Annotated in this window: 55 protein-coding genes (1 of these 55 cut by a window edge); 36 read left to right on the forward strand and 19 right to left on the reverse strand. The window is 66.2% G+C overall.

Going from position 1 to position 56836, the window contains the following annotated elements; all coding sequences use genetic code 11:
- The 7 genes from VNN77_05600 to VNN77_05630 form a co-directional block, all read left to right on the forward strand.
- The coding region (locus VNN77_05600; GenBank protein ID HXG50869.1) for an extracellular solute-binding protein at positions 1-1082 on the forward strand (1082 nt) is incomplete at its 5' end.
- Positions 1083-1163: 81 nt separating this feature from the next.
- Complete coding sequence (locus VNN77_05605) at positions 1164-2180, forward strand: extracellular solute-binding protein (protein HXG50870.1); 1017 nt, start codon at positions 1164-1166, stop codon at positions 2178-2180.
- A gap of 172 nt (positions 2181-2352) precedes the next feature.
- On the forward strand, positions 2353-4083 hold the full coding sequence (locus VNN77_05610) for an iron ABC transporter permease (protein ID HXG50871.1): 1731 nt from the start codon (positions 2353-2355) through the stop codon (positions 4081-4083).
- Between the two features lie 24 nt (positions 4084-4107).
- Positions 4108-5211: an ABC transporter ATP-binding protein gene (locus VNN77_05615; GenBank protein ID HXG50872.1), complete on the forward strand. Its 1104-nt coding sequence runs from the start codon at positions 4108-4110 to the stop codon at positions 5209-5211.
- Between the two features lie 88 nt (positions 5212-5299).
- The gene (locus VNN77_05620; GenBank protein ID HXG50873.1) at positions 5300-6295 is read left to right on the forward strand and encodes an ABC transporter substrate-binding protein; all 996 of its coding nucleotides are present in this window, start codon (positions 5300-5302) and stop codon (positions 6293-6295) included.
- Between the two features lie 43 nt (positions 6296-6338).
- Positions 6339-6950, forward strand: coding sequence for a nucleotidyltransferase family protein (locus VNN77_05625; GenBank protein HXG50874.1), 612 nt, complete (start codon positions 6339-6341; stop codon positions 6948-6950).
- On the forward strand, positions 6938-7909 hold the full coding sequence (locus VNN77_05630; GenBank protein HXG50875.1) for a hypothetical protein: 972 nt from the start codon (positions 6938-6940) through the stop codon (positions 7907-7909). Before VNN77_05625 ends, VNN77_05630 begins: the two co-directional genes overlap by 13 nt.
- Before the next feature lie 18 nt (positions 7910-7927).
- On the opposite strand, the gene thiI is transcribed toward VNN77_05630, so the two are convergent.
- A complete protein-coding gene (gene thiI, locus VNN77_05635; GenBank protein ID HXG50876.1) occupies positions 7928-9217 on the reverse strand; it encodes a tRNA uracil 4-sulfurtransferase ThiI in 1290 nt (429 codons plus the stop codon).
- On the opposite strand from thiI, the gene VNN77_05640 reads away from it, so the two are divergent.
- From VNN77_05640 to VNN77_05650, 3 genes are read left to right on the forward strand one after another with little or no spacing between them, the layout of a single operon-like run.
- Positions 9218-9544, forward strand: coding sequence for a cupin domain-containing protein (locus VNN77_05640; GenBank protein HXG50877.1), 327 nt, complete (start codon positions 9218-9220; stop codon positions 9542-9544). It begins immediately after the preceding gene.
- Positions 9545-9557: 13 nt separating this feature from the next.
- The gene (locus VNN77_05645) at positions 9558-9980 is read left to right on the forward strand and encodes a nuclear transport factor 2 family protein (protein HXG50878.1); all 423 of its coding nucleotides are present in this window, start codon (positions 9558-9560) and stop codon (positions 9978-9980) included.
- 20 nt (positions 9981-10000) lie between these two features.
- Positions 10001-10717 carry an SDR family oxidoreductase gene (locus VNN77_05650; protein ID HXG50879.1) on the forward strand — a complete coding sequence of 239 codons (717 nt, stop codon included), beginning with the start codon at positions 10001-10003 and terminating at the stop codon, positions 10715-10717.
- Here VNN77_05650 and VNN77_05655 read toward each other — a convergent pair.
- Positions 10714-11400, reverse strand: a complete 687-nt coding sequence (locus VNN77_05655) for an HAD family phosphatase (GenBank protein HXG50880.1) — start codon at positions 11398-11400, stop codon at positions 10714-10716. The genes VNN77_05650 and VNN77_05655 overlap by 4 nt on opposite strands.
- A gap of 61 nt (positions 11401-11461) precedes the next feature.
- Here VNN77_05655 and VNN77_05660 point away from each other — a divergent pair, with 61 nt between their 5' ends.
- Genes VNN77_05660 through VNN77_05670 form a run of 3 tightly spaced genes read left to right on the forward strand, consistent with a single transcriptional unit; the run spans position 11462 to position 14141 of the window.
- Entirely contained in the window at positions 11462-12007 is a 546-nt protein-coding gene (locus tag VNN77_05660; protein HXG50881.1) for an NUDIX hydrolase, read from the forward strand.
- Positions 12008-12048: 41 nt separating this feature from the next.
- Positions 12049-12510 (forward strand): peroxiredoxin, encoded by a 462-nt coding sequence (locus VNN77_05665; protein ID HXG50882.1) that lies wholly within the window; start codon positions 12049-12051, stop codon positions 12508-12510.
- A 50-nt stretch (positions 12511-12560) separates the two neighbouring features.
- The gene (locus VNN77_05670) at positions 12561-14141 is read left to right on the forward strand and encodes a UbiD family decarboxylase (protein ID HXG50883.1); all 1581 of its coding nucleotides are present in this window, start codon (positions 12561-12563) and stop codon (positions 14139-14141) included.
- A gap of 482 nt (positions 14142-14623) precedes the next feature.
- Here VNN77_05670 and VNN77_05675 read toward each other — a convergent pair whose 3' ends face one another.
- From VNN77_05675 to VNN77_05695, 5 genes are all read right to left on the reverse strand, one after another.
- Positions 14624-15439: an ABC transporter permease gene (locus tag VNN77_05675; GenBank protein ID HXG50884.1), complete on the reverse strand. Its 816-nt coding sequence runs from the start codon at positions 15437-15439 to the stop codon at positions 14624-14626.
- A 127-nt stretch (positions 15440-15566) separates the two neighbouring features.
- Positions 15567-16484, reverse strand: a complete 918-nt coding sequence (locus VNN77_05680; protein ID HXG50885.1) for an ABC transporter permease — start codon at positions 16482-16484, stop codon at positions 15567-15569.
- Between the two features lie 52 nt (positions 16485-16536).
- Positions 16537-17904 carry an acetyl-CoA carboxylase biotin carboxylase subunit gene (gene accC, locus VNN77_05685; GenBank protein HXG50886.1) on the reverse strand — a complete coding sequence of 456 codons (1368 nt, stop codon included), beginning with the start codon at positions 17902-17904 and terminating at the stop codon, positions 16537-16539.
- A complete protein-coding gene (gene accB / locus VNN77_05690; protein ID HXG50887.1) occupies positions 17901-18401 on the reverse strand; it encodes an acetyl-CoA carboxylase biotin carboxyl carrier protein in 501 nt (166 codons plus the stop codon). The genes accC and accB overlap by 4 nt, the downstream gene beginning before the upstream one ends.
- Before the next feature lie 118 nt (positions 18402-18519).
- Positions 18520-20139 carry a peptide ABC transporter substrate-binding protein gene (locus tag VNN77_05695; protein ID HXG50888.1) on the reverse strand — a complete coding sequence of 540 codons (1620 nt, stop codon included), beginning with the start codon at positions 20137-20139 and terminating at the stop codon, positions 18520-18522.
- A gap of 79 nt (positions 20140-20218) precedes the next feature.
- On the opposite strand from VNN77_05695, the gene VNN77_05700 reads away from it, so the two are divergent.
- From VNN77_05700 to VNN77_05725, 6 genes are all read left to right on the forward strand, one after another.
- Positions 20219-21250 (forward strand): dipeptidase, encoded by a 1032-nt coding sequence (locus VNN77_05700; protein ID HXG50889.1) that lies wholly within the window; start codon positions 20219-20221, stop codon positions 21248-21250.
- A 100-nt stretch (positions 21251-21350) separates the two neighbouring features.
- Positions 21351-22307: an ABC transporter substrate-binding protein gene (locus VNN77_05705; GenBank protein ID HXG50890.1), complete on the forward strand. Its 957-nt coding sequence runs from the start codon at positions 21351-21353 to the stop codon at positions 22305-22307.
- A 114-nt stretch (positions 22308-22421) separates the two neighbouring features.
- Entirely contained in the window at positions 22422-23429 is a 1008-nt protein-coding gene (locus VNN77_05710; protein ID HXG50891.1) for an ABC transporter substrate-binding protein, read from the forward strand.
- Between the two features lie 139 nt (positions 23430-23568).
- Positions 23569-25014, forward strand: coding sequence for a UbiD family decarboxylase (locus VNN77_05715; protein HXG50892.1), 1446 nt, complete (start codon positions 23569-23571; stop codon positions 25012-25014).
- Positions 25015-25054: 40 nt separating this feature from the next.
- Entirely contained in the window at positions 25055-25201 is a 147-nt protein-coding gene (locus tag VNN77_05720; GenBank protein HXG50893.1) for a hypothetical protein, read from the forward strand.
- A gap of 30 nt (positions 25202-25231) precedes the next feature.
- Positions 25232-27529: a xanthine dehydrogenase family protein molybdopterin-binding subunit gene (locus VNN77_05725; protein HXG50894.1), complete on the forward strand. Its 2298-nt coding sequence runs from the start codon at positions 25232-25234 to the stop codon at positions 27527-27529.
- A 21-nt stretch (positions 27530-27550) separates the two neighbouring features.
- Here VNN77_05725 and nbaC read toward each other — a convergent pair whose 3' ends face one another.
- Positions 27551-28057: a 3-hydroxyanthranilate 3,4-dioxygenase gene (nbaC, locus tag VNN77_05730; protein HXG50895.1), complete on the reverse strand. Its 507-nt coding sequence runs from the start codon at positions 28055-28057 to the stop codon at positions 27551-27553.
- A gap of 48 nt (positions 28058-28105) precedes the next feature.
- Between nbaC and VNN77_05735 the strand changes: the two genes are divergently transcribed.
- The 11 genes from VNN77_05735 to VNN77_05785 all read left to right on the forward strand — a co-directional run bounded on the left by VNN77_05735 (position 28106) and on the right by VNN77_05785 (position 43162).
- Positions 28106-28615, forward strand: coding sequence for a metallophosphoesterase family protein (locus VNN77_05735; protein ID HXG50896.1), 510 nt, complete (start codon positions 28106-28108; stop codon positions 28613-28615).
- 171 nt (positions 28616-28786) lie between these two features.
- Positions 28787-29344, forward strand: coding sequence for a bifunctional pyr operon transcriptional regulator/uracil phosphoribosyltransferase PyrR (gene pyrR / locus VNN77_05740; GenBank protein ID HXG50897.1), 558 nt, complete (start codon positions 28787-28789; stop codon positions 29342-29344).
- 12 nt (positions 29345-29356) lie between these two features.
- The gene (gene pyrR, locus VNN77_05745; GenBank protein HXG50898.1) at positions 29357-31276 is read left to right on the forward strand and encodes a bifunctional pyr operon transcriptional regulator/uracil phosphoribosyltransferase PyrR; all 1920 of its coding nucleotides are present in this window, start codon (positions 29357-29359) and stop codon (positions 31274-31276) included.
- Positions 31273-32442: a glutamine-hydrolyzing carbamoyl-phosphate synthase small subunit gene (gene carA / locus VNN77_05750; protein HXG50899.1), complete on the forward strand. Its 1170-nt coding sequence runs from the start codon at positions 31273-31275 to the stop codon at positions 32440-32442. Before pyrR (VNN77_05745) ends, carA begins: the two co-directional genes overlap by 4 nt.
- Positions 32443-32449: 7 nt before the next feature.
- Positions 32450-35683 (forward strand): carbamoyl-phosphate synthase large subunit, encoded by a 3234-nt coding sequence (gene carB / locus VNN77_05755; protein ID HXG50900.1) that lies wholly within the window; start codon positions 32450-32452, stop codon positions 35681-35683.
- A complete protein-coding gene (recG, locus tag VNN77_05760) occupies positions 35667-37883 on the forward strand; it encodes an ATP-dependent DNA helicase RecG (protein HXG50901.1) in 2217 nt (738 codons plus the stop codon). The genes carB and recG overlap by 17 nt, the downstream gene beginning before the upstream one ends.
- 150 nt (positions 37884-38033) lie before the next feature.
- A complete protein-coding gene (alaC, locus tag VNN77_05765; GenBank protein HXG50902.1) occupies positions 38034-39212 on the forward strand; it encodes an alanine transaminase in 1179 nt (392 codons plus the stop codon).
- 67 nt (positions 39213-39279) lie between these two features.
- On the forward strand, positions 39280-40671 hold the full coding sequence (locus VNN77_05770; GenBank protein ID HXG50903.1) for a homoserine dehydrogenase: 1392 nt from the start codon (positions 39280-39282) through the stop codon (positions 40669-40671).
- Between the two features lie 49 nt (positions 40672-40720).
- Positions 40721-41941 (forward strand): cofactor-independent phosphoglycerate mutase, encoded by a 1221-nt coding sequence (locus VNN77_05775; GenBank protein HXG50904.1) that lies wholly within the window; start codon positions 40721-40723, stop codon positions 41939-41941.
- A complete protein-coding gene (gene glpX / locus VNN77_05780) occupies positions 41926-42876 on the forward strand; it encodes a class II fructose-bisphosphatase (GenBank protein ID HXG50905.1) in 951 nt (316 codons plus the stop codon). Before VNN77_05775 ends, glpX begins: the two co-directional genes overlap by 16 nt.
- Before the next feature lie 22 nt (positions 42877-42898).
- Positions 42899-43162 carry a hypothetical protein gene (locus VNN77_05785; GenBank protein ID HXG50906.1) on the forward strand — a complete coding sequence of 88 codons (264 nt, stop codon included), beginning with the start codon at positions 42899-42901 and terminating at the stop codon, positions 43160-43162.
- Between the two features lie 24 nt (positions 43163-43186).
- Here VNN77_05785 and VNN77_05790 read toward each other — a convergent pair whose 3' ends face one another.
- Positions 43187-43531 carry a hypothetical protein gene (locus tag VNN77_05790; GenBank protein ID HXG50907.1) on the reverse strand — a complete coding sequence of 115 codons (345 nt, stop codon included), beginning with the start codon at positions 43529-43531 and terminating at the stop codon, positions 43187-43189.
- Between the two features lie 186 nt (positions 43532-43717).
- Here VNN77_05790 and VNN77_05795 point away from each other — a divergent pair, with 186 nt between their 5' ends.
- A complete protein-coding gene (locus VNN77_05795) occupies positions 43718-44644 on the forward strand; it encodes an ABC transporter substrate-binding protein (GenBank protein ID HXG50908.1) in 927 nt (308 codons plus the stop codon).
- 9 nt (positions 44645-44653) lie between these two features.
- On the opposite strand, the gene VNN77_05800 is transcribed toward VNN77_05795, so the two are convergent.
- Complete coding sequence (locus VNN77_05800) at positions 44654-45382, reverse strand: hypothetical protein (protein HXG50909.1); 729 nt, start codon at positions 45380-45382, stop codon at positions 44654-44656.
- Positions 45379-46146, reverse strand: coding sequence for an NRDE family protein (locus VNN77_05805; GenBank protein ID HXG50910.1), 768 nt, complete (start codon positions 46144-46146; stop codon positions 45379-45381). Before VNN77_05805 ends, VNN77_05800 begins: the two co-directional genes overlap by 4 nt.
- Positions 46147-46262: 116 nt before the next feature.
- Here VNN77_05805 and VNN77_05810 point away from each other — a divergent pair, with 116 nt between their 5' ends.
- The 5 genes from VNN77_05810 (at position 46263) to VNN77_05830 (ending at position 51301) form a co-directional block, all read left to right on the forward strand.
- On the forward strand, positions 46263-47222 hold the full coding sequence (locus tag VNN77_05810; protein HXG50911.1) for a MoxR family ATPase: 960 nt from the start codon (positions 46263-46265) through the stop codon (positions 47220-47222).
- A gap of 22 nt (positions 47223-47244) precedes the next feature.
- On the forward strand, positions 47245-48645 hold the full coding sequence (locus VNN77_05815) for a VWA domain-containing protein (GenBank protein ID HXG50912.1): 1401 nt from the start codon (positions 47245-47247) through the stop codon (positions 48643-48645).
- Positions 48642-50009: a tRNA (N6-isopentenyl adenosine(37)-C2)-methylthiotransferase MiaB gene (gene miaB, locus VNN77_05820; GenBank protein HXG50913.1), complete on the forward strand. Its 1368-nt coding sequence runs from the start codon at positions 48642-48644 to the stop codon at positions 50007-50009. The genes VNN77_05815 and miaB overlap by 4 nt, the downstream gene beginning before the upstream one ends.
- Positions 50006-50530, forward strand: a complete 525-nt coding sequence (locus VNN77_05825) for a bifunctional nuclease family protein (protein HXG50914.1) — start codon at positions 50006-50008, stop codon at positions 50528-50530. Before miaB ends, VNN77_05825 begins: the two co-directional genes overlap by 4 nt.
- Positions 50531-50605: 75 nt before the next feature.
- Positions 50606-51301 carry a tetratricopeptide repeat protein gene (locus VNN77_05830; GenBank protein ID HXG50915.1) on the forward strand — a complete coding sequence of 232 codons (696 nt, stop codon included), beginning with the start codon at positions 50606-50608 and terminating at the stop codon, positions 51299-51301.
- A 362-nt stretch (positions 51302-51663) separates the two neighbouring features.
- Here VNN77_05830 and VNN77_05835 read toward each other — a convergent pair whose 3' ends face one another.
- From VNN77_05835 to VNN77_05870, 8 genes are all read right to left on the reverse strand, one after another.
- Entirely contained in the window at positions 51664-52650 is a 987-nt protein-coding gene (locus VNN77_05835) for an FAD/NAD(P)-binding oxidoreductase (protein ID HXG50916.1), read from the reverse strand.
- Between the two features lie 20 nt (positions 52651-52670).
- Positions 52671-52868, reverse strand: coding sequence for a hypothetical protein (locus VNN77_05840; protein ID HXG50917.1), 198 nt, complete (start codon positions 52866-52868; stop codon positions 52671-52673).
- Between the two features lie 54 nt (positions 52869-52922).
- Positions 52923-53891: a dihydrodipicolinate synthase family protein gene (locus VNN77_05845; GenBank protein HXG50918.1), complete on the reverse strand. Its 969-nt coding sequence runs from the start codon at positions 53889-53891 to the stop codon at positions 52923-52925.
- A gap of 11 nt (positions 53892-53902) precedes the next feature.
- Positions 53903-54559: a cyclase family protein gene (locus VNN77_05850; protein HXG50919.1), complete on the reverse strand. Its 657-nt coding sequence runs from the start codon at positions 54557-54559 to the stop codon at positions 53903-53905.
- Positions 54560-54572: 13 nt separating this feature from the next.
- Entirely contained in the window at positions 54573-55313 is a 741-nt protein-coding gene (locus VNN77_05855) for an iron-containing redox enzyme family protein (protein HXG50920.1), read from the reverse strand.
- 325 nt (positions 55314-55638) lie between these two features.
- The gene (locus tag VNN77_05860) at positions 55639-55908 is read right to left on the reverse strand and encodes a hypothetical protein (GenBank protein ID HXG50921.1); all 270 of its coding nucleotides are present in this window, start codon (positions 55906-55908) and stop codon (positions 55639-55641) included.
- A 183-nt stretch (positions 55909-56091) separates the two neighbouring features.
- Positions 56092-56235 carry a hypothetical protein gene (locus tag VNN77_05865; protein ID HXG50922.1) on the reverse strand — a complete coding sequence of 48 codons (144 nt, stop codon included), beginning with the start codon at positions 56233-56235 and terminating at the stop codon, positions 56092-56094.
- Positions 56236-56729: 494 nt separating this feature from the next.
- On the reverse strand, positions 56730-56836 hold the final stretch of the coding sequence (locus VNN77_05870) for a hypothetical protein (GenBank protein HXG50923.1). It continues 163 nt past the right edge of the window; the window shows 107 of its 270 coding nt (coding positions 164-270); its start codon lies off the right edge, out of view; it ends in the stop codon at positions 56730-56732.

Genomic DNA, 56836 nt, shown 5'->3' on the forward strand with positions numbered 1-56836 from the left:
GGGGCCTCGCCCGGCCCCCGCCGGTCAGCCTGCGGAGGAGAAAGGAGGTCGTCATGTCGAGCGACAAAGGATTGACAGGATGCCTGTTTCGAATCGCGCTGCTGTCGGTCGCCCTCGCAACCACCTTCTGCCGGAGCGCGCCCGCCCAGAGCCTCGACGAGGTCTACAAGCAGGCCCTCAAAGAGGGCGGGACGCTGAACTTCTACGGCACGCTCGCCCAGATCAACGCGGCGAAGATTCTCCCGGTTTTCGAGAAGCGCTTCCCCGGGATCAAGATCAACCATGTGGACGCGACCGCCGACAAGCTCGCCGCCCGCGCGATCACCGAGGCGCGCGGGGGGAGGGTGCTCGCCGACGTCTTTCAGATGTCCCTGGAGAACATCCTCCAGCTGGCCGAGCAGAAGCTCGTCGTCGAAAAGGTGCCGCCCGAAGCGGCCGAAATTCCGGCCGACCTGAGGGGTCCGTTCTGGGTCACCGCGGATTTGCTGTTCATCACCGCGGCGTGGAACAAGAACCTCGTGAAGCCCGCCGAGGAGCCCAAGGCGTTCGACGACTTCGCCGATCCCAGATGGAAGGGCCGGCTGATCGCCGAGCCGCGCGACGTCGAGTTGTTGATGGGGCTGGCGCGCCACAAGTACCGCAGCGACGAGAAGGCGATTGAGCTGCTGCGCCGGATCGCGGCCAACAACGTCGAGTTCCACAAGGGCCACTCCGAGCTGGCGGAATTCCTGGTCGCGGGGCAGGCCGCCGCCTGCATCACCTGCTACGCGCACCACTATCCGCCGAGAATCCGCAAAGGAGCGCCGCTCGGCTACATGCTGACCGAGGGCGTGGCCACCATCAACGCCACCGCCATCGCCAAGGACAGCCCGCACCCGAACACGGCATGGCTGTTCGCCCGCTGGTCGGCCAGCGAGGAAGGGATGAGGGTTTATGCGATGGGCGGCCGGACCCCACCGCACCCGAAGGTCGAGCCGGTGGAAAAAATCCGTCCCCAGAAGATCTACCCGGTCGGGCCGGAAGAAATTAAGAGCTGGCGCAAGTACGAAAAGACCTGGAAGGAGGTTTTCAAGCTGCGCTAGCCGGGCCGCCGTTGACTGGCGGTTGAAAGCTGGTATTACGAGGGGTGACAAGTACGCTTGAACAAGGAGGTTTTTGCCATAATGGATTTCCGACGCACCGCAGTCCGGGTGCTCCTGGTGGCGATTGCGCTGCAGCTGGTTTCGCCCGCCGGCGCGCTCCCTCAGAGCCTCGACGAGCTGCACAAGGCGGCCCTCAAGGAGGGCGGCACGCTGAACTTTTACGGCACCCTCGCGCAGATCAACGCCGAAAGAATCCTGCCGGTGTTCGAAAAACGCTTCCCGGGGATCAAGATCAACCACGTCGACGCCACCTCCGACAAGCTGGTGGCTCGCGTGGTGAGCGAGGCGCGCGGCGGTCGAACGCTCGCCGACGTGTTTCAGACTCCGCTGGAAAATGTCATCCAGCTCCATGACCAGAAGCTCCTGCTCGAGATCAAGCTCCCGGAATCGGCGGAATACCCCGAGGGAATGAAAGGCAGCTTTTGGACCGCTTCGGACCTGCAGTTCTTCGTCGCGGCCTGGAACACGAACCTGGTAAAAAAGGAAGAGGAGCCGAAGTCGTACGACGACTTCACCCACCCTCGCTGGAAGAACCGCCTGATCGCCGAGCCGAGGGATCTCGAGATGCTGCTCGCCTTCGCGAAGTACAAGTTCAAGAGCGACGAGAAAGCGATCGAATTCTGGAAAAAGGTCGCCGCCAACAACGTCGAGTTCCACAAGGGCCATTCGCAGCTCGCCGAGCTGCTGGTCGCCGGGCAGGCCGCCGCATGCCTGACCTGCTACTCCCATCACTATCCGAGGCGGATCCAGAAGGGGGCGCCGGTGAACTACATGCTGAGCGAAGGCGTGGCTTCCATCAACGCCACGGCAATCCTCAAGGATGCGCCCCATCCCAAGACCGCGCTGCTCTTCGCCCGCTGGATGGCCAGCCAGGAGGGCCAGAAAGCGATGGCTCAGGGGGGACGGACCCCGGCTCATCCCAAGGTCGAGCCCGTCGACAAGACCCGAACGCAGAAGATCTACGCGATCAGCGCGGCAGACATCAAGGAATTTCCCAAGTATGAAAAGATCTGGAAAAGCATATTCAACTTGCGCTAAACATCACAGCAGACGGTCAGAGTAAAATCCATCTCGCGGCCGGCCCGGTGGCAGCGTCCCCGGGCCGGCCCTCCAAACCCGGGGGAGGCAGTCAAGGCTCAATGGATGGAGCACGCCGTTCGAGCACGCCGACCGTGGCCTCTACCGGCCTCTGCAGGATAGGTCCAAAGCCATGTCGACGATCGCCCTCCCGAGATCGGCGCGCGCCGCTTTACCGCGGTTGAGCGACCCGGCCCTTCTGGTCCCGCTGGTCGGGGCCGGAGTCCTCGTCTATCTCGCGGTGCTTCCGCTTCTCATGCTGCTCGTGGGAAGCTTTCAGGCCGAGGTTGCGCCCCGGGAATTCGTTTACACGCTCAAGAACTACGAAGCCGCTTACGCCAGCCCTTACACCTATTCGACGTTCCGAAACTCGGTCATCTTCGCTTCCGGCTCCGCCGGCCTCACGTTCATCCTTGGAACGCTGCTCGCATGGCTCACCGAACGGACCAACACTCCTCTCAGGGGGATCTTCGTGCCTCTGGCGGTGGTGCCGCTGATCCTGCCGGGAGTATTGGAATCGATCGCCTGGATCTTCCTTCTCAGCCCGAAATTCGGCTACTTGAACGTCTGGCTCATGCAGCTCTTCGGGCTCCAGTCGCCGCCGTTCAACGTCTTTTCCCTGCCCGGCATGATCTGGGTCCATTCCGTGGGTCAGGTCCCGCTGGCCTTCCTCATGATGGTCGCCGCGTTCAAGTCCATGGATCCTTCGCTCGAAGAATCCGCGATGATGTCCGGGGGAAACACCTGGCAGACGATCCGGCGGATAACCCTGCCGCTGCTCCGGCCGACCGCCGCATCGGTGCTGCTCATCCTGTTCGTCCGCACCCTGGAGTCGTTCGAGACGCCGGCGTTGATCGGCATCCCCGCCCGCATCTACGTTTACACGAGCGAGATCTTCCTCGCTTTCAACGAGTATCCACCGGACTACGGCCGGGGCGCGGCGCTCGCCGTGGGGCTCCTCTTGCTGAGCGCGCTCGGGGTGTGGCTCTACACGCGGTCCACCAAAGAGGGGAAAAAGTTCCAGACCGTCACGGGCAAAGCGTTCCGCCCGCGGCAGTTCGACCTCGGGCGGTGGAAATGGGCCGGGTTCGCCTTCCTGACGACTTACTTCGTCTTCGTGGTCTTGCTGCCGTTCCTGGTGTTGTTCTGGGCGTCGTTCCTGCCGTTCTTCGCCACACCCAGCTGGGATGCGGTGAAGAAGCTGTCGCTCGAGAATTACGCCTACCTTTACGGTTTCCGGCCGTTTTGGGAAGCGATGAAAAACAGCGTGGTGCTCGCCGTGATGACCGCGACGGTTGCGATGCTGCTCACGTCGCTGGTGGCCTGGATCGTCTACAAGAGCCGCCTGCCGGGCCGGTGGCTGCTGGACTTTCTCGCCTTCGTACCGATCACGGTCCCGGGGATCGTTCTCGGCATGGCGCTCATCCTGCTCTACGTCGCCTTTCCCGTGCCGATCTACGGGACCATCTGGGTGCTGCTGATCGCGTACGTGACGCGCTACATTCCCTACGGCATGAGAACCGCCTCGGGCTCCATTCTCCAGATCCACAGTGAGCTGGAGGAGGCGGCGGCCGCTTCCGGAGCCTCCTGGTGGGAAACTTTCAAGCGGGTGACCCTGCCATTGCTCCGGCCGGGTTTCGTCGCCGGCTGGATCTACATCTGCATCGTCTCTTTCCGCGAGTTCTCGACGTCGGTGCTCCTGGCCACCGGAGAGAGCCGGGTGCTATCGATCCTCTTGTTCACGATGTTCGAGCAGGGGCAGGTCACGATCGTCGCCGCGATCGGAATCCTGATGATCCTCACGCTGCTGATAATCGTCGCGATTTTCTATAAAGTATCGGGCCGGGTCGGCATCCAGACATGAGATCCGGTCCAGGGAGAATTTTTCGTGATCGAGGTTAAGTCGCTGGTCAAGACGTTCGCCGACGGGACCCACGCGGGCGTCAGGGCCGTCAATTCCATAAGCTTCACCGTCGAGGACGGCCGCTTCTACACGCTTCTCGGGCCTTCCGGTTGCGGCAAGACAACCACCCTGCGCTGCATCGCCGGGCTGGAAAGGGCGGATGCCGGAGAGATCGTCGTTGCGGGAAAAAAGGTCTTTTCCGCCGAAGATTCAACGTTCGTGCCGGCTTATCGACGTCCCATCGGCATGGTTTTCCAGAGCTACGCCATCTGGCCCCACATGACGGTCTTCGAGAACGTCGCCTTCCCGCTGCGCGTCGGCAAAACCAAGCTCGGCAACGACGAGATCCAGAAGCGGGTGCGAAACGCGGTCGAGCAGGTCGAGCTCGGGGGGCTGGAAGAACGCATGGCGACGCAGCTTTCGGGCGGCCAGCAGCAGCGCCTCGCGCTCGCCCGCGCGCTGGTGCGCGAGCCGCAGGTGCTGCTCCTGGACGAGCCGCTGAGCAATCTGGACGCCAAGCTGCGCGAGCGCATGCGCGTGGAGCTGAGGGAGCTCCAGCGGCGCCTGAGGATCACGACTCTGTACGTCACGCACGACCAGATCGAGGCGCTCTCGATGTCCAACGTGATCGCCGTGATGAACGCCGGGGTCATCGTCCAGGAAGGCACGCCGCGGGAGATCTATCTGCACCCCAAAAGCCAGTTCGTGGCCCAGTTCATCGGCTCGACCAACCAGATCAGCGGGAAACTGGCGCGGGTCGACGGCGAGGGCCGTGGGCTGGTGGCGACGGAGGAAGGAGAGATCGCCGCGGGCTTGCCCGGCCCGCTGGAAGCGGGGACGAAAGTGGTCGTGGTGGTACGGCCGGAGAGCATCATTCTGCACCGGCAGAAGCCCGCGGCCGTTCCCAATCTCCTCGAGGGCAAGATCGGGACCGCGATGTTCCTGGGGGAATACCTGGACTGCACGGTCGAGCTGTGCAAAACCGTGCTGCAGACGCACCAGCGCCATTCACTGCAGGTGCGGCGCGGCGATCCGGTCTGGGTCGAGCTGCCGCCCGCCGACTGCATGGCGCTGCCCGCGGAGCAGTAGCGCTCGGCTCGTGCCCGCCCTTTTCCCCTCGACGAATTCCCGTACCCCGCGCCGGCGCCGCCGGCCGGGCCGGCGCACAGGAGGTGACATGCGAACAGCGGGACAATGCTTGATGACGGCATGGATTCTTCTCTGGGCGGCCGTGCCCGCGCCGCCGTTGTTGGGGCAGGAGCGGATCAAGTTATCGTACAGCTCGGTCGATGCCAGCAACGGCGTCTGGCACACGGCGAAGGAAGCGGGGTTCTTCAAGAAGCACGGCCTGGACGTCGATCTCGTCTACATTCCGACCACCACGACCACCGTCTCCGCCATCCTGGCCGGGGACGTCCCCATCGGCAACGCCTCGGGGGGAGCGGTCGCCAGCGCGGTGATGGGCGGGGCCGATCTGCTGATGGTAGCCTGCTTTCTCAACAGCCTCCCCTACGAGCTGGTGGTCCAGGAGTCGATCAAGAACGCCGAGGATCTCAAGGGCAGGAGCATCGGCATCAGCCGGGTGGGCAGCGCCTCGGACGTCGCGGCCCGCGTCCTCGTCAAGGGGCTTGGACTGGAGCCCGTGAAGGACGTGCCGATCCTGCAGGTGGGGGGTGCCACCGAGCGGGCCTCCGCGTTCCGCAGCGGGCGGATCGCGGGCTTCCCCTCGCCGCCGGGCATCATTCACCTGGCCAAGGGGATGCCGTACCGTGTCCTGATCAGCACGGCCGATTTTCAGAAACGCTTCGAGTTTCCCTACATCTGCGCGGTGACGACCCGTAATTATTACCGGGCACGCGGCGAGACCGTGCGGCGCGTCCTGATGGCGCTGGTCGAGTCCACCCATTTCTTCAAGACGCACAAGGACGAAAGCAAGAAGATCATCGCCAAGTACAGCCGGCAGGACAACCCCGCCTATCTCGAGGGATCCTACAACGTCGTTTCCAAGCTCTACGACCGGGTGCCCCTGGTCACGCGCGAGGGGATGGAGGTCCAGATCAGGGACGCGCTTGCGCGCAGGCCCGGGGCGACGCTCAAGATCGAGGATTTCGTCGACGACAGCATCGTACAGGAGCTCGAGAAAAGCGGCTTCATCGGTCGCGTCTACAGGTGACCCCGCCGGCCGGGGCGGCCTGGGTTCGAAGATCGGGTTCGACATGATTGCAGCCGTTATCCTGGCCGCCGGCGAGTCCAGCCGGATGGGAAGCCCCAAGGCCCTGCTTCCCGTCGGCGGCGAGCGCTTCATCGACAGGATCGTGCGGGCGCTGGCCGCCTCGAAGGCCGGAAGGATCGTGGTGGTGCTCGGCCACCGGGCCGAAGAGATACGCCAACAGATCCGCGATCTTCCCGTGACGATCGTGATCAATGAGGACTATCGCCTCGGGCAGCTCTCCTCTCTCCAGGCGGCGGTGCGCGAGCTCCAGAAGTTCCCCGAGGCGGCGGGCATCGACGCCGTCCTCGTCCACCTGGTCGACCACCCGTGCCTCAGCGCGGCGCTGGTCGACCGTATGATCGACGCCTTCTACCGGTCCGGGAAGCTGATTGTCGTGCCGTGTTACCGTGGGCGCCGCGGCCACCCGGTGATTTTCGCGCGAGCTCTGTTCGACGAGCTGCTCCGGGCGCCTCTCGCCGTCGGCGCCAAGGCGGTCGTGCAGGCGCACCCGAAGGAGACGCTCGAGATCGAGACGGACGAGGAGGGGGTGGCGATCGACGTAGATACCCCCCAGGAATATCAGGAGCTGGTGGAGAAAACCGGATGTCGAAACTGAAACTGACCCTGGCCTGCGGGTCCTACGATCTGCTGAAGCCCTTGATCGACGGGGAGATCGCGCCCGCGGGAATCGATCTCAATGTTCTCACGATGGCTTCCCCCGAGCGCCACGGTCGAATGCTGCGCTACGAGGAGTTCGACGTCTGCGAGCTTTCGCTGGTCGCCTATTTGATCGCGCGCGAGCAGAAGAAGACGTTCACGGCGATTCCGGTCTTCCCGCACCGCCGTTTCCGGCACGGCTACATGGTCAAGCGCGCCGGCTGCGGCATCGAGCGCCCGTCGGACCTGAACGGGAAGCGGGTGGGCCTCGATACGCTGCAGAATTCGGCCGGGCTGTGGATGCGCGGTATCCTGCAGGACTACTACGGGGTCGATCTCAAGACCATCGAATGGTGGTGTCAGGAGGAAGAGGATGTTTCCTTCGAACCGGCGGCCTGGATGAAGGTCAAGCGCGTCGGCCCCGGGAAGAACATCGACCAGATGCTCGTCGACGGGGAGCTGGAGGGCGCCCTCTACCCGGAAATCCTGCCGTCGATCCGCAAGGGCGACCCGCGGGTCGCGCCGCTGTTTCCGGACGCCAAGCAGGCCGAGATCGACTACTACCGGCGGAGCGGGATTTTTCCGATCATGCACACGGTCGTGGTGCGCGACCGCATCCTGGAGAAACACCCGTGGGTGGGGGTGAGCCTGGTGCAGGTCTTCGAGCGGGCGAAGGTCCTCTGCTACGAGCGCATGTCCGACCCGCGCAACCTCGCTCTCGTGTGGGTCAAGGAGCTCATGCGCGAGCAGCGTGAGATCTTCGGCCCCGACCCCTGGCCCTACAACCTCGAGGACAATCGCAAGGCGCTCGAGGCGGTCGTGCGGTACGAGCACGAGCAGGGGATGATCAAGCGCCGGCCGGCGGTCGAGGAACTGTTTTTCCCTCCCAGCCTGCAGCGCATCCAGCACTACGTGTAAACGGCCCGCGCCCGTTTCCTACCCGGCCTGCAGCCGGCCGTTGCGCGCCCTCGGCTCGGGGAAGCAAAAACGCTCCTCGACCGTATTTTCCAGACCGAGCCGGAGCAGCGCCTGAAGATCGAGCGCCGCCTCGGCCTGCTCGACCTCGCTCCTCTTTGCCTTGGTCGCCGGGTGGCGGGGGACGAAGAGCTGGCAGCAATCCTGATCGGGCAGCGTGGAAATGCCGAACGTCCCGATCCGCCGCGCCTGATCGACGATCTCCTGCTTGTCCATGCCGACCAGAGGCCGCAACACGGGGAGCCGCGCCGCGCCCTCGATCACGGCGAGATTCTCGAGCGTCTGCGAGGCGACCTGTCCCAGGCTTTCCCCGGTCACCAGCGCCTTGGCCTTTTCCCGCGCCGCGATCGCTTCCGCGATCCGCAGCATCATGCGCCGGTAGAGCACGACCCGAAGAGGACGGCCGACCGCCGCGACGATCCGGCTCTGGATCTCCCCGAACGGGACCAGATAGAGACGGGAGTGGAACTGGTAGCGCGTGAGCCCGGCCACGAGCCTCCGGGCTTTTTCCTGCGAGCTTTTGTCCAGATAGGGGGCGCTGTGGAAGTGGACGAAGATCACCCGGCAGCCGCGCTGCATCATGCGCTGTGCGGCGACCGGTGAATCGATCCCGCCGGAGAGCAACGCGACCACGCGGCCGCTGGCGCCGACGGGCAATCCTCCCGGTCCCGGCAGCTTCTCGAATCCAAAAAAGGCCTCCCGGGGCAGGATCTCGACCGTGATCGTGAGCTCCGGATCCGTGAGATCGACGCGCGCTCCGGATTGCGCCTTGACCGCGCCTCCGAGCTGGCGATTGATCTCCGGGGAGGTCAGAGGGAAGCTCTTGTCGCCGCGCTGCGCGTCGATCCGGAAAGAGGAGAACGTCCTTCCGGCGAGGCTTTCGAGCACGCGGGAACGCAGCGCCTCCAGCTCGCGCGGGACGCGTTCGACCGGAGAGAAGTTGGCCACCCCGAAGACGTTTGCGATCCGGGCGGTCGCCTGCTCGAGACCCGCCGGCCCCGCGAAAACCAGGAGGATTCGCGCCGGCAGGCTGCGGATTTCCTTGAGCTCGAGATCGCAGAGGGCGGCCGCGAGGTTGCGCTTGAGCAGCTCGACGAAATAGGGGCGGTTGCCCCGCTTCAGAGCGATTTCGTGATAGCGCACCAGAACGGCGTCCATGTTCCAGCGATAACAGATTCCGTCCGCTTTTGCATGTCCCGGCGCCTGTGGTAGTATCGGCTCGACCACGCTGATCGAGACGGAAGAACCCATATGGAAAGCTTCAAGAAAATTACCGACGCCATGCAGTTTTCCGTCGACAAGATGAAGAAGAACGGGCTCTTCGAGACTCCCCGCCTGTTCTGCGACCTCTACTGCTTCGAGCCCGGGCAATCCCAGGCGCCTCACACGCACGACGGCTCCGACAAGATCTACTACGTCGTCCGCGGCCGGGGCCGTTTTCAGATCGCCGGTGAGGAGCGCGAGCTCGGAGAAGGGGAGATCGCAATCGCCCGCGCCGGCGAGAACCATGGCGTAACCAACGGGAGCGCCGAGCGGCTGGTCCTGCTCGTGACGATGGCGCCGAAGCCGTCCCATTGAGGTGTCCCGCGCCATGACCGACGACGAAAAAGCGGTAGCCGAAGCGAACGAGGCCTTCTACCGCGCCTTTGAAAGCCTCAGCACGGCGGAGATGGAAAAAGTCTGGCGCCGGGCGCCGTACATCCAGTGCATCCATCCCGGCTGGCACATCCTGCGGGGTTGGGATCCCGTCATGACGAGCTGGCAGCGGATCTTCGAAAACGGCCAGGAGATGCGCTTCATGCTGACGGACGTTTCCATCCGCGTGCACGGCGACCTGGCCTGGGTCACGCTCTACGAGAACATCCACGGTCCGGTGGAGGGGCGGATCGCCTCCGCCACGGTCGCCGCCACCAACGTGTTCGAGCGGGGCCGTGACGGCTGGCGCCTGATCCACCATCAGGGCTGTTCGGTGGCGCAGCCGCCCTTTGCTCTGCAACCCAAGACCCTGCACTGAAACCCGTTTGCGCGCCGCGCATGGAGCTGAACGGAAAAGTCGCCCTGGTGACCGGGGCGGGACGGGGAATCGGTCGCGCCGTGGCCCTGGCTCTGGCGAAAACAGGCTGCCGCGTCGCCCTGACCGCGAGAACCGCCGCCGAGCTGGCGGCGGTCGAGCAGGAGGCCCGCCGGGCCTCCGGTGAGGCGTTTTTCGTTACCGCCGATCTCACCCGCGACGGCGACATCGCCGGTTTGATGGAGGCGGTGCGCGCGAAGTGGTCGGCGGTCGACATCCTGATCAACAACGCCGGGTGGGGCAGGCGCGCTCCGGTGGTCAAGTCGCGCGTGGAAGACTGGGACCGGACGCTCCGGGTCAACCTCCGGGCGCCCATGCTGCTCGCCCGTCTCGCCCTACCCGCGATGATCGCGAAGGGCGAGGGCGCGGTCGTCAACATCGGCTCGATCGCCGGGAAGACGGGAGAGGCCAACGCCGCCGCTTACGCGGCGTCGAAGTTCGGCCTGATCGGCTTCACGCAATCGCTCTACGAGGAGGTCCGCGAGTCCGGGATCAAGGTCGCGGTGATCCTGCCAGGCTTCGTCGACACTCCGCTCATCCCGTCCGGAGCGCCGCTGGACCGCACCAAGATGATCCGCCCGGAGGACATCGCCGAGACGGTCCTGTTCGTGCTGCGCTCCTCCGCGGCCTGCTGCCCGGTCGAGATCACCGTGCGGCCGCAGCGGACGCCGTACCGCTAGGGGTCGCTCGCGACCCGCTCGAGGAACCGCAAATCGACCTTTTCCAGGCTCTCGACGACCGCGTGCGCCTCGGCGAGCGCGCTCGCAGGGTGCGAGTTGGTGACGGCGACGCACTTCATCCCGGCGCGCAGCGCCCCACGCACGCCCTCCCTGGAATCCTCGATCACCACGCAATCGGCGGCAAGAATCGGCGCGCCTTCGAGACGTCGATTCAAGGAGGCCAGCGCGGCGAGGAAGATCTCGGGATCGGGCTTGCCGCGCTCGACGTCCTCCGCGCTGGCGATTGCGGAAAAATAGTCGCGCAGGCCGGTTCCGGCGAGAATTCCTTCGATCTCGTGGCGCAAGGCTCCCGAGGCGACCGCGAGCGGCAAGCGCCGCGCGAGGTGCTCAACGAGGCTGCGGACGCCGGGAAAGAGAACGACGCGATCGCGGATCGCCGCGCGATAGCGCGCCGCCTTGCGCTCGACGAGCCCCTCCAGCTCCGCGCCGCCCAGCAGCCGCCCGTGATCACGAAAAGCCGCCGCGAACGCCCCCCGGTCGTCGAATCCCAGGTAGCGCTCGTAGTAGCGCTCCTTCGTGAGCTCGATCCCCTCCTCCCCGAGGATCTCCCGAAACAGCTCGAAATGGACGGGCTCGTCGTCGACGATCACGCCGTTGAAGTCGAAGATCACTGCGCGGAGCATGTCTAACCAAAATTGCAGAAACGTGCTTTCGTTTCAATCCGAGATCGTATAAATAAGAAGCATGGAAGCCCACCACCACGGCAACGCGCACGGTCACGTCGAGTTCCGGTTCTGCCCGCGCTGCGGCGGTCCCCTGGAGAGGCGGCGGCTCAAGGCGAACGAGCCCGAAAGGCTGGTGTGCGCGCGCTGCTCGTTCATCTTCTACCAGGACCCGAAGGTGGTGGCGGGAACGATCTTCACGCTCGAAGGAGGCATCGTACTGCTCCAGCGCGGCGTGGAGCCGGCCATGGGGAAATGGGTCTTCCCCGGCGGCTACGTCGATCGGGGCGAGAGCGTTCGCGACGCGGCCGTGCGCGAAACCAAGGAAGAGTCCAGGCTCGACGTGCGGCTCACCTCCCTGTTGAACGTCTACTCCTACCCCCGGTCTCCGAACGTCATCGTGGTTTACGCGGCGGAGGTCGTCGGCGGCGAGCTGGCCGCGGCCGACGAGTCGGTGGCGGCGCGCATCTTTCGGCCGAGCGAGCTGCCCTGGGGCGAGCTGGCGTTCGAGAGCACCCGGGAGGCGCTGTCGGACTACATCCGGCTTTACCTCGATCCGAGGAGCTGATAAAAAGCCGGCTACCACGCAAAAGGAGGTTTGCCATGGCGATGCCACGAGTCGGCGATCCCGCTCCGGAGTTCACCCTGCCGGTCTCCCGGGAGCAAAACGTATCGCTCAGCGATTACCGCGGTAAGAAGAACGTGGTCCTGGCCTTTTACCCCCTCGACTTCACCGGCGGCTGAGAGCGCGAGCTCAGCGGCCTCGAAAGGGATCGCAAAGAATTCGAGGCCCGAGATGCTCAGGTCCTGAGCATAAGCGTCGACTCCCCGTTCTCGCACAAGGCGTTCGCGGAAAAGATGGGCGGCATCGGCTTTCCCATGCTTTCCGATTTCTGGCCGCACGGCGCGGTCTGCTCGCTCTACGACTGTCTGAGGCCCCAGGGCTACCCGAAGCGCGCGGTCTTCATCATCGACAAGCAGGGAGTTGTCCGTTTCGCGAAGGAGTACGAGAAGGGCATCCCGGAAAACGCCGAGCTGCTCGCCGCGCTCGACGAGATCAACCGCCGGTAACCCGTCCGTTCTGCGCGCACCGCCGCGACCCGCCTTTCCCGGAGCACCGCATGGCCGCCGACTTCAGGAGCTACCTCGACGCCCTGAAGAAAAACGACGAACTGGCCGTCGTCGAGAGGCCGGTCGACCTGCGCGACGTCGCCGCGCTCGTCGCCCAGTCGGAAAAGGCGCTGCGGTTCGAGAGGGTCAGCGGCTACTCGATGCCCGTCGTCTCGGGCCTCCTCGCTTCCCGGCGCCGGCTGGCGCTCGGAATGGGCGTTCCCTACGAGAAGATCGAGAGCCGGATCCGGGCCGCGATGGAGCGCCCCGTCAAGCCGAGAAAGGCGCGGCGCGCTCCGGTGAAAGAGGTCGTCTGGACGCGCGACCGCGTCGATCTCTACCGCCTCCCGGTCCCGGTTTTCTCCGTGATGGACGGCGGGCCGATGATCACCGCCGGTGTCGTGATCGCCGAAGACCCCGAGTACGGGATGAACGCGGGCGTCTACCGCCTGATGATCAAGGAGCGCAACGTCACCGGCATCGACATCGTCACGCCCAACAACCTGCGCCGTTTTGCCGAGCGGGCGCTGGAGCGGAAAAAGCCTCTGCCGATCTCGGTCTCGATCGGCACCCATCCGGCGGAGCTGATCGCCGCCACCTTCAAGGCGAGCCTGGGGGTGAACGAGCTCACCTTCGCCGGCGCGCTTCGCGGGGAGCCGGTTCCTCTCGCCGACGGCGAGACGGTTCCCGTGCCGTGCATCGCGGACGCCGAGATCGTGCTCGAAGGGGAGATCCTGCCGGAGGGGTGGGTTCACCCCGAGGGGCCGTTCTGCGAATTCAACCGGCTGATGGGCGGCGTGCACCTCAATCCCCGCGTGCGCGTGAAGGCGATCCTGCAACGCAAGGAGCCAATCTACTACGCGCTGCACATGCCTTGGGAGAACATCTGGATGAGCGCGCCGATCTACGAGGCGGCGGCGTGGCGCGCGCTGCGCGAGGCCGGCGTGCAGGCAAGCGCCATCAACGTCACCCCCGGCGGATGCTGCCACTGGCACGTGGTCGCGGCGATCCGCAAGCAGCCCGGGGACGGCAAGAACGCGGTCCTGGCGCTGCTTTCGATCGCGGACATCAAGCACGTCACCGTCGTGGACGACGACATCGACGTCTTCGACCCCACGGAGGTGGAGTGGGCGATCGCCACCCGCGTTCAGGCCGATCGGGACGTGCTGATCGTGTCCAACGCGCGCTCCAAGCCGCTCGACCCCTCGCTCCCGCCGGTCGCCGGGCGCATCCCGACGACCGCAAAGATGGGCATCGACGCCACGATTCCCGAAGACGTGCCGCGAAGTCGTTTCAACCGCATCGTCTACCTCAAGCAGGACAGCGTGAAGCTCGCCGATTACCTGGGACCTGCCGCCGGGCCGCCCGCGCCCGCCCTCGAAAAGGCGAAGCCGGAGGCGCTCGCCGAGAAGATTCTCGAAGCCCTGGCGAAGAGCCGGCGCTATTTTCCGGAGCTGCTCACGCTCTTTTCCCGGCAGGAATTTTCTTCGGTGGCGGCGGCGCTCGGTCTGCTCCACCGCCAGGGCAAGGTGAGCCTCGACAGCGAAGGCAGGTGGGGGCTTCGCCCGGCGGCGGAGGAGCGGCCCGGCTGAAAACCGGCCGTAAAGGCTCGCCGACGGCGGCTCAGTGGAGGAGCGTACGGGTCAAGCCCGGCGCGCGCGGGCGTCTTCGAGCGACCCGGCGCGCCAGTCGTCGCTGGTAGTGCTCGCGGCGCCGAACCTGATCTTCATGAAATACCTGGGGAGAATCGTAACCCCGCGGCCACCGGTCGATCCCCCCGACGATTTTCCAGGACGGCCCAGGGAAAGGAACCGCCCCTGGTCGTCTCCCGGCGGCGCGCCCGCTTCGAACCGCGCTTCTCGCCAGAGACAGGAAAAACAGCAACGAGCAACACGACGCACCGTAAACGGCCCAGAGCAGGATCGTTTCCGCCATGGTTCTCCTCCCGGCTGCCCGTTCAACGGCGCAACCTATATCGCCGGCGGGGTGGAGAAGTCAACCGCGTTGGGGCCGCGAAAGCGCCCTCGCCGCGACGCGTCGGCGGTGTCGGCCCCCGGTTCCGGGCTCCCGGCCGTTACCTGGAACCTTCGGGCCGACCATCCGGTGAACGGGTGCCGGGATTCGCTTCGGCTCTCCGGATCTCGAGTCTCGACCCGGAAAGCGGAATCCTCGCATCCGTTTTCCCGGGATCGAGCCAGTCTCCGAGCGCGTTTCCCAGCGCGTTGAAGGAGAGGATGGTGAGGAAGATCGCCGCGGCGGGAAAGAAGATCACGTGAGGATAGCTCCGCATGGCCCGCCACCCATCCTGGGCCAGCCCTCCCCAGCTCGTTCCCCATGCGCTGTAAGGATCGTTGATCCCCAGGCCGATAAAGCTCAGCGTCGACTCGGCCAGGATGGCGGCGGGAACGCTGAAGGTCAGCGTGACGATCAGCGGGCCGGCGACGTTGGGAAGCAGATGGCGCCAGAGAATCCGCGCGGCCGGCGCTCCGATGGCGCGCGCCCCCTCGATGAAGGCCAGCTCCTTCGCCTGGAGCACCTGGCCGTGCGCCACGCGCGCGAACCGCACCCAGGAGACCAGACCCAGGGCGAGGAGCAGGCCCGCGACGTTTCGCCCCAGCACCAGAGACAGCAGGATGAAAAGAAGAAGGTCGGGGAGGCCGTAAATCACGTCGGCCATCCGCATCATCCACTCCTCCGTCCTGCCGCCCGCAAAACCTGCGATCGTCCCGTACGCCGTCCCCAGCAGCAGGGCCACGAGCGCGGCGCCCACGCCGACCGCAACCGATACGCGGGCGCCGTAGAGCACCCGGGTAAACAGATCCCGCCCGAGCCCGTCGGTGCCCATCCAGTGGGCCGGACCGGGGGGCTCCAGAACCCGACTCTCCTGCAAGCCTCCCGAGGAATAAGGAGAAATCCAAGGGGCACCGAGGCCCGCGGCGCCCACGGCGACGATGAAGAGAAGGCTGCAAACGGCCCGTGCCGCTCGCGGCCGAGCCGAAGAACGCGGCCGTCCCGCCTCAGCGCGTCCTGATCCGCGGATCGAGCCATCCATAACACAGCTCCACGATGAGGTTGGCGGCGGCGAGGAGGGCGGTGTAGACCAGGGTGACGCCCCCGATCAATGGATAGTCCCTGTCGGTGACCGCGGTAATGAAGAACCTCCCCATGCCCGGAATCGCAAAGACGTATTCGACGACGAACGAGCCCGTCAACAACGTCGCGGTCAGCGGTCCGAGAACGCTCAGAAACGGTATCAGGGAGTTCCGGAGGGCGTGCTTCAGGGCGATTGCCGCCTCGCCGATCCCCTTGGCCCGGGCCGTGCGGATGAAATCCTGCCTGAACGTCTCGATCAGGCTGGAGCGCAGCAGCGCCGCGAGGTAGGCCGCCGGTGCCGCGCCCAGCGTCGCGACCGGCAAGATCGCGCTCCCCGGCTCGTTCCATATCCCGGCCTGAAACCACCCCAGCCGCAGCGCGAAAATCCAGATGAGCAGCGCGCCCAGGAGAAAATGGGGGAGGGCGATCGCCGTTGCGCTGGCGAGCGTCACGCAGCGATCGATCCAGGAGCCGCGCCAGCGCGCGGCGGCCAGGCCGGCGGGCAGCGAGACCGTGAGCACGAAAGCCAGCGCGAGCACGCCGAGCTCGGCCGAAACCGGCAGCGTCTCGGCGATGACGTCGTTGACGCCCCGGTCGACATACTTGTAGGACGGGCCGAGATCGCCGCCGATAACGCTTCCCAGATAGCGCACATACTGGCGCCATACCGGCTCATCGAGATGGTACTTCGCGAGGATGTTCGCCAGCACCTCCGGGGGAAGCCTGCGGTCGCGGTCGAAAGGGCCGCCCGGAACCAGGCGCAACAGCGCGAAGGTCAGGGTCGTGACGAACCAGAGAACCAGAACAAGGTGCAGCAGCCGCCTGAGGAGGAACCTCGCCATGTAGCAGATGGCCGCAAACGCGCAGCGACGGCGGCCGGCGACGTGCGGCGCTTCACGCCGCCGCTGCCGCGGCGTACGCTTCGAGCTTTTCCTCCAGCCAGCGGGTGTTCACCCTCCCGGCGAGATAATCGGGATCGTCCATCACCGCCTGGAGGAACGGGATCCCGGTGTCGATACCGGCGACCTCAAAGGAGGCGAGCGCGCGACGCGCCCGGGCGGTGGCGTCGCCGCGGTCGCTTCCGTGGACGATCAGCTTCGCCAGCAGCGAGTCGTAGAAGGGGGGGACCACGTAGCCGCCGTAGCAATGGGTATCGAGCCGGATGCCGGCTCCCTGGGGCGGCTCCCACTTCGTGATTCGTCCCGGACAGGGACGAAAGCCGTGTCGCGGCGACTCCGCGTTGATCCGGCATTCCACCGCATGGCCCCGCACGCGGACGTCGGACTGCTTGAGCGCGAGCGGCTGGCCGCGAGCGATCATGAGCTGCTGCGCGACCAGGTCCACGCCGGTCACCATCTCGGTGACCGGATGCTCGACCTGGATCCGGGTGTTCATCTCGAGAAAGAAGAAATCGTCGGTGTCGGCGTCGAAGATGAACTCCACCGTGCCGGCGTTGCGATAGCCGATGCTCCTGGCCAGCGTCGCGGCCGCCTTGCAGATCCTGGACCGGACCCCGGGCGACACGGCGTATGCCGGGGCCTCCTCGATCACCTTCTGGTGGCGCCGCTGGAGCGAACAGTCCCGCTCGCCCAGATGAATCACGTGCCCGAAGGCGTCGCCGAGGACCTGCACCTCGATGTGGCGCGCGTTGGCGATGTAGCGCTCCAGGTACAGCGTGTCGTCGCCGAAGGCCGCGCGCGCCTCCGCCGCTGCGGTGGCGAACGTTCCGTGGAGCTCCGCCGCGTCGCGAACCAGCTTGATGCCTCGGCCGCCCCCGCCCGCCGCCGCCTTGAGCAGGATCGGGTACCCGATCTTCGCCGCCAGAGCTTCCGCTTCCACGGCGTTCTTCGCCCGTTCGGACCCCGGAACCGTCGGAACCCCGGCCGCGGCGGCGATCCGGCGCGCCTCGAGCTTGTCGCCCATCCTGCGGATGTTCTCCGCCGTGGGCCCGATGAACGTGATGTGGTGCTCGGCGCAAAGCTCCGCGAGCTCGGCGCGCTCGGCGAGAAAACCGTATCCCGGATGCAGCGCGTCGCACCCGGTGCCCGCGGCCGCCGCCACCAGCGCGCCCGCTTGCAGATAGCTCTCGAAGGAACGCGCCGGGCCGATGCAGACCGCACGGTCGGCCAGCCTGGCCGGAAGGCTGTCGCGGTCCGCTTCCGAGACCGCGGCCACCGTCTCGATGCCCAGGCTGCGGCACGCCTTGATGACCCGCACCGCGATCTCGCCCCGATTGGCGACCAGCACCCGGGTAACGCTCATAGCGGCCTGACGAGAAACAGGGTCTGCCCGTACTCGACGAACTGCCCGTTCTGCGCCACCACCTCGGTAATGATCCCCTTGACGCCGGCGCGGACGCTGTTGAACACCTTCATCACCTCGATGAGGCCCACGGTGGTGTCCTCGGTCACCGAAGCTCCGACGCTCACGAACGGCGGCGCGCCGGGCTCCGGCGCGACGTAAAAGGTCCCGAGCAGGGGCGCCGCGATGGGGACCAGACCGTCCGGAACCGTCTTGACCTCGACTCGCGCCTCGGTCTTCGGCGCCGCGGCCGGCGCCGGCGTCGGAGCGGGAGGCGGTTGCGCCGCCGGCGCAGGAGCCGGCCCCGGGTTGGCCGCAGGCTGCGCCGCCGGCGCCCCGATCGGGTCGCCCTTGCTCACCGTGATCTTGAGATCGCCCATCTCGAGCTGGAAATAGTCGAACTTCGACTCGTCTATCAGTTTCAGGATGTGCAGGACGTCATCGTCGCTGAGTTCCATGCTCCGCCCTCGTTGCGGTGTATTTCTGAAACAACCCCGGAAGTGTCGCTGGAGTGCTTCGGAATCGGGACCTCACCTTATGCGATTTCCGCGTCGTTGGCAATCGGCCGCCGTCGCGTCACGGCGTTGCGTCGTCGGGGGGAGCCGGGCGGACATGGCGGAGCTCCAGCCGCGCCATGCCGTTCAGCTCGAGCCCGGTGAAGTGGGGATTGAGGAGCGTGCTTTCGGCGGTCCAGAAGAGCGGGATCATCGGCACCTCGCTCTCGCAGAGAATTCTCTGGGCCTCGTCGTACAGCTTGACGCGCCGCCGGAGATCGAACTCGTGCGCCGCCGCTTCGACCAGCCGGTCGTAGCGCGGGTTCTTCCAGCGGGTGTTGTTGTTGCCGCTGCCGGAGGTGAAGAGCTTCATGAAGTTGTCCGGATCGGGGTAGTCGGCGCCCCAGCCGGAGCGAAAGACCGGGAACGGATCGTTCTGCAGCTTCTTCAAGTAAACCTTCCATTCCTGGTTTTCCAGCCGGACGAGCACGTTCAGGTTTCGCTGCCACATCCCCTGGACCGCCTCTGCGGCGAGCTTGTGGCTCTCCTGGGTGTTGTAGCCCAGCACGACCGGCGGGAAGCCCCTGCCTTCGGGGTACCCGGCCTCGCGCAGGAGCCGGCGTGCTTCCACCGGGTTGAAAGGCAGGCCGATCTTGCGGTTGTGCGCCGCCATGCCGGGGGGGATCCAGGACGCAGCGGGCTGCTCACCGCCGTGCAGGATCTTGGGAAAGACCTCCCGGTTGATCGCCAGAGCGAACGCCTTGCGCACGCGCGGGTCGTCGAAGGGCTTCCGGTCGGTCGCAAAGCCGTAGTACTCGCCGCGCAGCTGGGGCACGCGTCGGAAGCCGCGGACTCTGGAGAGCCGCTTCTTCTCGACGCTCGGGATGCTGTAGTTGTCCATGAAATGGAGCCGCCCCTGCTCGTACATCGCGAGCGCCGTGGTCGGTTCGTTGACCATCAGAAAGCTGACCCGCTCGACCGCCGGCTTGCCGCGGAAGAACCTGGGATTCGCCCGGAGCTCGATTTCGCTTTCATGGCGCCACGCGCTGAGCAGGAAGGGGCCGTTGGTCACGATGTTCTCCGGGTCGGTCCAGCGCGACCGGTGCATCTCTACGACGTCGCGGCGCTGCGGAAACGTCACCTCGAAGGTCGTGAGCGGCAGGAAATAAGAGACCGGCTGGCGCAGCTGCACGACCAGGGTACGATCGTCCGTCGCCCGGACCCCGACGGCCGCGGGGTCGGCGATCTTGCCTTCGTGGAACTCCCGGGCGTTGACGACGTCGAAAAGGATGTAGGCGTATTCCGACGCCGTTCCGGGGTCGAGCAGCCGCTTCCACGAATACTCGAAATCGTGCGCGCGCACCGGCTGACCGTCGCTCCACAGCACGTCGTCCCGCAGGTGAAAGACGAAGCGCCGGCCGCCGTCCTGAATGTCCCAGGACTTCGCCACGGCCGGCACCGGCTCGAGATTGCGGCCGAGCTCGGTGAGGCCGACCATCAGGTTGGTGATCACCTTGAAAGAAGCGTGGTCGGTCGCCAGCGACCAGTCGAGCGTCGGCGGCTCGGTGGCGATGTTGACCCGAAAATGGTCGGCCGAGCCGGGGGCCGAGAGATCCTGCCGCGACTGGCACGCCGCGCACAGCAACACCAGCGCGAGCACGCGCCGCCGCGGCCGCCAGATGGAACGGATGGAGAATCGCAAGGGAGAACCGCTTGCTTCCGCGTCGTATTGCCTCTATTAGTAGCGGAAGCCCATTCGCGCTTCAAGAAAGGAGGCGGGCATGGAGGCCAGGGAGCTCCTGCAGAAACACATCGTCGTGGAGGGACATCGCGACGTCTACGAGCAGCTCTACCGGTTGTCGATCGGCGAGACCGCCCCGCTCCGCGACGCGATCGCGCCGCGCCTGATCCGCGACGGAATCAACGTCTGCGTCTACGCGATCAGCGGCGACTCCTACTCCCACTCGCAGAACACCGGACGCTACCTGGAGACGGCGCTCGACCAGATCGACATGTTCCTCGAGGAGGCGCCGCGGTCCGAAGGCATGATCCAGCTCGTCCGCACGCGCGGCGATCTTCCTTCGGCGGTGGAGCCGGGAACCGTCAAGTTCCTGCTCCACTTCGAGGGCTGCATGCCGCTGCGCGGGAGCCTGCACAACCTCAGGAACTTCTACCGGCTCGGGCTGCGGTCGATCCAGCCGGTGTGGAACTTCCGCAACGAGCTCGGCGACGGGGTCTGGGAAACCCGCACCGGCGGGGGGCTGACCAATTTCGGGGTCGAGGTGATCAAGGAGGCCAACCGCCTCGGCATGGTGGTCGACCTCTCGCACATGAACCGCCAGGGGTTCTTCCAGAGCCTCGAGGTCGCCACCGCGCCGCTGATCGTCAGCCATGCCAACGCCTGCGGCATGCTGGAAAACCCACGCAATCTCGACGACGACCAGCTCAAGGCGATCGCACGCCAGGGCGGGTTGGTGGGAATCCTGGCGCTGCCCGAACGCGTCGCGAGGAAGGATGCGACGCTCGACGACCTGATCAAGCACCTGGAATACATGATCGACCTGATCGGCATCGAGCACGTCGCCCTCGGGATGGATTTCGTCAAGTACGACGGCCCCCGCACGCTCAAGGACCGCCACCACCCGCTCCACAAGCCGCCGCTGGTCAAGGGCTTCGAGGAGATCGAGGACCTGCCCAACCTGATCGACGGCCTGCTGCGGCGCGGTTACAGGGAAGAGGACATCGCCGCGATCCTGGGAGGGAACTACCTGCGGGTGCTCAGGACGATCCTGCCCGAACGGTCCGTGATCTGACCGGCCCGCGTTTTGTCTTGCGCGACGATCTGCGCTCGTTGTAAAAACTAGCGAGCCGCGCCCGACCGACTGCGGCCATCCGCGAAAGGAGACTACAAAGGTGTCGAAGAAGATCGCCATCGTGCTCACCGCCGCTCTCCTGTGGGGAGCGCTCTCCTGGACCCGGCCCGCTGAGGCCCGCATCATCGTCGGCCTTTCTTCCGTCAACGTGGCGTTTCTGCCGGTTTACGTCACGCAGGAAAAGGGCTTCTGGAAAGACGAAGGGCTGGAGGTGCTGCTGGTCATGTTCAACGCCGGGGCGACCAACCTCCAGGCGTTGATCGGCGGCGACATCCAGATGATGGGGAGCGCCTTCGTCGAAACCATCGGCGGCCGGGCGGCGGGCAGCGACATCAAGAACTTCTGGGGCATCTGCAACATCATGCCCTTTCAGCTTTACTCGCAGCCGGGATTCAAGTCGATGAAGGACGCGCGCGGAAAGCGCTTCGCCATCAGCCGCTTCGGCTCGCTCACCGATTACCTGACGCGGGCCACGCTGCGGCACTTCGGCATCGACCCCAAGGAAGTCACGATTCTCCAGATCGGCAGCACGCCGGCCCGCTTCGCCGCGCTTTCCGCCAAAGCCGTCGACGCTTCCATCGTCTGGTTCCCGGTCACGGAAATCGCCAAACAGCAGGGCTTCAACAAACTGTTCGACCTCAAGGAAGTCTTCCCTCAGTGGCCCTACGAGACCTTCGCAGCTCGCGAGTCGTGGCTGGCGAAGGAAAGGGAGCAGGTGACGAGGTTCCTGCGCGCCTACCAGCGCGGCGTCAAGTACACGCTGGAGCACAGGGACGAGGCGATCCGCGCGCTCAGGAAGTACGTCAAGATGGATCCGGCGTATGCGCCGGCGGGTTACGACGAGTACCGCGACTCGTTTCCCCTGAACGGCACGATCGCCGAAAAGGCGATTCCCGGCGTGATCGACCAGGAATACGAGACCGGCCGCATCAAGCGCCGGATCACGGTCGACGAGTTGATCGACCGCTCCTTCATCAAGGCGCTGGGCGGTCGGTAAGGCTCCCCCGGCTGGAGATTCGCGGCGGAGAGCGTCGCCCGCGGAGCGTTGCGGGCCTGGAGCGCCGGCGGCGGAAAGCGCGCCGGCGGCGCGCGATTCGAAAGGAGGCGAACCATGAAGATGCGCTTCGCCTTTGCCCTCCTGGCTCTCGGGCTGGCGTCGCCCGGCAGGGCGGTTGCAGCCGAGCCCGCCAACAACGTGATCGCGCACGCGGCGATGAACGCCCGCGTACTGCCTCTCTGGACGGCCAAGGATCGGGGATTTTTCTCCAAGTACGGCGTTCCCTCGGAGATGATCTTCATCCGCCAGGCGCCGACGCTGGTCGCCGCGCTGACCTCGGGCGACATCCAGATCGGCTATACCGGCGGAACGGCGGTCCTCGGCGCCGCCGCGAGCGGATCGGATCTCAAGATCCTCGCCGCGTTCACCAACCGGGTGACCTACGACGTCGTGGCGCGGCCCGGAATCAAGCGGCCGGAAGACCTGCGGGGGAAGATCTTCGGCGTCCAGAGCATCGGCGGCACCGTGTGGATGGGGGCGATCCTCGCGCTGGAGCACTTCGGCCTGGAACCGGCGCGCGACCGCATCAGCCTGATTCCCGCCGGCGACCAGTCGGTCCTCGCCCAGGCGCTCGTGACCGGCACAATCGACGTCACGGTGCTCGACGGGGTGATGAGCCGCACGCTGCGGGAGAGGGGATTTCCGGTGCTCGCCGAGCTGAGCAAGGCGAACATCCCGATCTCCAGCGTCGGCATCGTCACGAAGGGAAGCTTCATCCAGAAAAACCCGCAGACCATCGAGAACATCCTCAAGGCCCTGCTCGAGAGCGAGGCGTTCATCTTCGGCCCGGCCAACAAGGGAACCGCGCTCGCGATCCTCAAGAAGTACCTCCGGATCGGGGATCAGGAGGCCGAAGAAGGGTACCAGGACGTCCTCAAGGGGCTGGACCGCAAACCCTTCGCGAGCCTGGCGGGGCTGAAAAACGTTCAGCGGCTGATGAAGCTGCGCAATCCCGCGGTCGAAAAGGTGAAGGTCGAGGAGCTGGTCGACGACCGTTTCATGAAAAAGCTGGACGCCAGCGGCTTCATCGACGAGATGTACGCGAGATACGGCGCCCGCTAGCTTCGCTCCCGCCGCTTCCGCGATTTTCCGCGAGGGCTCCGCGCGCGCGAAAAGCCCCGCTTGATTGACAAAGTTTCCCGCATCCGATAATCCTCTCTGCATAAAATTTTGCATAATTTTTCCGGCCGAGGAGGACTCCATGCCCAAGAGTCTGAGGACTTTTCTCGACGACTGCCGCCGCGAGATTCCCAACGAGGTGATCCACATCACCAAGCAGGTCGACCCGGCGCACTACGACGTGACCGCGATCATCAAGCATCTCGGCGCCCTGAAGAAGTTCCCGATCATCATTTTCGACAATCCGCTGAATCTCAACGGCAGGGTCGGCGACATCAAGCTGGTGATGAACTGCGAGATCTCCCAGCGCAAGGCGCAGATCGCCCTGGGGCTGCCCAAGGAGACCACCCGGCCGCAAATGGCCGAGCGCTGCCTGGAGATGGAAGAGCACCGGATCGCGCCGGTCGTGGTCGACAGGAAGGACGCGCCGGTCAAGGAAAACGTCCGCGTCGGCCGCGATGTGGACCTCTACGAGCTCCCGATCATGCGCCACCACGAGATGGACGGCGGCCCGTACATCGTGCTGTCGACCATCGCCAGGGACCGCAAGACCGGCATCTACAACGTCTCCTATCACCGCATGGAGGTGAAGTCGAAGAACACCACCGCGCTTTACGCCTCGCCCCGCCACCTCTGGCGGATCTATCGCGACCACGAGGAGAACAACCTCGAGATGCCGGTGGCGACGGTCCTCGGCCATCACCCGGCGTATCACATGGGCGCCTGCTACAGCGGTCCGTTCGAAGTGAGCGAGTACGACGTGATCGGCGGCTACCTGGGCGAGCCGCTGCGGCTGGTTCCTTCCGAAACCTTCGGCGAAGACTTCCTGATCCCCGCCGATGCGGAGATCGTGATCGAAGGCGTGTTGATCCCCAACAAGCGCGTCGTCGAAGGGCCCTTCGGCGAAGCGCCCGGATACCTCGGCCCGCAGCGCTACACCACGTGCGTGGAGTACCAGGTGCGCGCGATCAACTACCGCAACGGGGCGATGTACCAGTCCGTGATCACGCCCGAGGGCGACAAGCCGTGGATGGATCTGCCCCGGGAGGGCGCCTATCTGCGGCGCTGCCGCGAGGCGGTGCCCGGCGTGACCGCGGTCTGCAAGCAGGGCCGGCACGCGCACTACAACGTTTTCATCTCGATGAAGAAGATGTCGGAGGGGGATCCCGGGCGGGCCGCGGCCGCCGCGCTCACTTTCGACCATACCAAGAACGTATTCGTGTTCGACGACGACATCGACGTTTTCAATCCGACCGACATCCTGTGGGCTCTGGCAACACGCGTGCAACCGCATCGCCAGGTCTCGATCCTGCAGCCGCTCTTCCGCGGCAACTTCCTCGACCCGTCGCTGGTCGACGAGATCAAGACGTCGGGCATGATCGTCGACGCAACCAGACCCCTCGACCGGCCGTTCTCGCCGGTCTCCAAGTGCCCGGACGACGCCATGGCGCGGATCAAGCTGGAGGACTACATCCCCGGCGAGGTCCTGCAGCACATCCCGATCGACCGGACCACTTACTGGGCTTGAGCTCGAGAACCGGTAACTCGCACGCGCTTTAGGAGGAATCATGGGCCAGGCGGTAGAAGTCACCTGTCCGAAGTGCAAGAAAGTCTTCGTGGTCAACCCCCACATGCTGGGGTCGGGCATGAATTTCCACTGCCCGTTTTGCGACCTCTATTTCCCCGAGAAGGACAGCCCGAAGATTCGGAAGTAAACGCCGCCAGGCGGCGGCTTTCCGGCGAGCATGAAGAAAACGCGCAGTTACGCGGTCGTGGGCAAGAGCGCCCATCGCGTCGACAGCATCGAGAAGGTCACCGGAAAGGCGATCTACACGGGAGACATCGAGCTTCCCGGGATGGCCTACGCCAAGATCCTGCGCAGCCCGGTGGCCCACGCGAAGCTGGTCCGGGTCGACGCCGCCCGGGCCTACGACGTTCCCGGAGTGATCGCGGTTCTGACGCGCGACGACCTCGGCGGTCTCAATTACCGCTACGGCGCGACGTACAAGGACCAGTGCATCGTGGCCGTCGACAAGGTCCGCTACGTCGGCGACCCCGTGGCCGCGGTCCTGGCCGAGGAGCCGCTGGCGGCCGAGGAAGCGCTCGATCGGATCGAGGTCGAGTACGAGGACCTGCCGCACGTCGACGATCTCGAGCAGGCGCTCGCCGAGGGCGCTCCGCTGGTGCACGAGGAAGAGGTGGCCCGCGCCGAGCTGCGCGGCTCGACCTACGGCGCGCCGGAGCGTTTCAAGGGCACCAACGTCTGCTATTACTTCGGCTACGAGCGCGGCGACCTCGCGCGCGGCTTCGAGAAAGCCGATCACGTCTTCGAGGACACTTTCCGCTTCCACAAGGTGCAGCATTGCTCCCTCGAGCCGCACACCAACATCGCCTACTGGGACGGAGAGAAGTTCACCGTCTGGAGCTCCTGCCAGGACCCCTTCACGCTGCGCGACCACCTGTCGGCGATCTTCAGCCTGCCGCTCAGCCGGGTGCGCGTCATCGTCCCGTATGTCGGCGGCGGCTACGGCGGCAAGCTGTACGTCAAGGCGGAGCCGATCACCGCTGCGCTGTCGTGGAAAACGCGGCGGCCGGTGAAGCTCGTGCTCTCCTTCGGCGAAAGCTTCAAGACTGTCACGCGCCACGCCGCGCGCGTCACGCTCCGGACAGGGGTCACGCGTGACGGAAAGCTGGTCGCGCGCGAGTGCCGGATCTTCACCGACACGGGCGCGTACGCCGACGCCGGCCCGCGCGTGACGCAGAAGGCGGGCTATCGCTCCCTCGGTCCGTACCGCATTCCCAACGCCAGGATCGAGGCGCACGGGGTCTACACCAACACGATCCCCGCCGGGGCGTTTCGCGGCTTCGGCAGCGTCCAGGTGACGTGGGCGTACGAGTCGCAGATGGACCTGATCGCCGAGCGGCTGGGGATCGACCCCGTCGAGCTGCGGCTCAAGAACCTCCTCAGGAAAGGGGAGGTCTACACCGCCGGCGACACGCCCGTCGACTGCGATCTCAAGGAAGGCCTGCTCAAGGTGGCCGAGGCGATCAAGTGGAACGAGCCGCCCTCCCGGCCGAACCGCGGCAAGGGTATCGCCATGTGCATGAAGGACGCGGGCGGCACGTACAAGGTGGCTGGCGCCGCCGTGCGGATCTCATCGGACGGGAGCGCCGTCCTGCTCACGGGAACGGTGGAGATCGGCCAGGGGCCGCGGACCGCGCTCAGCCAGATCGTCGCCGAGGAGCTGGCCATGGACCTCGGGCGCATTTCCGTGGCGCAGCTCGACACCGACGTCACGCCTTACGACATCTCGACCAGCGCGAGCAGCTCGACCGTGGTGATGGGGCTTGCCGTGCAGCGCGCGGCCCAGGACGCCAGAAAACAGTTGCTGCAGTGCGCTGCCAAGGTGCTCAAGCGAAAGCCCTCCGGCCTCGTCTTGCGGGACGGGGCGGTTCACACGCGCGACGGCCGCTCGCTCCCGTACGGCAGGGTGATCGTGGAGTTCTTCGGCAGCAGGGCCGGTGAGATCATCGGCCGTGGCCTCTATCGCGACAAGCGCACCCCCAAGGCCGTGCTCGGCTCGCCGACGACGTTCTGGGAGGTGGCGTGGGGCGGCGTCGAGCTGGAAGTCGACACCGAGACAGGCGCGATCCAGCTCCTGAACTACGTTTCCGCCACCGACGTCGGCAAGGCGATCAATCCCGAGCAGGTCGAAGGGCAGGACGAAGGCGCGGTGATGTTCGGCGTCGGCCACACGCTGCTCGAGGAGCTGGTGTACGACAGCGGCCAGCCGTTGAACGCCAACCTCGTCGATTACAGGCTGCCGACCTTCGGCGACCTGCCGCAGAACCTCACCACCGTGCTGATCGAGAACGGCAACGGGCCGGGGCCCTTCGGCGCCAAGGGAATGGGAGAAGGGGGACTGCTGCCCCTCGCCCCGGCGATCGCCGGGGCGGTTTCCAGGGCCGTTGGCGTACGCATCCAGGACCTGCCGCTGACGCCTCCGAAGGTTTGGACAGCGATTCAGGCCAGGCGCGGCTGAGACTGCCGTTCCCCGCGGCCTTTACAGGGCCAGTCGCTCCCCGCAGCTCCGGCAGGTGGACAATCGCGGATCGGCCTGGATCCTCCGCGTGGCGCGCGCCACGGCGTCCGTGGGGTCGTCGAAGCGAACATCGGTGGCGTAGAGCTCCGTGCCGCAGCTTTCGCAAACCCAGACGAACCGGTCGAGCTCTTCGGGCCGCCGCTTTCTTTCGACCACCAGCGTCCACGACCCTTCGCCGCGGCGCGGCGAGTGCGGCACATTGCGCGGCAGCAGAAGCATCTCGCCCGCCTTGAGGACCGCGACCTCGGGCCGTTTCCCGTTCTCCAGGTGATGGAGATTCAGTTCTCCTTCGAGCTGGTAGAAGATCTCGTCTCCGGGGTTGATGTGGAAGTCTTTCCGCCGGTTGGGACCGCGGGTGACGAAGGCGATGAAGTCGGAATCTTGCCAGATGACCCGGCGCTGTCCCCAGTCGCCCCGGTTCTCGTCGATCCAGCGCTGCAAATGAAACGCTTGCAGGTGAGGAAACATACCGCCTCCCTGGACGCCGGTTGCGCCGCCTGTATTGTATAGATTCCGATGCCCCTCAGAATCAAACGGGCCCGGCTTTGCCGCCTGCCGGCGTTGAGCTTGCCGCAGGGGCGGGTGGGGCTCATCTCCGACACCCACGGCCTGCTCCGCCCGGAGGCGGTCGCGGCACTGCAGGGTTCGGAGCTGATCATTCACGCGGGCGATATCGGCGGCCCGGGCGTTCTCGAGGGGCTCCGGCGGCTCTGTCCCGTCGCGGCGGTCCGCGGCAACAACGACCGCGGGGCTTGGGCGCGCGGCCTTCCCCTCGGCCTGGAGCTGCGCATCAACGATTTCGTTTGTTACGTCGTCCACGATCTGCGCGGCCTCGGCGCCCCGCCCGAGCCCCCGGCCGTGGTGATAAGCGGTCACTCGCACCGGCCGAAGGTGGAGAAATCGCCGGGCGCGCTCTTCGTCAACCCGGGGAGCGCCGGTCCACGCCGCTTCAAGCTCCCGGTCACGGTCGCCCGCCTGACGCTCGGCCGCGGTTCGGCCGGAGCCGAAATCGTCGAGATTCTCTGAAGCGTGTCCCGCGCCGACTTCGGGTTGACATCGAAGGTCGGTCACGGTAGAAAAGAGCTGGTCCTTTTAAACCGATCCCGCGAGGTCGGTAAAGGCACACGATGAACTTTTGTCGGGGAAATATGACACAGGCCTCTTCCGTCCGGAGGAGGCCTTTTTTTATGGCTTGACGTGGCAGCCGAGAAGCAGATTCTCCTCGAGAAGGAAGATCTCGCCAGGACCGTGGCGCGGATGGCGCACGAGATCGTCGAGCGCACCGCGGGAGCGGCTCCGGTTCTGATCGGCATCCGCTCGCGCGGCGTTCACCTGGCGCGTCGCCTGGCCCGCAAGATCGCGGAGTTCGGCAGGGCGGCCCCGGCCGTCGGAGCGATCGACATCACGCGCTTCCGCGACGACGGCGCTGCAACCGACGAGCCGGCGCTCCTCTCGCCGCGTGAGATCCCCGTCGCGGTCGACGACCGGACCGTGGTGCTCGTCGACGACGTCATCTATCGCGGCCGCACCATCCGGGCGGCGATGCAGGCGGTGGCGCGTTTCGGCAACCCCGCCCGCGTGCTGCTCGCGGTGCTGATCGATCGCGGCGCACGCGAGCTTCCGATCCGTGCGGACATCGTCGGCCGCAACCTCGAAGCCGACGACGCCCGGCGGATCACGGTCTTGTTGGAAGAATCGGACGGCGTCGACCAGGTAGTGCTCACCGACTGGCCGCCGCGCGTCCAACAACCTTAGGAGCCGATTGTCGTGCGCAGCCTGGTGTCGATTGCCGACCTCGGGAACGATGAGATCGAAGCGATCTTCGAGCTCGCGGACGACGCGCCCGCCCTGGTGCGCGAGCGCCCCGCCGCCGGCAGGATCATGGCGACGTTGTTCTACGAGCCGAGCACCCGGACCCGGCTTTCTTTCGAATCGGCGATGCAGCGCCTCGGCGGTTCGGTCGTCAGCTGCTCCGACATGCGGTCGTCCTCGGCGGCCAAGGGCGAGAGCATCGCCGACACCGCCAGGGTGGTATCGAGCTACGCCGATGTACTGGTCGTCCGCCACTACTGGGACGGCGCCGCCCAGGCGATGGCGGAGCACGCGGAGATTCCGCTGATCAACGCCGGCGACGGCAGCCACGAGCATCCCACGCAGACGCTCTGCGACCTCTATACGCTCAGGCGGGAGAAGGGCGGGCTTAAGGGGCTCACGGTGGTGGTCTGCGGCGACTTGAAGCACGGCCGGACGATTCACTCCCTGGTTTACGCGCTGGCCCGCTTCGGGGCCAACGTGGTGGCGCTGGCCGCGGCCGGCATGGAGCTTCCGGCTTTCGTGCTCGAGCGGCTCGAGAGAGAGTTCGGGTACGCGCCCGCGCCCCTCGCCTCCGACGATTTGCGGTCGGTGGTGAGCGAGACCGACGCCCTCTATCTCACGCCGCGCCAGCCGCACCGGCTCGCGCTGCTCACCGATCTCGACGCCGAGATCCAGCGCCGGCTGACCGGTATGGTCTCGGAGCTGCGCTACGACGCTTTCTACATGACGCGCAAGCAAAAGGAACGGCTCGGCGCCGAGAACGGCGGCGGCAGCTATCCGACGATCGGCTCGAGCTTTCTCGACTCGGAGCGCTTCAGGGACACGGTCGTCATGCATCCGCTGCCCCGCGTCGACGAGCTCTCGCCCGAGCTCGACCGCGACCGCCGCGGGGTCTATTTCAAGCAGGCGGCCTACGGCGTTCCGGTGCGCATGGCCCTGCTCAAATTTATCCTGGGCGGGGAAGGCCGCGGGGCGGCCCCTGGGCCCTCGGTTCCCGTCTACGAGACACCCGAGCGGCTCGGACCGTCATGCCCGAACCCCAACTGCGTCACGGTCCGGGAGCCGGCTTCCACCCGGCACCGTTTCGGCCTGGTCTCCGGGGGGCCGGGGGGCGTCTTGATTCTTCGCTGCTTCTACTGCGATCACCCCTTCAAGGTCAGGCTCGTGGGCCACGCGCCGTCGAGGAAGTACTGCGCCTACGACATCGCGCTGGCGCCGCTCCTCAAGCGCTGGCTCGGCAGGCGCGAGCTGGTAGTGTTCGACTCGGTCAAGCAGGCCGAAGAGCTCGGGTACGAGCCTTACCGCTGCGGGCCCGAGCGCGTCGTGATGGACGAGGGCGAGATCGAGGCGGCGTTGCTCCGCCTGAGCGAGGAGATCCTGCGCGACACCGCGGAGCCGGAGCGCCTGTTCATCCTCGGCATCCGGAGCGGCGGCGCCTGGCTCGCGCGCCGCATCGCCGTGCGCATGGAGCTGGAACGAAAACGAAAGCTCGAGGTCGGAGAGATCGAGATCTACGGCGAGAGCGACGAAATCCGCCGCGTCGCGCCCGCCGACGCCGAGCTGGGTCCGGTCAATTTGCGCGACCGCGACGTGGTCCTCGTCGACGACGTGATCCATACCGGCCGGACCGCAAACCACGCCCTGAGCGTTCTCTTCCGATCGGGCCGCCCGAAATCCGTGCGCCTGGCGGTGCTCGTCGACCGCGGCCGGCGTCAGGTGCCGCTCAAGCCCAACTACGTCGGCAAGCACCTCCCCACCTCGGACCAGGAGCGGGTTCGCGTCAGGCTGCGCGAGCAGGAGCCGCAAAGCGCCGACAAGGTGACGCTCTACGCCGCCGAGGGCCCGGGCGAGGAGGTGCAGGAAATCGCATGAGCACGAAAACGGCGATTCTGGCGCTGGCCGACGGCCGGGTCTACCGGGGAACCGCTTTCGGCGCGGAAGGGGAGGCGGTGGGCGAGGTGGTCTTCAACACGAGCATGACCGGCTATCAGGAGATCCTCACCGACCCTTCCTACGAGGGACAGCTCGTCGCCATGACCTACCCGCAGATCGGCAACGTGGGCGTCAACCCGGAGGACGTGGAGTCGCGCAAACCGTTCGTGAAAGGGTTTATCGTCCGCGAATACACCGCGACGCCGAGCAACTGGCGCGCGGCCCAGCCGCTGCACGAGTACATGCGCGCCCACGGGATCGTCGGCATCCAGGGGATCGACACGCGCGCGCTGGTGCGCCACCTGCGCGACCACGGTACGCAGGAGGGTGTGATCTCGAGCGTCGAGCAGGACCCCGAGCGGCTCGTCGCCAGGGCCAAGGCATCGCCGGGCCTGATCGGGCGCGACCTCGTCGCCGCGGTCACCTGCGGCGAGCCCTACGACTGGAACGAGGGGCTGTGGGCGCCGGGGCGCGGTTATCGCCGGCGGGAGCCGGCCGAGGCCGGCCGCCGCAGGAAAAAAGACGATTTCTCGTCGCCGCGTTTTTTCGTGGTGGCGTACGACTACGGCATCAAGTTCAACATCCTGCGCCACCTGGCCGAGTCGGGCTGCCGGGTCCGTGTCGTGCCCGCTCCGACCCCGGCCGAGGACGTTCTGGCCCTCGACCCTGACGGAATCTTTCTCTCCAACGGGCCGGGCGATCCCGACGCGGTGCCGTACGCGAAGGAGAACGTCCGCAGGCTCCTGGGGCGAAAGCCGATCTTCGGCATCTGTCTGGGGCATCAGATCCTCGGCCTCGCGCTGGGGGGCCGCACCTACAAGCTCAAGTTCGGCCACCACGGGGGCAATCAGCCGGTCATGGACCTCACGACGCGCAAGGTCGAGATCACCGCACAGAACCACGGCTTCGCCGTGGATGCCGAATCGCTCAAAGGATCGGCCGAGGTGACCCACCTCAACCTCAACGATCACACGGTCGAGGGGCTCGCCCACCGCGAGCTGCCGATCTTTTCCGTCCAGTATCATCCGGAATCGTCGCCCGGCCCCCACGACGCCGGTTATCTCTTCCGTCGGTTCGTCGAGATGATGCGGAAGCATCGAGGCTGAGCCGCCCATGCCCAAGCGCACCGACATCCGCACCATCCTGCTGATCGGCTCGGGACCGATCGTGATCGGCCAGGCCTGTGAGTTCGACTACTCCGGCACCCAGGCGCTCAAGGCGCTGAAGGAAGAGGGGTACCGGACGATCCTGGTGAACTCCAACCCGGCGACGATCATGACCGACCCCGACTTCGCCGACCGCACCTACATCGAGCCGATCACGACCGAGGTCGTGGAGAAGATCATCGAGAAGGAGCGGCCGGATGCTCTGCTTCCGACCCTGGGCGGCCAGACCGCCCTCAACCTCGCCATCGACCTCGCTGACCGGGGAGTGCTCGAGCGCTACGGCGTCGAGATGATCGGCGCCCGCGCGGAGTCCATCAAGAAGGCCGAGGACCGCGACCTCTTCAAGGAGGCCATGCGCCGCGCCGGGCTCGACCTGCCGCGCAGCGGCTACGCGCGCAGCCTGCGCGACGCCCTGCGGATCCAGAAACGGCTCAAGTTCCCCGTCATCATCCGCGCCTCGCGCACGCTCGGCGGCAGCGGCGGCAACTTCGCCTACGGTCCGGACGACTTCAAGGAAGTCGTGCAGCACGGCCTCGACATCTCGCCGGTCCACGAGGTCCTGATCGAGGAGTCGGTGCTGGGCTGGAAGGAGTTCGAGCTGGAGGTGATGCGCGACCACAAGGACAACGTGGTGATCGTCTGCTCGATCGAGAACTTCGACCCGATGGGCGTCCACACCGGCGACTCGATCACCGTCGCCCCGGCCCAGACGCTGACCGACAAGGAGTACCAGGCGATGCGCGACGCCGCCGCGCGCGTGATCCGGGAGATCGGCGTCGATACCGGTGGCTCCAACATCCAGTTCGCGGTCAACCCGCGGGACGGCCGGATGGTGGTCATCGAAATGAACCCGCGGGTCTCCCGCAGCTCCGCGCTCGCCAGCAAGGCGACCGGCTTTCCCATCGCGAAGATCGCCGCCAAGCTTGCCGTCGGCTACACGCTCGACGAGATCCCGAACGACATCACGCGCGAAACGCCCGCGTGCTTCGAGCCGACGATCGACTACGTCGTGGTCAAGATACCGCGCTTCACCTTCGAGAAGTTTCCGCAGGCCAAGGATCTCCTGACGCCGCAAATGAAGTCGGTGGGCGAGGCGATGGCGATCGGCCGGACCTTCAAGGAGGCGCTGCAAAAGGCGATGCGCTCGCTGGAGGTCGGCTCGTGCGGCTTCGAGTCGAAGCTCGATCCCGGCGGAGAGCCCGCGCCGGCCGCGCTGGAACGGGTCCGCGAGAAGCTCAGGAACCCCAACGCGCAGCGCCTCTGGTACATCGGCGACGCGTTTCGCCTCGGCATGCCGCTCGAGGAGATCCACCGGCTCACGGCCATCGATCCGTGGTTCCTGGCCAAGATCGAGGAGATCGTGCGGCAGGAGCCCGAGATCGAGGCGTTCCGCGGGCGCCTCGAGGAAGTCCCGGCGGCGCAGCTTCGCGCCTGGAAGCAGCACGGTTTCGCCGACGAGCGCATCGCCCGCCTCGCGGGCGCCGCGGAAGCCGAGGTCCGCCGCCTGCGCAAGGCGCGCGGCGTGGAGGCGATCTTCAGCTCCGTGGACACCTGCGGCGCCGAGTTCCGGGCGTTCACCCCCTATCTCTACTCCACCTACGACGGCGAGGACGAATCGAACCCGTCGCCGCGACGCAAGATCATGATCCTCGGCGGCGGCCCGAACCGCATCGGGCAGGGGATCGAATTCGACTATTGTTGCGTTCACGCCGCCTTCGCCCTGAAGGAAGAGGGCTTCGAGACGATCATGGTCAACTGCAACCCCGAGACGGTGAGCACCGACTACGATACCTCGGACAAGCTCTATTTCGAGCCGCTGACGCTCGAGGAGGTGCTGAACATCGCCGACCGGGAGAAGCCCGACGGCGTGATCGTCCAGTTCGGCGGCCAGACGCCGCTCAAGCTCGCCCTGCCGCTGGAGCGCGCGGGAGTGACCATCATCGGCACCTGTCCCGACAGCATCGACCTCGCCGAGGACCGCCAGCGCTTCAAGGAGCTGCTCGAGCGCCTGCGGATCGAGCAGCCGCGAAACGGCCTGGCGCGCTCCTACGACGAGGCCTTCCGCATCGCCGAGGAGCTGGGCTATCCGGTGCTGGTGCGCCCCTCCTACGTGCTCGGCGGGCGCGCCATGGAGATCGTCTACGACGGCGGCTCGCTGCGCCACTACATGACGCACGCGGTCTCCGCCTCGCCCGAGCATCCGGTCCTGATCGACAAGTTCCTCGACGACGCGGTCGAGATCGACGTCGACGCCGTCGCCGACGGCGACGATGTGGTCATCGGGGGAATCATGGAGCACATCGAGCGGGCGGGAGTCCATTCCGGCGACAGCGCCTGCAGCCTCCCGCCGAAGTCGATCTCCGACGGGATCCAGGACGAGATCCGCCGCCACACCGCCGCACTGGCCAAGGCGCTCGACGTGCGCGGTCTCATGAACGTCCAGTTCGCGGTTCAGGGGGAACGCGTGTACGTCCTCGAGGTCAATCCACGCGCTTCGCGCACCGTGCCCTTCGTGAGCAAGGCCACCGGCGTCCCGCTGGCGAAGATCGCCGCCCGCGTGATGGTCGGCCGCAAGCTTCGCGACCTGGGCCTTCGTGCCGAGGTGCGGCCCCGCTACGTCTCGGTCAAGGAGGCGGTCTTTCCGTTCAACAAGTTTCCGGGCGTCGACACCCTGCTCGGGCCGGAGATGAAATCGACCGGCGAGGTCATGGGCATCGACCGCTCCTTCGGCATCGCCTTCGCCAAGGCGCAGCTCGGGGGCGGGATGCGGCTGCCGACGCGCGGCAACGTTTTTATCAGTGTGCGGGACGAGGACAAACCGGCCGTCGCCGGGGCGGCGGCCAGGCTGCACCGCGCCGGCTTCACGATCGTGGCGACGCGCGGAACCGCGGCCTACCTGCGCGACCGCGGCATCCCGGCCGAGACCGTCAACAAGGTTCAGGAGGGAAGCCCGCACATCGCCGACCGCATCCGCAACGGGGAGATCGCCATGGTGATCAACACGCCCACCGACGCCTACTCCCAGGCGGATTCGTACTACCTCCGCCGCTGCGCCCTCGACTATCAGGTGCCGTACTACACCACGACGGCGGGCGCGGCGGCCGCCGCCGAGGGGATCGAGTTTCTCAGGCAACGCGAGTTCGAGGTGCGGGCACTGCAGGACTATGAGGGTCTCCGGTAGCCCGACCCCCAACGCGGGCCGGAAAAGAGCGAAGAACGATCCGGCCGATCCCGCCGAGACGGCGACGCGGCAGCTGAGAGAGCTTCAGACACCCCTCCGCTTCATCCGCGGCGTCGGTCCGACCCGGGCGGAACAACTCGGCAGGCTCGGGCTGAAATCGGTTGAGGATCTCCTCTATCACCTTCCGTTTCGCTACGAGGACCGAAGGCTCGTCAAACGCTGCCGGGACGCCGTCCCCGGAGAAACCGCGACGTTCGTCGGCCGCCTGGCCGGGCTGCGCAAGCGCTTCGATCCGCGCCGGCGAGCCCAGCTGATCAGCGCCGCGCTCGTCGACGACAGCGGCGCGGTCTCGCTCTTCTGGTATCGGGCGCCCGCGTACCTGGCCGCCGCGCTCGCCGAGGGCCGACGCCTTGCGGTCCACGGCCGCGTGGAGCAGGGGCCAGGGGGCGAAAAGCGCCTGGTCCATCCCGAGTTCGAAGCGCTCGACGAGGGCGCGGACGAGCCGCTCGAAAGAATCGTGCCCGTGTACGTCCGGCCCGGAGGCGTCGCGCTCAATTTGATGCGCAGGTGGGTGGCGCGGGCGCTCGCCGATTACGGCGACCGCCTGCCGGATAGCCTGCCGCCGGCGACCCTGGAGCGCCGCGGCCTTCTCGCCGTCCGGGACGCGCTGGCGCGGCTTCACCGGCCCGACCGCGATGCGGACGCCGATGAGCTGAACCGGTTCTCGTCGCGGGCGCACCGTTCCGTGGTTTTCGACGAGCTGCTTTACCTCCAGCTCGGCCTCGGCCTGCGAAAACGCCTCAGGCGGACCGGGGACGCGGTGCCACTCGGAAAACCCGCAAGATCGTACGCCGCTGAAATGCGCCGCCTGCTTCCTTTCCGTCTCACGGTGGCGCAGGAGCGCGTGCTGTCGGAGATCGACCGGGATCTCCAGGCTTCGCACCCGATGCAGAGGCTCGTGCAGGGGGACGTCGGCTCGGGAAAGACGATGGTCGCCTGGCTCGCGTCCCTGCGCGTCATGGAACGAGGCGCCCAGGCGGTCTGGCTCGCTCCCACCGAGCTGCTCGCGGAGCAGCATTTCCGGAACCTCCGCCCGTTCGCCGAAGCGCTGGGACTGCGCGCCGCGCTCGTGACCGGAGGTCTTCGAGGCGCGGAGCGCGCGCGGCTCCTCGGCGCTGTGGAACGAGGCGAGATTCCCTTCGTCGTCGGAACCCACGCGATCATCCAGGAAGGGGTGCGGGCGGCGCGCATGGGCTTGGGCGTCATCGACGAGCAGCACCGTTTCGGCGTGCTCCAGCGGCTCTCGCTTCGCAAGCTCGCCGGCGACGCCGGATCGCTTTCCGCCCCCGAGCCGCACCTGCTGCTGATGAGCGCCACGCCCATCCCCCGCAGCCTGGCGATGGTGCTGTACGGCGACATGGATGTTTCCTTTCTCGACCAGATGCCGCCCGGGCGCCGCCCGGTGCTCACGGAGGTCTTCGGCGAGGAGCAGCGCCGCGCCGTTTACGAGGCGATTGTCGAGGAGCTGCGCCGAGGCCACCAGGCTTTCGTCGTCTATCCGCTGGTCGAGGCGTCCGACCGGCTGGCCGACGTTCGCGATGCGACGCGAATGGCCGAGCGTATGCGCGCCGGCGCCTTCCGGGGCTTCCGCGTCGGCCTCCTTCACGGCCGGATGTCCCCGGAAGAGCGCGACGCGGTCATGCGCTCCTTTCGCGACGGAACGTTGCAGTTGCTGGTCTGCACGACCGTTGTCGAGGTGGGGATCGACGTCCCGAACGCGACCGTGATGGTCGTCGAGCACGCCGACCGCTTCGGGCTGTCGCAGCTCCACCAGCTGCGCGGCCGCGTCGGACGGGGCGGGGCACCCGGGCGCTGCCTCCTCATCAACCGGGCGCCGGGAAACCCTGCGGCCGAGCGGCGTCTCAAGGTGATGGAAACCGAGCACGACGGCTTCAAGATCGCCGAGGCGGACCTCGCGCTACGCGGTCCCGGGGAATGGCTGGGGACGCGCCAGTCGGGGCAGGGCGACTTCCGCACGGTCAACCTCGTGCGCGACGCCCGGTTGCTGCTCGAGGCCAGGGAAGAAGCGGAGATCCTGCTCGCGGCCGATCCCGGGCTCGAAAAGCCGGAGTCGGCCGCGATACGGGCGATCCTGATGCACCGTTGGGGGCGGCGGCTCGAGCTGGGTGCGGCCGGGTGACGTCGGTTTGCGCGAGCCGATTTGCTTCGCGTCCGACGATAGCTTATAAATTCCTCAATTGAAGTCCTGGCACCCGCGCAGATCCGTTCGGGCAGCGGGCGCTCGGGCACCGCACAGGAGTTTATCCGGGAAAGGAAAGGTCAGGACCAGGTGGAGTTCCAGCGTATCAAGAGGCTTCCGCCGTACGTCTTCAGCATTATCGACGGCCTTAAAATGGAAGCACGCCGCCGGGGTGAAGACATCGTCGACTTCGGCATGGGCAATCCCGACTCGGCCACGCCGCCGCACGTGGTCGCCAAGCTGGTGGAGGCCGCGAGCAAGCCGCAAAACCACCGCTACTCGGTCTCCCGCGGGATCTACAAGCTGCGCGCCGCGATCTCGGACTGGTACCGGCGCCGCTATCAGGTCGAGGTCGATCCGGACACGGAAGCGATCGTCACGATCGGCGCCAAGGAAGGCCTCTCCCACCTGGCCTGGGCCATTATCGACTCGGGCGACGTGGTGCTCTGCCCGAGCCCGACCTATCCGATCCACCAGTACGCGGTGGTGCTCGCCGGCGGGGATTTGCGCTGCATCCCCCTCACCACCGGGGAGACCTTCCTCGGGCTTCTCGAGGAGGCGGTCAAGCAGACCTGGCCGAAGCCGAAGCTCTTGATCATCAGTTTTCCGCACAATCCGACCACGGAGGTGGTGGAGCTGGATTTTTTCGAGCGGGTCGTGCGCTTCGCCCAGGAGCACGAAATGCTGGTGATCCACGATCTCGCGTACGCGGACCTCACGTTCGACGGCTATCGGGCGCCGAGCTTTCTCCAGGCCCCCGGCGCCAAGGATCTGGGCGTGGAATTTTTCTCGCTCTCGAAAAGCTACAACATGCCGGGCTGGCGCGTGGGCTTTGCGGTCGGCAACCGCGACATCATCCACGCGCTCGCGCGGATCAAGAGCTATCTCGACTACGGCATTTTCCAGCCCATCCAGATCGCCGCCATTCACGCGCTCAACGGCCCCCAGGATTGCGTGGAGAGCATCCGGGCGATGTATCAGAAGCGGCGCGACTGCCTGGTGGACGGCCTCGACCGGGCCGGCTGGAAGATCAAGAGGCCCAAGGGAACGATGTTCGTCTGGGCGGAGATCCCCGAGCAGGCGAAGCCGATGGGCTCGGTCGAGTTTTCCAAGTTTCTTCTCCAGGAGGCGAAGGTGGCGGTCTCCCCGGGGATCGGCTTCGGCCAGTACGGCGACCAGTTCGTGCGCTTCGCCCTGATCGAAAACGAGCATCGCACGAAGCAGGCGGTCCGCAACATCCGGCGGGCGCTGGGAAAGCTCCTCGACTGATGCCGGGGCGCCGAGCGCTTTCGCCGGCGCCGCTGCCTTTCAACATCGTCCGCGCGAGAAGACTAGCATGAAGCCTGGGAATCAACGCCTCAAGGTCGGTCTCGGACTGCTGGGTTCCGGCGTCGTCGGCGAGGCCGTCCAGGATATCGTCTGGGAGCGGGAGGGCAAGTTCGGCGAGGACCTCGAGATCGAGATCCGCAGGGTCTACACGCGGCGCCCCGAGGGAAAGAAATGGCATGCCAGCCGCCCCGAGCTTTTCACCGAGAGCGCGGAAGAGGTCATCGACGATCCCCGGGTCGAGATCGTGGTCGAGGTGCTCGGACTGGACGATCCGTCGGCGCTGCCGCGCCACCGCGACGCCATCGTGCGCGCCTTGCGCAACGGCAAATCCGTGGTCACTTCGGACAAGGCGGTGCTCGCCCGTTACGGCGAGGAGATCTGGTCGGAAGCGGTGCGAGCCGGCCGCCAGGTGCGCTTCGAGGCGTGCGTGGGCGGCGGCATCCCGATCATCCGCTCGCTTACCGAAAGCTTCGCCGCCGAGAGCCCGGAGGCGGTCTTCGGCATCGTCAACGGCACCTGCAACTACATTCTCTCGCAGATGGAGAAGGGGGGGAAAACCTACGACGCGGCGCTCGCGGAGGCCCAGGTCAGGGGGTACGCCGAAACGAACCCGGAAGCGGACGTGACCGGCGCCGACGCCGAGGCGAAGCTGCTTCTCCTCGCGGCGGTCGCCTTCGGCGTCCGCATCGAGCCCGGCACGATCTGGCGCAACGGCATCGGGGACATCCACGCCGTCGATTTCCGCTACGCCGGCAAGACCGGCGCCAGCACGATCAAGCATTTCGCCGTGGCCAGGCGCAAGGGGAACCGGCTGCAGGCATTCGTCTCTCCCGTGCTGGTGCCGCGCGAGAACCTGCTGGCCGACATCGACGGGCCGACCAACGCGATCTGCTTCAAGGGCGAGCGCAGCGGAAGCGGTCGGCGGGGGCGCGATTGCGACTATATTTTGGCCGGGCCGGGAGCCGGCGGAGGGCCCACAGCCGTGGCGGTTCTGGGAGACGTGTGCGAGCTCGCCCGCGGCGGCGGTCGGCGCTTTTGCGGCCTGCCGAGCCTCATGCCCCCGGGGGCGGTGACGCTGCAACCGGAGGAGGAGATCGACGGATCTTTTTATCTGCGCTTCGTGGTTCGCGACCGAGCGGGGATCGTCGGCGACATCGGGCAGGTTTTCGGAAAACTGGGAGTCAACATCTCCGAAATCTGGCAGCTGCGCCACAGCGCCGAAGAGCTCGAGGATCTCGCCCGCAGCCATCGCCTCGGCACGAGCGGCGGTCTTCTGCCTTTCGTCATGACGCTCGAACAGGCGACGTTGGGGCAGATGCGGCAGGCTCTGGACTTGCTCGCCGATCGCGACTATATCGCAGTTAAACCGGTCTGGTTTCCGATCTGGCGGGAGACCTGAAAGGCGGCCCGGGGGTTCGTACTCCGGGCCCCGGCAGCACAAAAGAGCCGTGAAGTACATCATCCTACAGGGCGACGGCATGGCCGACTATCCGGTGGCGAGCCTCGGCGGAAAAACGCCGCTCGAGGCCGCGCGCACCCCGCGCATGGACTGGCTCGCGCGCCGGGGCGTATTCGGCATCGCCCACGTGATTCCCGAAGGTTTTCCGCCCGGAAGCGACGTGGGCAACATGAGCATCATGGGCTACGATCCGAGGCGCTACCACACGGGGCGCTCACCGCTGGAGGCCGCGAGCATGGGAGTGGCGCTCGGCCCGCAGGACGTGGCCTTCCGCTGCAACCTCGTCACGCTTTCCGGATGCGGCAGTGACGCCGTGATGGAGGATTTCACCGCCGGTCACATCGGCAGCGACGAGGCCGCGGAGCTGATCGGTACGCTCGCCGCGAAGCTCGGAGGCGACGGGATCGAGTTCTTCCCCGGGGTGAGCTACCGCCATCTGATGGTCTGGCGCGGCGGCAAAAAGGACATGGAGACCACGCCGCCGCACGACATCACGGATCGTCCGGTCGCCGCCTATCTCCCGCGGGGCGACGGCGCCGACAGGCTGCTGGACCTCATGCGGGCATCCGAGCCGATCCTGGCTACGCACCCGGTGAACCGGGAGCGCGAGCGGCAGGGCCGCCGACCGGCGACGTCGATCTGGCTCTGGGGGCAAGGAAGGGCCCCGGCGCTGCCGCCGCTGCGGGAGCGTTTCGGGATCACCGGCGGCGTGATCTCGGCGGTGGACATCATCAACGGCCTCGGCTCTTACGCCGGCCTGGAACGGATCCGGGTCCCTGGAATCACCGGCTTCCTCGACACCAATTATCGGGGCAAAGGGGAATATGGAGTCCGCTCCCTGGAGAAGAACGATCTGGTCTTCATCCACGTCGAGGCGATCGACGAGGCCGGCCACATGGGCGATGCCGGAAAGAAAATCCAGGCGATCGAGGATTTCGACGAAAAGGTCGTCGGCACCGTGCTGGACGGCATGGCGGGGAGAACGGACTGGCGACTGCTGTTGATGCCCGATCACCCGACGGCGATCGCGCTCAAAACGCACGTCGCCGAGCCGGTTCCCTTCGTGCTCTTCTCCGCCGCCGCCGCTCGCGACAACGGCCCGGTGCGCTACAACGAGACGGATGCGCGCAGGACCGGAATCGTGGTCACCCAAGCGTACCGCTTGATGGAAGCGTTGATCGAAGGGAGGGAACCGTGGACCGAAACCTAGCTCTGGAAGCCGTTCGAGTCACCGAAGCGGCCGCTCTCAGCTGCGCCCGGCTCACGGGCCGAGGGGACGAGACGGCCGCGGACCAGGCCGCCGTCGACGCCATGCGGCGCGCCTTCGACGCCCTGGCGATCGACGGCACCGTCGTGATCGGGGAGGGGGAGCGCGACGAGGCGCCGATGCTCTACATCGGCGAAAAAGTGGGCTCGGGAGGGCCGAAGGTGGATATCGCGCTCGACCCGCTGGAAGGCACCACGATCTGCGCCACCGGAGCCCCCAACGCGCTCTCCGTGATCGCGATGGCCGACGCCGGAAACCTGCTCCATTGTCCCGACACCTACATGGAAAAGATCGCCGTGGGACCGGCGGGCAAGGGGGTGGTGGACCTGGACAAGAGCCCGACCGAGAACCTCCACGCCCTGGCCGAAGCCAAGCGCTGCCGGGTCGAGGATCTCACGGTCATCATCCTTTCGCGGCCGCGCCACGAGGCGATCATCCAGGAAGTGCGCAGAGCGGGGGCCCGCATCCGGCTGATCGGGGACGGGGACGTCTCCGCCGCCATCGCCACCACCAAGCCGGAGACCGGCATCGATATGCTGCTCGGAATCGGCGGCGCGCCGGAAGGGGTTCTGGCCGCGGCGGCGCTGCGTTGCGTGGGAGGGGACATGCAGGGCAGGCTCAAGCCGCGCAACGAGGCCGAGGTCGAGCGGGCGAAGAGCATGGGCATCCGCGACATCAACCACAAATTCTCGCTCGAGGAGCTGGCCGGAGGCGACGTGATGTTCGCCGCCACCGGCGTGACCGACGGGGACTACCTGCGGGGCGTGCACTTCTTTCCCGGCGGAGCCACCACGCAGTCGGTCGTGATGCGCTCGAAAACGCGGACCGTGCGCGTGATCAACGCGACGCACTATTTCGATCACAAGCCGAACTACTAGCCCGGCCGCCCGCAGCACCGACGTGGCGAAGAAAAAGCCCCGAAAGAAGCACCGGCTGCGTGCCGTTTTGCTCTTCGTGCTTACCCCGTTCGTCCTCTGGGCCGCCTTCTTCTTCGGCTGGCTCTACTGGCGTGACATCCAGGCTCTCTGGAGCAACGGGCCGGCGGTGCGCTCCGGCCCGGAGGCGCGCCCGCAAGGAAACGCCCGGCGCTCGGAGAACCGGGGCCGGGAGAGCATCTCCGAGGAAGACCGTCGAAAGCTGAACGAGCTCTTGCAGAACCGCTAGGCTGCGCTCCGCCTTCGCCCCCGGCTAGTTCGGCGGATCCGCCGCGGCGCGGCGCGCCAGCGCGGCGCACACGCGGCCGTCCTGGGCTCCGCCCGGGGCCGGGAACGCAGTCGCGCGCGAAGGATCGGGCGCGTCGGCGAGGCGCAAAAGCCGCAGGTCTTCGCGAAGAAGATCCTCGGAGTCATAGCCTCGAATCGGCGAGCTCTTGATCCTCCCAGGGGCGTCGTCCGGCGGCGGCGCCTCGCCTCTCCGCCGCTTTCGCCGGCGCTTCGCAGCGGCCTTTTCGTAGAGCACCGCGACGAAGCTGATCGGACAGGCGAGGGCGAGCATGAACAGACACCACAGGATAATGATGTCTTCGAGCAGCATGGCGGGTCTGCCATCGGTGTGGCAAGAAGCGCGCCGCCCCGGCAAAAGCCCCGGATATCGAGAAATGCAGGCAGGGCCGTGCTGGCTGACCTCGCGGCCGCGTGCTACAAATGGTTGGCTGTTCAATTGTGATCGTCCCGCCGAAGCTCGTTGTACACCCCCCGGCGGGAATGGGGAAGGAGAGAAATGGCATTCAAGATTGCCGCGGTCGACCTCGTGAGCAACACCTGCTTCCCGGCTCTCGCCGCGCAGGAGCTCGGGTTCTACCGGGCCGAAGGGCTGGATGCTCGCGTCGAGCTGGTTCCCATGCTCGGAGCGACCCGGGCCCTGCGGGAAGGAACCGCCGATGCCATGATCGCCGGCTCGGTCCACGACCTGCTCACGGAGTTCCCCTCTTGGAGGGGAGCGAAGCTGGTGGTGGCGCTGTCGCAGGGAACGCCCTGGCTCCTGGTGGTGCGCGCGAGCCTCGCGGCCGAGCGTGGCGACCTCGGAGCGCTGAAGGGGCTTCGGCTCACCGCGGCGCAGGGACCCGATCTGGCGCTGCGCCAGCTCCTGCTCGCCGGCGGCCTCGATCCGGACCGCGACCTGGAGATCGTCGAGCTGCCCGGCGCCAGGGCACGCGACGTTTCCTTCGGCGTTTTCGCCGCCCGCGCGCTCGCGGAAGGCCGGATCGACGGCTTCTGGGCCAATGCAATGGGCAGCGAAACCGCCGTACAGCGCGGCGTGGGCAAGATCCTGGTCGATGTCCGGCGCGGCGACGATCCCGGGGAAGTCCGTCGCTTCACCTTCGCCGGGATGGCGACGACGGAGCGGCTCATCGCCGCGGAGCCCGAAAGCGTTGCCGCCGCGGTGCGCGCGGTGGTGAGGGCGCAGCGGGCGCTGCGGGCGGAGCCGGAGCTGGCCGCCGAGATCGGCCGACGGCTCTTCCCCGAGGAAGCCGCGAGGCTCATTCCCACCGTGGTCAAGCGCGACCTCCCGTTTTACGATCCGGTCATCTACGAAGAAGCGGTCGCCGCGCTCAACCGCTTCGCTTGCGCCGCGGGACAGCTGGCCGCTCCGGTCCCCTACGAGCAGGTAGTCGCAGTCCGCTATCGCCCGCTCTGGCGGGCCTGAACCGCAGCCTCAAACCGCCGCCCGCGGCTTGCTTCTCCCGAACTCCTGCAGAACGCTTTCCACCGACTCGAAATCGGCCAGCGTTCTGAGCGACGCGAAGGTCGGAAAGATCATCGGCAATCTCCCTCGGTTGAAAAGCTCGAGAGCGCGATCGGGAGCGACCCAGAGGCTTTCCGTGACTTCCGCGGGATCGGGCTCGACCGCCTGTCCTTCGGGAAGCGGCGCAACGTAGAAACGGGTGTCGAACCGCAGGGGAAAACGGCGCGGCGTTTCCCAGTGCGAGAAATAGACCATCCGACCGAGATCGCAGAACAGCTCCTCTTCGCGGAGAAGCTGGTGGAACTGGACTTTCCCGGCGAGCAAGGCCGGGCGCCGCGCTGCCAGGCGCCCCAGGGTTTCGACCGCGGGCGGACCTCCGTCCGCCGCCGCGGCGAGCAGCACTCCCGCCTCCTCGTACAGCTCTCGCGCCGCGGCGATCCAGTGTCCGAGGGCGGAACGCGGCTTTAAATGCGCGCCGAGGATTTGCCGGGCTCCGGCGGCGTCCAAGCCGCGGCAGCGGTCGATCATCGCCGTGCTGCAGTCCTCCGCGCGGACGTTGCCGCCGGGAAAAACGTACATCCCGCCGAGAAAGCCCATCTCCTCGGGCCGCCGTGTGAGAAGGACCTCGAACGCCTGCCGGCCCGCCGGGCGGAGCAGGATGATCGTCGAGGCGGGCCTGGCCGTCGTCTCGGGTCTCATTCGACCCTGAGAGCCGGAGCCTCGGTGAAGCCGTTCCGGCACGGCGGCCCAGGACAATAGAACGTGCGCAGCTCGCCCGCTCGCGCGGCGAAGAGGACGATGCTCGAAGAGACCGTCCCCGACGCCTCGCCGTGAGCGCACACGGCATCGGCGGGAGCGGCGTCTTCGGCCGGGCCGTCGTGCTCGCGCAGCGCCCGATGCAACCCGCCCACGATCTCGGGGATCGAGCGCGCGCCCTCTCTCAGGCGGGGAAGCAGCTCCTCGAACAGCGCTCGCGCGCGCTCGACCTTGCCCCGCCCGGCGGCCTCGTCCGCGCGGTTGCTGAACAGGTGCAGCCCCTCGGTCAGCTCGACCGCGCGGATGGTATCCCGGTCGTTGCACGCCGTCCAGGCCTGGTCGCGGTCGGCCCAAACGAGCACGAAGGGACGGTAATGGAAGCGCTCGTGGCCGGGGAGGGCGGCCCGCGCTTCGCCGGCGCTCCGCAGCCGCAACAGCTCCAGACAGAGAAGGCCGCGCGAGCGGGCGTCACCGTCGTCTGCGGCCGCCTGCTGCTCGCGCCGATTCAGGATTCCCGCCACCAGGCCGTGGCTGTTCGCCCCGAGCCAGGTTCCCCCGGCGCGCAAGTCGACGCCGGCAACCACCGCCGGGTACGTCCCGAGCGTCGCCGGGGGGCTCGAAGGACGATCGTAGCGTTCATCGCGGTTCGCGGCGACGATCAGGGGAAACTCGGAGGAGATCCGGTAGTAGAGCGCGAGCGTGCACACGAGTCGTATTATTCATCTACCGGAACCCCGGCTGCGGCGCAACGCCGCGGCCCCCGCGCGTTGATTGCCGCTCCTCCCCGTATTATGGTACTTTGAGCGACTCGCGAGGAGACCGCATGTTTCGATCGGTTGACGACGTCATTTCGCGCCTGGGAAGCCAGGGCTACATCTGCAGCAAGAACGTGGCGACCGTGGTCTACCTCGGCGCCAGCCTGCGGAAACCCATTCTCGTCGAAGGACCGGCCGGCGTCGGCAAGACCGAGCTGGGCAAGGTCATGGCGCGCGCCCTCGACCTTGAGCTGATCCGGCTGCAGTGCTACGAGGGTCTCGACGAGGCCAAGGCGCTCTACGAGTGGGAATACGCGAAGCAGCTTCTCTACACCCAGATGCTCAAGGACAAGATCGGCGAGATCGTCGGCGAGGCGCGCACGCTGCAGCAGGCGGTCGACTGCATCGCCCGGCAGGACGGCGTGTTTTTCTCGGATCGCTTCCTGCTGCCGCGGCCGCTGCTGCGCGCGATCCGCGCCGACGACCCGGCGGTGCTCCTGATCGACGAGGTCGACAAGTCCGACGCCGAGTTCGAGGCCTTTCTCCTCGAGGTCCTGAGCGATTTTCAGATCACGGTTCCGGAGATCGGCACGATCAAGGCCCGCCACCAGCCTCTGGTCGTGCTCACGAGCAACAACACGCGGGAGATGTCGGACGCCCTCAAGCGACGCTGCCTTCATCTCTACATCGACTTCCCGGACGCCGCGCGCGAGGCGGAGATCGTCAAGCTCAAGGTGCCGGAGGCGTCGGAGCGGCTGGCGCAGGAAGTCGTCCAGCTGATCCAGCGCGTGCGCAAGCTCGACCTCAAGAAAACGCCGAGCATCAGCGAGACCCTCGACTGGGTCAAGGCGCTGACGCTGCTCAACGTCGAGCGCCTCGACCACGCGCTGGTCGCGGATACGCTTTCCGCCCTGGTCAAGCACGAAGCCGACGTCCGCAAGGCTCAGGCCGAGCTCCAGAGCTACCTCGCGGAGCGCCGGGCGGCTGCCGGAGCGGCGGCGTCCCGCGACAAGGACCACCTGCACTGACTCCTTCCGCTCCGAGCGCTCCATGCAGGACCGTCTCCTCGAGTTCGCCGGAATCTTGCGCCGCAACGGGATTCGCGTCTCTCTGGCGGAGAACGTCGACGCGCTGAGCGCCCTGGAGCTCGTGGGCGTAGCCGACCCGGCGCTGTTTCGCGCGGCCCTGCGGGCCACCCTGGTGAAGCGCGCCGCGGATATGGAGTCCTTCGAAGAGCTTTTCGACGCGTTTTTCTACGGGCTGGGACACATTCTGCGCGACACGGACCGGCGGCTCATGGAAGCGTTGGGGCTGAGCCCGCGCGAGCTGCAGGAGGTGCTCGAGCGGCTTCAGCGGCTCATCCAGGAGTCCGGCGCGGAGCTTTCGGAGCTGGCGCGAGCGCTTCTCACCGGCGACGGTGCCGTGCTCGAGCGCCTGCTCCGCGAGGCCGTAGGCGAAGCCGCCGCCGAATCGCCGGAGGGGTTTCGCCTGGCGCCCTTCACCCGCACAGCCGCTCTGCTGCAAACCGACCGCCTGCAGGATGAGATCGACCGGCTCAAGGCGCTGCTGCGGCGCGGCGGGGCCGGCGGCGACGGCGATCTGTTGATCCGCTATCTCGATCAGCGGCTCAAGGACCTCTACCGCATGCTGCGCGAGGCCGTGCGGCAGGAGCAGCGCAAGCGCGGCCTCGACGCCGTCGATCGCGACCGCCGGGTCTCGTTCGCGGAGAAGAGCTTCGCGTACTACACGGAGGAGGACATCCGGCGCATGAACGAAGCGGTCGCCCGCCTCGCCCGGCGCTTCAAAAACCGCCTCTCGGTCCGGCGCAAGCGCGCCGCCCGCGGGCGCTTCAACCTCAAGCGCACGCTGCGCCGCAGCCTGTGCTTCGGCGGGGTGCCGTTCGCCGTGGCGCTCGACCGGCGGCGGAAAACCAAGCCGCAGGTCTTCGTGCTCTGCGACGTTTCGGATTCCGTGTTGAACGCCTCCCGCTTCATGTTACAATTCGTCTATTCGGTGCAGGATCTGTACTCCAAAGTCCGCAGCTTCATCTTCGTAAGCGACATCGGCGAAGTCACGAAATTGTTCGAGGAGAACGACATCCACCGGGCGGTCGAGGCGGCCCTGCGCGGAGACGTGATCGACGTCTACTCGCACTCGAACTTCGGGCGCGCCTTCGAGCTGTTTTACCGGCGCTACTTCCCCGCGCTCGACGGGCGGACCACGGTCCTGATCATCGGCGACGGCCGCAACAACTACAACCGCCCCAACGACTGGGTTCTGCGGGAGATCCGGCGCAAGGCGAAGCAGCTCATCTGGTTGAACCCGGAGAGCCGGACGACGTGGGGCGTGGGGGACAGCGAGATGCCGCGCTATCAATCGCACTGCCACGTCGCCGAAGAATGCCGCAACCTCAACCAGCTCTCGAAGCTCGTCGACGCGATCGTTCCATGAAGAGGCTCTACGTCCAGACCTACGGCTGCCAGATGAACCAGTACGACTCCGAGCGGATCGTGCAGGTGATGCGCCGCGCCGGCTACGCGCCCACGGACCGCGCCGAAACCGCGGATCTGATCGTGCTCAACACCTGCAGCGTGCGCGACAAGGCCGAGCAAAAGGTCTACAGCGCGGTCGGCACCTGGCGGGAGCTCAAGGAGCAGAACCGCGATCTGATCATCGGCGTCGGGGGCTGCGTGGCGCAGCAGGAAGGCGAGCGGCTGCTCAAGCGCATGCCGCACCTCGACCTTGTCTTCGGCACGCACAACATCCACAAGCTGCCCGAGATGGTGCTCCGCGTCCGGACCGCCCGCGAGCGGCCGGTCGAGACCGCTTTCTACCGCGACCCCGACTACATGGAGGACCCCGAGGGCCGCACGCGGGTGGATGGACCTCAGGCGTTCGTCACCGTGATGCAGGGCTGCAACAAGGTCTGCAGCTTCTGCGTGGTACCTCACACCCGCGGGCGCGAGGTGAGCCGCCCCAGCGACCGGATCGTCGCGGAGATTCGCGCGCTCGCCGCCCAGGGCGTCAAGGAGGTCGTGCTCCTGGGGCAGAACGTCAACTCCTACGGCAAGACGTCGCCGGGGGAGCTGAGCTTTGCCGGATTGCTCGCGCGGGTCAACGAGATCGACGGCCTCGCGCGCATCCGCTTCACGACCTCGCACCCGCAGGACCTTTCGGCGGAGCTGATCGAGGCGTACGCCGAGCTCGACAAGCTCTGCGAGCACCTGCACCTGCCGGTGCAGTCGGGGAACGACGCGGTCCTCCAGCGGATGCGCCGCGGTTACAGCCGCGCCGAGTACCTCGATCGGATCGCGCGCCTGCGCGACCGCTGTCCGGAAATCGCCCTCAGCACGGACATCATCGTGGGATTTCCCGGCGAGACCGAAGCGGAGTTCGAGGACACCCTAGAATTGCTGGATGAAGTGCAGTATGATGAGATCTTCTCGTTCATGTACTCGCCGCGACCCCAGACCGTCTCGGCGAGGCTCTACGAGGACGACGTGGCGGAGGAAATCAAGAAGGAACGGCTCCTGAAGGTGCAGAACCTGCAGCGCGAGATTTCCCTGCGGCGCAACCGCGAGCGGATCGGCGCCGTCGAGGAAGTGCTCGTCGAGGGGGAGTCCCGAAAGAAGAACGGACAGCTGACGGGCCGGGCACGCAGCAACCGGATCGTTAACTTCGACGGGCCGGAAGAGCTGACGGGGGCCCTGGTCGCCGTCCGCATCACGGGTGCAACCGCGAATTCGTTGCTGGGGGAGATGCAGGAAACAGAGCTTGTTTCGGATTTCAAGCCAGAAAGGGACGGGGCAAGATGAAACGCGAAGATTCAATCCAGATGTCGGTGGGTGGACTCACGCTCGACCCGGTCACCAAAACGCCGATCGTGATCTTGAAGGACTCCGAAAACAAACTGAATCTTCCGATCTGGATCGGTTTGCTCGAAGCGACGGCGATGGCGACCGAGATCGAAGGCATCAAGATGGCCCGCCCGATGACGCATGATCTGTTGAAGACCATCCTCGGCGAGGTCGGTTGCAAGGTCGAGTCGGTCGAGATCACCGAGCTCAAGGAAAACACCTATTACGCGCTGGTCTACCTCGCGGTCGCGGGGCGGCAGCTCGTGATCGACTCCCGCCCGAGCGACGCCATCGCGCTGGCGCTTCGGACCAAGAGCCCGATCTATGTCGCCAAGGCCGTGCTCGAAGCCTCCAGCGTCCTGCAGCAGGGCGAGGAAGGCAAGGAAGAGACCGTCGAGAACGTCTCCAACGTCTCCAAGGAGAAGTGGGCTGAGATCCTGGAGAAGCTGAGCCCGGAGGACTTCAAGTACAAGATGTAGCCCGGACCCGGGCCGTACCCGGATTCGCCGCTCCCGACGGCCTCGCGGAGCGTGTCCCGACTCCGATAACGCTCCATGCCGACCGCAAGCAAGAGAGTCAGCCGAAAGGAGCTGCGCGAACCCGACAAATTCCTGATTGTGACCGGCAAGGCGCTGGAGTTCGTCCGGCGCCGCAAGATCCCGATTGCGCTGGCGGTCGGGCTCCTCGTTCTGGCCGCCCTCGGCGGCCTCGCGTTCAACGCCTACAAGGATAGGCAGAATGCGCTTGCTGCACCCCATTTCGAGCGGGCGCTGGAGCGCTATCATGCCGGCAACTACAAAGAAGCCCTCTCCGCGCTCGAAAAGGTCAAGGACTTTCGCTGGTCGCGTTACGCGGCCCTGGCGTACCTGTACGAGGCCAACACCTACGTCGCCACCGGCGAGCTCGACAAAGCCCTTACGGCCGCGCAGCGTTTTCTGGCTGCCGCTCCTGCGGACTCCCTTTACCGCCAGATCGCGCTGATCACGCTCGCGGACGTCGAAAGCCTCAAGGGAATGTCACGGGAAGCCGTCGGCCACTACGCCGAAGCCGAAAAGATCCCGGGTCCACTGCGGGAGCAGGCGCTGATCGGCAAGGCCCGGAATTATGCCCGTGCCGGCGACCCTAAAGCCGCAATCGCCGCCTACCGCCAGCTTTTGGGTGAGAACCCGCCCCCCGACATCTCCACCCGAATCGAGCTCGAGATCGCCCGCCTCGAAAGTCAGCCTGGCACGCCGCCACAAACGCCCTGAGCAGAACACCGGGTTAAGCAGAACACCGAGTTAAAACGATTGGGGATCGGGGTGCCGAAAAGGCGCCCTCCGGGCCCGGTAATTAGCGAAACAGGTAAAACGTCCGATAAGATATATTATGTAAACTTTTAGATATGCCGTCCTCGCCGCCGTCGCCTCCTCGTTCCACCCCTCCTATCCTGGAAACTATCGCCGGGTTTTCAGAAATAACGCCAGAGCCACCACTTCTCGAAGCCGATCTTCGCCCAGTAGATCAGCCGCGACGGACCCCAGGTGCGGGGCTCCGTGACGCCGAAAGGCGGCCAGCCGGTCGGGTATACGGTGCGGTTTGCGGCGGCGCGACCCGCGCCGAACGCGAGCAGTCATATCGTGTGCAGCCAGAGATCGACGGGCCTCCCTTTACCCGTGATCTCGACCGCCAGGTTGTGAGCCAGGACGTCGGCCTCCTGGTGCGCCACGCCTCCGGCTTTCGAGGCCGGCATGTCGGCACAGTCGCCGATCGCGTAGACGTTTTCCCACTTCGTGCGAAGCGTGTCGTAGTCGACCCGGATGCCGTTTTCCGTCTCGGCAAGCCCGCTGTCCAGCAGGACCTGCGCCGGCCGATGCGGCGGCACCATGACCAGCAGATCGTAAGGAAGACTGTAGCCGTAAAGGCCGTAGACGACCTTTTTCCGCGGGTCGATGGAGTGAACCACGAACTCGTAATTCTGCTTGATGCCGCGGCGCTTGCTCTCCGCGTCCATCCACACGACGGGATCGTGCGCCTCGCCGGTGGGCTCGGGCTCGCGGGTGAAATACTCGATCTGCACACGCTCCCGGATGCCGCGCTGGCGGAAATACTCGTCGATCAGCCACTGCGTCTCGTACGGCGCCGGCGGGCAGCGGTACGGCCCGAGCGGGACGCCTACCACGATCCGCCCGCCGCGAAACGAGGCGAGGGCGTCTCGAAGCTTCAAGGCGCTCTCCATTTCCCAGGGATGGAGCGAGGCCTCCGCGAAGCCCGGCACCAGGTCGGGTCGAGTCTGCAGGCCGAGCGAGACGATAAGGTGGTCGTACCCCACTTTTTCGTTCTGGAGAACCACCTCCTGGCGCACGGGATCGATCCCTACGATTTCCGAGCGGATCAGTTTGACGTTTCTCTTCCCGAGGTGCGAGAGGCTGCGACTGATGTCCGAGGGAGTCCGCCGGCCGATCATGAGGAACAGGAAGGCGGGCATGAAGATGTGCTCGGCCCGCCGGTCGATCAGCACGACATCGTGGTCCGCGCCGAGGAGCCGCCCGAGGCGCGTGGCTGCAACCACGCCGCCGCAACCTCCGCCCAGGATGACGATTCTCTTTCGCCCGTTCAAAGCCATCGAATCCGGGGGTATCAGTCGTGCCGCTGACGCTCGAGCCGTTCCAGGCGCTGGCGGGAGCGGATTGCGAGCCCTTCGAGGTTTCGCAGCCGCTGCTCCCGCCACATGCGCTGCTCGTAGCGCCCGTCGCGCGTGAGCTCGCTCCCGAAACGCGAGGTCACGTGCAGGAACCACAACAACAGCCTGTCAGACAGATCCTTGACCCACTCCATCGCCTCGACACCGCCCTGCGGCGGCGCCCCGTGAAGCCTGTTTAAGGTGAAGCTTTAACGGAGGAAGGTATCTTCCTGCCGGAGCTTTTCGCTGGCTTCCAGCAATCCCTTCGGCGTCGGCCCCGCCTCGCCGATGAGGCCGACCTGCCGCAGAAACTGACCGATCTGCTCGTGGTCGCGCGGGCTCACGGGCGCATAGGGCCTTGCTGGATTCCCGATGTCCACCCCGAAATGCTTCATCGCCGACTTCATTACGGGCGGCAGGCCGTAGGCCGCCCATTTTCCCGGAAACAGCGCGTAGCAGCGCGCCCAGAACCGCGCCGTTTCCAGATCCCCCGCGCGGAAGGCACGCACGATCTGCGCCCCGATGCGCGTACCGGGCGGCGGCATCGTCGCCCCCGACCCGCCGAGCATCAACGTCACCAGAAGCGGCTGCATCGTCGTGAAATAGTGGCCGCGACCGGCGAGCTCGATTTGCTCGATCAGTCTCGAAATTTTGGTGATATCCCGCGAGCTTTCCTTGAAGTACCGGATGTTGTCGATCTCGCTGATCTTCACGAACGCATCCTGTGGAGGATCGGCGCCCGGCCCGGGATTGTGATAGCAGGTGACCGGCAGCGGGCTCGCCGAGGCGACCTGCGTATAGAACTCCATCAGCTCCGCGATCGTCGGCTGCCCTCCCCACGGGCGCAGCGGCATCAGCACCTGAACGAGATCGCCCCCCACCTTCGCCGCATACTCGGCTAGCTCGATCACTTCCCGTGGCGAGGGGCTCGAGCAGCCCAGGATGACGGGCACGCGGCCGCCGATCATCTCGGTGGCGATGCGCAGCAACTCCTTGCGCTCCTCGCGCGAGAGCATCGTGTACTCGGCGGCCTCGACCGCGGCGACCGTGATCGCGTCACAGTCCGGGATGAGGAACTCGATCTCCCGCTCGAGCGCCTTGTAATCGACGCGATCGTCCTGGCCGAACGGCGTCAGGCAGGCGCCGATGATTCCTTTGATCGGTTTGGCGAGGGCCATCGCGCTCTACCTCAATGCAGAATTTCCGCCACGATTCGGGCGTGCCCCGCGTCGCTGCCCTTGACCCTCAGAGGCAAGGCGAGGATCCGGGTCTTCTTGCCCAGAATGCTCCCCAGGTTGACCACGTTCTCCGCGATCAGGACGCCGTTTCCGAGCAGTGTCCGGTGCACCGGGAAATCGAACCCTTTGGGTCGGAGCGGCGTCGGCAGGTCGACGGTGATGCAGTCGATCCCGAGCATCTTGATCCCCTTCTTGACCATCCACTCCGCCGCGTCGACCGAAAGATACGGGTGCATGTTATACTCCGGGCTGTCGAACTTCTCGTCCCAGCCGGTGTGCAGCATCAGGATGTCGCCGCGGTTCACCGCCACCCCGGAGGCTTCCAGGTCCGCCGCCGTCACCTCCTCGCCCCCTTTCTTGTCGACGTGGATCACCGCGCCCGGACCGACGAACGCCTCGAGCGGAAGCTCCTCGATCGACTTGCCGTCCGGCACGATGTGAATCGGCGCGTCGACGTGCGTGCCCGCGTGGCAGGGCAAGGAGAGCTCGGTCACGTTCAGCGGGTGACCTTTCTCCAGGCTGAAGAATTTCTGCACGCGAACCTCCGGCAGAACCGGGATCTTCGGCATGCCGTCGTAGATCACGCGCGACAAATCGACCATCTCCATCACGGTTCTCCTTTCAGCGGCCGTTGCGCCAGCGGGCGTAAAGCGGGTCCATGTCCACGAAAGCTCGCTTGATCCCGTCGAAGGCCAGCCAGAACTGGTCGAGCGTCTTTTGCACTGCGGCGCGAACGAGGTCCTGCTGGTAATCCGTGGTCGCGTAGCGCTCGACCGCCAGCGGCCCCACCTTCATGTGCTCCTCGTCGACCCCCATGTGCAGGGTCCAGTAGCGGATGTCTTCGGAATCACGCTTGAAACCGTAATGCCGCGTAAGCCCGTTCACGATGCGCGCCATCCGTTCGCTGGCGGTGCCTTCGAGGCAAAAACCCTGGCTGGCGAAGAGCTCGAGCCAGCTCCGCTGGTACATCAGCAGCTCCCGCCAATCGAGAAACGCCTGGGTTTCGGGCGTCGGCTCGACCCGGTCCAGCTCCTCCTTGGTGTAACCGCACGCCTCCGCGAACCGGATGAACAGCCCCTTGTGGCTGTCCGTACCGCTGATCTCCCCCGTTCCTTCCTCGACGACGTTCTCGATCCACATGCGCTCGAGGTCGGGATCGTCCGGACAGCGGCTGAGCATCGCGGCGATGGGCTTCGGGAATGGCTTCGGAAAGAAAAGATAGAACTGCCCGACAAATCCCTTGAGCTGCTCGCGCGTCAGCTCGCCGTTCTCGATCATTCCGATGATCGGGTGGTCTTTGGAGTGCTTGCTGCGCACCATCCCCCGAATCTCGGCAACGAAAGCCTGTGGTGACAGCGCCATCAGAGTTCCCTCCGAGCGGACAGTCTTTTCTCCCGGCGGCCCGCGCCGCCCGTCAGCTTAACAAAGCGGCTCATTGCCAGGCAGGCATCGACCGAAATGCATCCTGGACCTTCCACCCTCGGCGCGCGCGGGCGGCTCGACGTTCGAAGCGGAGAAGCTCGATAAAAACCGGAAACCCGGAACCGGTCCGGGCAACCTTGGTACGATGTCTGCGTCCCTTACGAGCTCACTGACCTCTAGGCCCATTCCTGCTAGCTATCAACAAGAGGGAAGATTTTCAACGCCTTGCGGCGCCGAGTCCGGGTACGCGAGGGGCGCAGCGGGATCAGTCGGAGACTTTCGGCAGGAAGCGCCTCATCACGCTCGGCACGAGAAAGATCTGGTCGTTGCTCGCGGGGATGAACGTCCTCCCGGTTCTCAAGCACAGCGCCTTGTGGCGCTCCACGGCGGCCAGCTGAGGGGGACGCGATTTCCCCTGGTAGGCGATTTCCACGCTTTGTTTCTGCGGCGGTCCATCGTCCAGATGGATGCGGATGCGCATCGGATGCTCGCCGCCGCATTCTTTGCACGCCACGTAGATCTCGTATTGAGGCATGGCCGTCAACTCCCGCCGGCAAAATTTTCCACCGTCGGGTATCCCGACTTCTCGAACACCCGGCGCCCGATGCCGGGGTCCCTCATGTTTGCTTCGACCGCGCGATGCACTCGACGATTTTCCTCGCGGCGTCGGGGCGGCAGCGCTCGGCGACTCGCAAGACCTGCTGGCACCCTGGCCTCGTCACAAAAAACCGAACCAGCTCCCCTTCACCCCCCTCCCCTTGCCTTCCGGGACTCTGGCCCCGTTGATGAGCGTCGAATAAAGCGGGGACTCCGGAGTCACGGAGCGCAGCAGAGCGGCGTATTGCGTTCCGGATAACTCCACGAGGATTCTCATCGCGGCCGTAACCTAGTGCAAGCCGCGACATAAATCAAGAAAAAAGACGGCGCGGAGAAGAGAGCGGCCGACTATCGGCCTCGCTCAGGCATTCTGTCTGAAAAACTGAACCTTGTCGCCGACATGCCTTGCAGGCTTGTGGATCAGCGCAGCCAAGCCTGCCGAGTGTAAACTTTCTCCACGAGCTCGCGGACGTTCGGGTTCAGCGACACCAACCGGGTAGCGGTCTTGCGCGCCGGCGCGAGCAGCTGCGGACCCGGAGGTTTTCCCCGCTCCCCTCGCCCCGGAGACCTGAAAGCTCAAGAGCGACGCGATCCGCGCAGCGATCTGGTCCGCGGGATCGTTGTCGCAGAAAAGGCACAGGTGGTCGCCGGCGCGCAGGTTTTGAATCTCGCCGATCTCGGAGCCCGGTGGCTTCTCTCCGCGCACGGCGAGACCTGCCGCAGCCCTCCCGTATGTCACCGCCGGCCTGCTCGAACCCCTCATTCTGCCCCGCTTGAAGCCGGGTAAACCGCTGCGCTGCCGGCGATCTGCCGATCGATCCACCTTCTCGCTTCTCGCAGGATATAATCGCGGGCCAGCTCAGCGG

This window comes from Candidatus Zixiibacteriota bacterium, from assembly GCA_035574315.1.
Lineage (GTDB): Bacteria > Desulfobacterota > Binatia > UBA9968 > UBA9968 > DATLYW01.

What these genes read in the sequence shown, in the direction of transcription:
- VNN77_05680 (HXG50885.1), bottom strand. Translation starts at nt 16,484, where the DNA reads ATGGCGAGGTTCCTCCTCAGGCGGCTGCTGCACCTTGTTCTGGTTCTC.
- VNN77_05710 (HXG50891.1), top strand. Translation starts at nt 22,422, where the DNA reads ATGAAGATGCGCTTCGCCTTTGCCCTCCTGGCTCTCGGGCTGGCGTCG.
- VNN77_05810 (HXG50911.1), top strand. Translation starts at nt 46,263, where the DNA reads ATGTTTCGATCGGTTGACGACGTCATTTCGCGCCTGGGAAGCCAGGGC.
- VNN77_05770 (HXG50903.1), top strand. Translation starts at nt 39,280, where the DNA reads ATGAAGCCTGGGAATCAACGCCTCAAGGTCGGTCTCGGACTGCTGGGT.
- VNN77_05660 (HXG50881.1), top strand. Translation starts at nt 11,462, where the DNA reads ATGGAAGCCCACCACCACGGCAACGCGCACGGTCACGTCGAGTTCCGG.
- VNN77_05795 (HXG50908.1), top strand. Translation starts at nt 43,718, where the DNA reads ATGGCATTCAAGATTGCCGCGGTCGACCTCGTGAGCAACACCTGCTTC.
- VNN77_05620 (HXG50873.1), top strand. Translation starts at nt 5,300, where the DNA reads ATGCGAACAGCGGGACAATGCTTGATGACGGCATGGATTCTTCTCTGG.
- VNN77_05830 (HXG50915.1), top strand. Translation starts at nt 50,606, where the DNA reads ATGCCGACCGCAAGCAAGAGAGTCAGCCGAAAGGAGCTGCGCGAACCC.
- VNN77_05640 (HXG50877.1), top strand. Translation starts at nt 9,218, where the DNA reads ATGGAAAGCTTCAAGAAAATTACCGACGCCATGCAGTTTTCCGTCGAC.
- VNN77_05630 (HXG50875.1), top strand. Translation starts at nt 6,938, where the DNA reads ATGTCGAAACTGAAACTGACCCTGGCCTGCGGGTCCTACGATCTGCTG.
- accC (HXG50886.1), bottom strand. Translation starts at nt 17,904, where the DNA reads ATGAGCGTTACCCGGGTGCTGGTCGCCAATCGGGGCGAGATCGCGGTG.
- VNN77_05845 (HXG50918.1), bottom strand. Translation starts at nt 53,891, where the DNA reads ATGGCCCTCGCCAAACCGATCAAAGGAATCATCGGCGCCTGCCTGACG.
- VNN77_05715 (HXG50892.1), top strand. Translation starts at nt 23,569, where the DNA reads ATGCCCAAGAGTCTGAGGACTTTTCTCGACGACTGCCGCCGCGAGATT.
- VNN77_05625 (HXG50874.1), top strand. Translation starts at nt 6,339, where the DNA reads ATGATTGCAGCCGTTATCCTGGCCGCCGGCGAGTCCAGCCGGATGGGA.
- VNN77_05605 (HXG50870.1), top strand. Translation starts at nt 1,164, where the DNA reads ATGGATTTCCGACGCACCGCAGTCCGGGTGCTCCTGGTGGCGATTGCG.
- VNN77_05855 (HXG50920.1), bottom strand. Translation starts at nt 55,313, where the DNA reads ATGGCGCTGTCACCACAGGCTTTCGTTGCCGAGATTCGGGGGATGGTG.
- VNN77_05645 (HXG50878.1), top strand. Translation starts at nt 9,558, where the DNA reads ATGACCGACGACGAAAAAGCGGTAGCCGAAGCGAACGAGGCCTTCTAC.
- miaB (HXG50913.1), top strand. Translation starts at nt 48,642, where the DNA reads ATGAAGAGGCTCTACGTCCAGACCTACGGCTGCCAGATGAACCAGTAC.
- recG (HXG50901.1), top strand. Translation starts at nt 35,667, where the DNA reads ATGAGGGTCTCCGGTAGCCCGACCCCCAACGCGGGCCGGAAAAGAGCG.
- VNN77_05725 (HXG50894.1), top strand. Translation starts at nt 25,232, where the DNA reads ATGAAGAAAACGCGCAGTTACGCGGTCGTGGGCAAGAGCGCCCATCGC.
- accB (HXG50887.1), bottom strand. Translation starts at nt 18,401, where the DNA reads ATGGAACTCAGCGACGATGACGTCCTGCACATCCTGAAACTGATAGAC.
- VNN77_05790 (HXG50907.1), bottom strand. Translation starts at nt 43,531, where the DNA reads ATGCTGCTCGAAGACATCATTATCCTGTGGTGTCTGTTCATGCTCGCC.
- VNN77_05860 (HXG50921.1), bottom strand. Translation starts at nt 55,908, where the DNA reads ATGCCTCAATACGAGATCTACGTGGCGTGCAAAGAATGCGGCGGCGAG.
- VNN77_05840 (HXG50917.1), bottom strand. Translation starts at nt 52,868, where the DNA reads ATGGAGTGGGTCAAGGATCTGTCTGACAGGCTGTTGTTGTGGTTCCTG.
- VNN77_05825 (HXG50914.1), top strand. Translation starts at nt 50,006, where the DNA reads ATGAAACGCGAAGATTCAATCCAGATGTCGGTGGGTGGACTCACGCTC.
- carA (HXG50899.1), top strand. Translation starts at nt 31,273, where the DNA reads ATGAGCACGAAAACGGCGATTCTGGCGCTGGCCGACGGCCGGGTCTAC.
- VNN77_05670 (HXG50883.1), top strand. Translation starts at nt 12,561, where the DNA reads ATGGCCGCCGACTTCAGGAGCTACCTCGACGCCCTGAAGAAAAACGAC.
- VNN77_05800 (HXG50909.1), bottom strand. Translation starts at nt 45,382, where the DNA reads ATGAGACCCGAGACGACGGCCAGGCCCGCCTCGACGATCATCCTGCTC.
- thiI (HXG50876.1), bottom strand. Translation starts at nt 9,217, where the DNA reads ATGGGTTCTTCCGTCTCGATCAGCGTGGTCGAGCCGATACTACCACAG.
- VNN77_05655 (HXG50880.1), bottom strand. Translation starts at nt 11,400, where the DNA reads ATGCTCCGCGCAGTGATCTTCGACTTCAACGGCGTGATCGTCGACGAC.
- VNN77_05610 (HXG50871.1), top strand. Translation starts at nt 2,353, where the DNA reads ATGTCGACGATCGCCCTCCCGAGATCGGCGCGCGCCGCTTTACCGCGG.
- nbaC (HXG50895.1), bottom strand. Translation starts at nt 28,057, where the DNA reads ATGTTTCCTCACCTGCAAGCGTTTCATTTGCAGCGCTGGATCGACGAG.
- VNN77_05735 (HXG50896.1), top strand. Translation starts at nt 28,106, where the DNA reads ATGCCCCTCAGAATCAAACGGGCCCGGCTTTGCCGCCTGCCGGCGTTG.
- VNN77_05700 (HXG50889.1), top strand. Translation starts at nt 20,219, where the DNA reads ATGGAGGCCAGGGAGCTCCTGCAGAAACACATCGTCGTGGAGGGACAT.
- carB (HXG50900.1), top strand. Translation starts at nt 32,450, where the DNA reads ATGCCCAAGCGCACCGACATCCGCACCATCCTGCTGATCGGCTCGGGA.
- VNN77_05650 (HXG50879.1), top strand. Translation starts at nt 10,001, where the DNA reads ATGGAGCTGAACGGAAAAGTCGCCCTGGTGACCGGGGCGGGACGGGGA.
- VNN77_05720 (HXG50893.1), top strand. Translation starts at nt 25,055, where the DNA reads ATGGGCCAGGCGGTAGAAGTCACCTGTCCGAAGTGCAAGAAAGTCTTC.
- VNN77_05850 (HXG50919.1), bottom strand. Translation starts at nt 54,559, where the DNA reads ATGGAGATGGTCGATTTGTCGCGCGTGATCTACGACGGCATGCCGAAG.
- VNN77_05815 (HXG50912.1), top strand. Translation starts at nt 47,245, where the DNA reads ATGCAGGACCGTCTCCTCGAGTTCGCCGGAATCTTGCGCCGCAACGGG.